Below are 56,741 nucleotides of genomic sequence, written 5' to 3'. Positions count from 1 at the left end.
CGTCGTCGGTTCCACGCAGCAGCACTGTGACGCGAGTGTCGTTGATTCGCGAGAACAACTGCCGCCCTGCCTTGTTCATGAACTCGGCAATCTCGACTCCGACGCGTCCCGCTACGTCGGACGTGTCGGCAAGAACTGTCAACCCTCGGATCATTCCCTCGCCGTCGGCGGCCTGCCGGATCTGTTGCCACGCCGGTGCCGGGTCGCGGTCTTCGGTGAGCAGCAGCCCGAGGGCATGCGAATTCAACTGATCCTGAGTGGCGCGCAGGCGCGCAGGTTTCTCGAAGTCCAACGCCAGCAACGAGTTCGCGTGACCGAGCAGTATCTGATCGACGTAGCTGAGCGCCGAAGCACTGATCACCGCCAGGTATCCGTACGGCGTTCGCCCGACGCTGATCTGCTGCACCGCGATCGACGCTCCAGACCTTGCAAGCGTCACGCTGCTGGATGCGCCGCCCCCGAGAGTTGCTCGCAGTTCGTCGATCACGTCGTCCGTCGGCAGTTGAGGTGAGCTCTCGAGAACTCGTCCGGCGACGTCGAGAAGAAGCACCGTCGCCGAGGTTGCGATCGCCAGTTCACGCACGGTTGCGGCAGTTCCGCCGGAAATGACGGCACGCGTCATCCGCGGTTGCGCCCGCGACGCCCGGAGGACAGCTTCATATTCCTGCTCTGCCAACCGGCTCATCACACGCTTGACGACGGCAGCAAACGGCGTCGGCAGCGGCACCTCGATCAGCGGGAGTCCGATCTCGTCGGCGACGGCCACCAGATCGGCCGGGACCTCGGGGTACGACAGCCCGGTTCCGAATCCCACCGCCGCCACACCCGCCGCATCGAGCATCCGGAGATAGCGGCCGCGCTTTTGCTGAGTGGACGGCAATCGGATGCCGGTGGTGAGGATGAATTCGCCGCCGGTCAACCATCGAAACGGGTCGAGCAACTCCGTGGCGTGCGCAAATGTGATTTCGCGACCGACACCCTGCGCCCCACCTTTGAGTTCCAGCGCGAGATCCGGCTGCGCCAACATCCACCGCACAGCGATCGTCATGGGCAGGACTGTACAACTCGGCGCGTCGGGGATCAAAGATTTCACCTTTTTGGCAGCTGCCTTTACTTGTGAGTCAGCGCACACTTGCTCACACACGCCCCACAAAGTGCGAGTTCCGTGCTGATCACCTCGGCCGGAACTCGTTCGACCTCGAGAGGAACCGGTACCGATGTCGATCGTCGTACTCGAGAACTACATCAACGGTGAATTCGTCGCCTCGGCCGCGACGGAAACACTCGACCTGATCAACCCCGTGGACGAGAGTGTGGTCGGGCGTACGCCGGTCTCCACCAAGGAAGACGTCGACGCCGCCGTCGAAGCAGCACAGCGCGCATTCGAGACCTGGGGTAAGACGACACCAAGCGTGCGGCAGGCCGCACTCCTCAAACTCGCCGACGCCATCGAAGCGCACAGCGACGAAATCGTCGCAGCCGAAAGCGCCAACACCGGCCAGGCCCACCAGATGATCGCCGACGAAGAGGTCAAGGTCGGAGCCGATCAGATGCGGTTCTTCGCCGGAGCCGCACGACTTCTCGAGGGCAAGGCGGCCGGAGAGTACATGGAGGGTTTCACCTCCTACGTCCGTCGTGAGCCGATCGGCGTCGTCGGTCAGGTCACTCCGTGGAACTACCCGTTCATGATGGCGCTGTGGAAGATCGGGCCCGCCCTCGCAGCCGGCAACACGATCGTCCTCAAGCCCAGCGACACCACACCGGGCAGCACGCTGGTCCTGGCGAAGCTCTCGAAGGGCATCCTGCCGGACGGCGTGTTCAACGTCGTGCTCGGCAACGGCGGAACCGGCGCGACGTTGGTGGAGAACCCGGCCCTCGGTCTCGTCTCGATCACCGGTTCGGTGCGGGCGGGCATCGCTGTCGCCGTGTCCGCAGCGCAGCAACTCAAGCGCGCGCACCTCGAACTGGGCGGCAAAGCGCCGGCGATCGTCTTCGGCGACGTCGACATCGAGAAGACCGCCACCGGTATTGCCGAGGCAGCGTTCTTCAACGGTGGCCAGGATTGCACCGCGGCCACTCGCGTGATCGTTCACGAGTCCATCCACGATCAGCTCGTCGAAGCCCTCGTCCGGAACGCCGAGAAGCTGCGCCCCGGCGCGCCTTCCAATCCTGATGCCTTCTACGGCCCGCTCAACAACATCAACCACTTCAACGCCGTGAGCGACAAGATCGCGAACCTGCCGGCGTCGGCCAAGATCGTTACCGGCGGAAAGCGTTCGGGCGAAACCGGATTCTTCTTCGAGCCGACCGTCATCACCGGCGTCGCGCAATCGGACGACATCGTACAGGAAGAGACTTTCGGTCCCATCCTCACCGTCCAGAGCTTCTCCGACGAGAAGGAGGCGATCACGCTTGCCAACGACGTTCGGTTCGGCCTGGCCTCGAGCATCTGGACCAAGGATCACGGTGTCACGCAACGCGTCTCCGCCGCTCTCGACTTCGGTGCGGTGTGGATCAACTGCCACATCCCGCTCGTTGCCGAGATGCCGCACGGCGGCTTCAAGTACTCCGGCTACGGCAAAGATCTCTCGGCATACGGAGTCGAGGACTACACCCGTCTCAAGCACGTCATGAGTTCGCACGACTGAGTTGCCGCCCCTCCTGCTGTGCGCCTTTATTAACCCCCCGCGGTTAATAAAGGCGCACAGCAGATTCCTCCAATCCGGAAAAGAGCCACCATGCGCCTTATCGTCGGATACCTCGCCACACCCAGCGGTAAAGACGGGTTGGTCCTCGGGGCCCAGCTCGCGCGCAGTCTCGGCGCGCAACTCGACATCTGCATGGTCCTCCCACCGGATCGGACACTGCCGGCCAAGGTTCCCTCGGAAGCCGGCTACGACGACATTCTCGCCGCACGTGCACACGACTGGCTCGCCGAGGCGAAAGCATCGGTGCCCGAGGACATCCAGGTGGAAGTACACCTGAGCTTCCACGAGTCGTTTGCTCAGGGCCTGCTCGACGAGGTTGACCGACTGAGCGCGCTGGCGATCGTGGTGGGAGCTTCCGGCGACGGTCTGCTCGGCCGTCACGCGATAGGTTCGGTCTCGACCGAACTGCTGCACTCCGCCCACGTCCCGGTAGCACTGGCTCCTCGCGGAACGCGGCACTCGTCGGCTACCGCAATACGAGAGGTCACCTGCGCGCTCGGTACCCGCGTCGGCGCCGACGTCGTCTTGAACACCGCCGTACGTACCAGCGAACTGATGCAGGTTCCGCTGAGACTGGTCTCGCTCGTAGCACTCGACCCCCAGAACGATCTGCGCGATCACCGCGACACCGCCGAGTCCGCCAGGGAACGTGCACGAAATCACGCTCAGGACACGCTTGACATCGCAAGAGCGGCGCTCCCCGCCGAGTTCCCCATCGAGGTCATCATCGCCGACGGTTCAACAGTGGAATCGGCAGTGCGTCAACTGGACTGGCAGGACGGCGACCTCGTGATGGTCGGTTCCAGCCGTCTCGCGCAGCCCCGAAAACTCTTCCTGGGCTCCACCGCCGCCAAGATGCTGCGCGTGCTGCCCGTTCCCATGGTCGTAGTGCCCAAGCACGAATTCACCCAGCCGGAGGCACTGTCATGACCAGCACCGAACTGAGTTCCAAAGGCCTCGCCACCGGCAAGATCGGCATGATCTCCGGCGCCGTACTCGGAATCTCCTCCGTGGCACCGGGTTACACCCTGACCGCCAGCATCGGATTGATCGTCGCCGCGGTCGGCCTCAAGATGCCCGCCATCTTCATCGCCGGCTTCATCCCGATGTTCCTCACCGCGTACGCGTACCGCGAGCTGAACTCCGACACACCTGACTGCGGCGCGTCATTCACTTGGTCCACCAAGGCATTCGGGCCGTACGTCGGTTGGATGTGCGGCTGGGGCATGGTGATCGCCACCATCATCGTGCTCTCGAACCTTGCTGCCATTGCCGTCGACTTCTTCTATCTGTTCATCGCGCGAGTGGTCGACAATCCGTCGATCGCCGATCTGCCGGGCAACAAATTTGTCAATGTCGGCACCACACTCGTCTTCATCGCCCTGGCCACATGGATAGCGAGTAGAGGAATCACTACCAGCGAGCGCGTGCAGTTCGCACTCGTCGGCTTCCAGATGGTGCTGCTGGTCGTCTTCGCCGTCGTTGCACTGGTTCACGTTGGCGCCGGCGATGCCCCGGCCGGATTGTCCTTCGACCTGAGTTGGTTCAACCCGTTCAGCGGACTCGCCATCGGTGCGTTTGTCATCGGACTCACCGGATCGATCTTCGCGTTCTGGGGCTGGGATACCTGTCTCACGCTGGGCGAGGAGTCGAAGAACCCCAAGAAGACCCCGGGCCGCGCCGGTTTGCTCTGTGTCGCAACCATTCTCCTGACCTACCTGCTGGTCGCCGTTGCCGCGATGATGTACGCCGGCGTCGGTGAGGAAGGCCTCGGCCTCGGCAATCCCGACAACTCCGAGAACGTCTTCGGCGCTCTGGCCGACCCGGTCCTGGGCAACTGGGGCGGAATGCTCCTCTTCCTCGCAGTCTTCGTCTCTTCCGTTGCGAGCCTGCAGACCACGTTCCTGCCCGCGGCACGAACCATGCTCGCCATGGGCGCATACGGAGCTTTCCCCAAGAAGCTCGCCGAGGTTTCGCCTCGATTCCTGGTGCCGTCGTACGCCACCGTCGTGGCCGGCGCGGTGACAGCAGTGTTCTACAGCGTCGTCACGTTCCTCTCCGAAAGTGCGCTGCTCGACACGATCGCCGCCCTCGGCATCATGATCTGCTGGTACTACGGCATCACGGCATTCGCGTGCGTGTGGTACTTCCGCAAGACGCTCTTCGAAAGCGTACGAAACTTCGTCTTCCGGCTCGCGTTCCCACTCATCGGTGGTCTCATGCTGCTTGCGGTGTTCGTCATTTCGGTCCAGGAGAGTATGAATCCGGACAACGCCAGCGGAGCATCCATCGGCGGCATCGGCCTGGTCTTCTTCCTCGGCTTCGGAATCCTCATCCTCGGCGCGGTACTGATGATGGTCATGCGAGTGCGCAATCCCGAGTTCTTCGAGGGCAAGACCCTCAACCGCGACACGGAGGCTCTGCGCGACGAGAACGACCTCAGCGTGTCCTAGGAGACAGTAGGTTCGGGGGCCTGCGCGATCAGGCCCGCCATCAATACACGCAAGCCGAATTCGAAGGCGGCGTCGGCACGTTCGGGATTTTTCCCGGATGTTGCCAACGCCGCCTTCATCGCGTCGTTAGCCTCGGGCCCCGACGCCCACTGGACATCTGGCGCCGCCAGATCCAACGCCGAACCTAGAACAAAACTGTCGACGGTTGTGATTGCGTGCAGCGTTTGAGCCGGGTCGAAGCCACCATCGGCGAATGCCTGCGCTAGCGCGTTGTACAGGGTGAACGCCACACCGGCCTGCACCGTCTGGGCGGTGAAGAGCGGAATCAGGCGAGGATGTGCTGCGTAGCTTCGCCGGTACTCGGCTGCCAGCGCAGAGACGGTCTCGCTCCAGGATCCCGAGGCCGACTCCACGTCGATTCCCGCCATCAGCTGAGCCCTCATCAGTTCGACGATCTCGGCCCGTCCGGAAACGTGGTTGTAGAGCGACGACGGTCGCACCTTCAGTCGTGCGGCGAGTCCCGGCATGGTGAAGTCGCCGGATTCGTCCACTGACTCGATCGCTGCCTCGGTGATGATCGCCGGTGAGAGCAGTCGTTGCGATGGCCGCGGCATATGTCCTCCTGTAGTGATCCACACCGTTCGGGGCGCCGCAAAAAACAATTCCTCGAAAGTCCTTGATCAATCAGCGCTCACCCACCATACTTAACGAATCACATTCGTTTTACGTTGAACGTCGAATACCCGAGCACCGAGGAAACCCCATGCTGACGATCACCGCCCTCACCCCACCCGAGTCTCTGGCCGCGACTACGCCGTCCACGTCCACACCTCTGCGTGTAGGTCTCGTGCAACATCGCTGGCACGAGGACCAAGACGACCTCTACACCGAATTGAGCGAGGGCATTGCGTCCGCAGCGAAGCTGGGCGCTTCCGTGGTCTTTCTTCCGGAGCTGACGCTCAGCCGCTACCCCGCCTCCACCCCGGCCGGCGACAATCCCGGACGCGAAGCGGAAGACCTGCTCACCGGACCCACTCTCGCCTTCGCCGCCAAAGCCGCCGCCGAGAACCAGGTCCTCGTCCACGCATCGCTGTACGAGCGCAGTGAGGCCGAGGACGGACTGGGATTCAACACCGCGATCCTCGTCTCGCCCGAAGAGCTTCTCGCCAGAACCCGCAAGCTCCACATTCCGGTGACGGCCGGATACTACGAGGACACGTACTTCCGCGGCGGTCCGGCGCAGGACGCATACCCCGTCCACGAAGCACTCGGCGCGAAGTTCGGCCTCCCGACATGCTGGGACGAGTGGTTCCCGGAGGTCGCACGTGCATACTCCCTCGCCGGCGCCCAGGTTCTGGTCTACCCGACGGCGATCGGCTCCGAGCCCGATCACCCGAACTTCGACACCCAACCGCTGTGGCAGCAGGTGATCGTCGGAAACGGTATCGCCAACGGCACCTTCATGGTTGTTCCCAATCGCCACGGCAGTGAAGGTCTCATCACCTTCTACGGTTCTTCCTTCATCTCGGATCCGTACGGACGCATCCTCGTTCAGGCTCCCCGCGACGAATCAGCAGTGCTGGTCGCCGATCTCGATCTTCGGCAACGTGAAGACTGGCTTGCACTGTTCCCGTTCCTGGCCACTCGCCGACCCGACACCTACTCGGCTCTGACCGCACCGGTGAACACTGTGGGAGCCAACCGATGACCTGGCGAATGCCCGCGGAAAGTGAACCGCACGAACGCACTTGGATGGCGTACCCCAGCGCCGGATACTCCCTCGGCGACACCGCCGAGGAACAGCACGAAGCGCGCTCGACGTGGGCGGCCGTCGCCCACGCCGTCGCCGAATTCGAGCCGGTCACCGTCGTCGTCGATCCCGCCGAAGTCGAAGAAGCACGAAAGTATCTGTCCGAGAAGGTCGACATCGTCGAGGCACCTCTCAACGACGCGTGGATGCGCGACATCGGGCCGACGTTCGTCCTGTCCGACGAAGGCCGTCTCGGCGGAGTCGACTGGGTGTTCAACGGCTGGGGCGCACAGGGGTGGGCGCAGTGGGACAAGGACTCGAAGATCGGCGCATTTGTCGTCGAACAATGCGGTGCCCAGTTGATCGACTCACCAATCGTCAACGAGGGCGGCGGTATTCAGGTCGACGGTCTCGGCACCGTCTTGGTCACCGAAACCGTCCAACTCGATCCGGGGCGCAATCCCGACCTGACGAAGGCCGACATCGAGGCCGAACTCGCCCGCACCATCGGCGCCAAGCACGTGATCTGGCTTCCCCGCGGGTTGACTCGCGATCAGGAGACCTACGGAACGCGCGGACACGTCGACATCGTCGCTGCCATCTCTTCCCCCGGAGTGGTACTCGTCCATGACCAACGCAATCCGGTGCACCCCGACTACGCCGTCAGCAAGACGATCATCGAGTTGTTCGAAAGCTCGACGGACGTCGGCGGCCGGCCGTGGAAGATCATTCGGGTACCCGCTCCCGAAATCCTGCGCGACGACGAGGGATTCGTCGACTACAGCTACATCAACCACCTCGTGGTCAATCGTGGAGTGATCGCCTGCAGCTTCGACGACCCGGCCGACGCCGAAGCGGCCCGGATCCTGGCAGCCGCTTACCCCGGACGCACTGTCGTCACCGTCGACGCCAGACCGTTGTTCGAACGTGGCGGCGGCATCCACTGCATCACCCAGCACCAGCCCGCTGAACAAGACTGACGGCGGCAGAATTAACGGCGACCTCGCATGTAGTCACTCACGACGGCTGCGCCGAGGCCGTCCAGGTCCGGTGTGATGACGCGTCCACCCACCCGGTGCGCCATCCGGTCGACCACCCTGGCCAGACCTGGATCCTCACCGAGGCGGAAGAACGTGACCTTGGCGCCCAGCCTGGCCACGGCGTCGAGTGCTCGAACCGTCAAACCGAGGGTTCGCGCACTCGGCGGGTAGTCGAACCTGGCTTCTCCGTCCGCTTCGAGATGAGCCGTCGGCTCACCGTCCGTGACGATCAATACCACCGGCTGCGCATTGGAATGGCGTCGAAGGTGTCTGGCCGCCAACAACAGTGCGTGGTGCAGGTTGGTTCCCTGGTCCCACGCGCCGTCCAAACCGGCGAGCTCCGACGGGCTCAGTACGTGCGCGTGGCGTCCGAAGGCGATCAACTGCAGCTCGTCGCTGCGAAACCGCGTGCTCACCAGATGATTGAGTGCCAGAGCGGTGCGCTTCATCGGCACCCAGCGATCCTCCATCACCATCGAGAACGACGTGTCCACCAACAGAGCCACCGCAGCCTGACTACGCTGCTCGGTTTCGGCCACCTCGACATCGACGACGCTCAGCCGCACCGGCATTCGGCCCGGGTCACGTAGGACGGCGTTGGTGATGGTTCTCGTGACGTCCCAGGGTTCGGTGTCCCCGAACTCCCATTCGCGGGAAGCTCCGGTCGGTTCGCCCATCGCACCTGCCCGACGCGTATCGCGTTGACCGGTTCGCGACGACAGTTGCCCGGCGACGTCACGCAGAGCGGTCTGTCCGAGCTGTCGCATGGCTTTGGGAGACAAGCGCCATTGACCGTCTGGTGCGCGATCGAAGAAACCCTGTTCCTGCAAAGCCTTTTCGAGATCGGCCAGGGTGCGAGCATCAGCGGCGGCTTCGTCGCCGAGTTGCCGCGCAAGTAGCTCGGGGTCGATGTCGTCGAGCGTTGCGCCGGCATACTGCTGCGACAGTTGATCTGCCAGCGATTCCAGCTCGGCGATGTCCTGCAGGGCACCGGTCCCCTCACCCAACCCCATTCCGTTGTCGCCGCGGAACTGTTGCGAACCTTCCCAGTCCTCACCCGGCCGAGCCGCCTGAAGGAACTGGTCGAGTTGACTCAGCTCACTCATCAGGCTCGGATCGCCGAACGCCTGCTGCGCCAACGCATCCAACTCGTCACGCTGCTCCTGCGAGAGCGAGTTACGCAATCGTTGTGCGGCCGCCGCGCGCTGCGCCAACGAATCCAGAAGTTCGTCGACGTTGCGCGGGTTGTCCGGGAAATACTGCCCGTGCTTGTCCATGAACTCCGCAAACTGCTCAGGAGTGTCGACGCCCCGAGAGTGCGCATCGAGCAGTTGATTCAGATCTGCCAGCATCTGGCGAATCTGCTCACGATCCTCGTCGGTAGCGCCCTCGAGTGCCTGCTTCATTCCCGAGAAGCGTTGATCGAGGACCTCACGTCCGAGCAGATCACGAATCTTCTCGTAATCCGCGCGAGCCTGTTCGCTGCGCCAGTTGTAGTCGGCCAGATCTTGCACGGCCTGAGCTGTGGACGGTGGCAACTCCTCGATCCGCATTTCGTTGAATCGTGCGTCGTCGTCGAGAGCACGTGCCAGTTCTTTGCGCTCTTCGAGCACCGCCTTGTCGAGAAGCTTACGAACCTCGTCGAGCGTTCCGTCGAGATTGTTGCGGCGTAGCAGCTCACGTCGACGCCGGTTCGCCTGGGCAGCAAGGTCGTCGAGCCCGCGCATGTCTCGGTTTCCGCGGCGCAGGAGTTCCCGGAGGGCATGGCGCGGCGACGTGCCTGACAACACGTCGTCGCCGATTGCTGCCAAGGCATCGCGCAGATCTACCGGAGGCGCCAGCGGATCGGGACCACCGTCGTACGGCCCGTACCGCGGATTGTGGATCATCACTGCCCCTTACGAATACACCGAGCGGCCGCCCGGGCCTTGATCTTTGGAGATCCGGCGCGCGAGGTAAAGCCCTTCGAGGGCAAGTTCGGCACCGGCGGCACGCTCGCCGTCGGATCGCGCGCCGAGGCGTTCGGCTACTTCGTCCAGGACCTCGAGGTCCGGAAGCTCGTCGAGAAACGCCTTGGCCGTGACAGATTCACCGGTGACGATCGTATTGCCCGTCTCCACAGCAGCAACCAACATCCCGAGGTCGATTCCGCCGAGTCGTACCCGAACCGTATCGGCGGTCGCGCGACGCAGCAGGTGCTCGAGCACCTCCAGTTCCCGTCCCTCTTCACCGGATTCGAATTCGACCTTGCCGCGAAGAACCTCGACCACGGACTCGAGATCGACGGGCCGTGCAACAGGATCGGCCTCGCCGAGCACCGCCGCGCGTCGTACCGCCGCTGCACTGACGGTTTCCGCGCCGGCGACGGCAAATCGTGCCGACACACCCGATCGCTGATCCACCGAGGTGGATTCGCGTAGCAAGCGCGTGAACCTGGCAAGAATTTCGAGAAGGTAGTCAGGCACCTCCGCGGCCAGGTGCGCCTCCTGCTCGATCACCGCGATCTCACCCGCCAACTCGACGGGGTAGTGAGTGCGAATTTCGGCGCCGAAGCGGTCTTTGAGTGGTGTGATGATGCGCCCGCGGTTGGTGTAGTCCTCAGGATTTGCGCTCGCGACCAGAAGGACGTCCAACGGAAGCCGAAGCGTGTACCCGCGGACCTGGATGTCCCGCTCTTCCATCACGTTGAGCAACGAGACCTGGATGCGCTCGGCGAGGTCGGGAAGCTCGTTGATCGCCACGATTCCGCGATGCGCGCGGGGCACGAGACCGAAGTGAATGGTCTCCGGATCGCCGAGGCTCCTACCCTCGGCCACCTTGACCGGGTCGACATCTCCGATCAGGTCGGCGACCGAGGTGTCCGGCGTTGCCAGTTTCTCGGAGTACCGCTCGCTGCGGTGTCGCCAGGCGATCGGGAGGTCGTCACCCAGTTCCTTGGCTCGACGTATCGAAGCCGGTGTGATCGGCTCGTACGGGTGCTCCCCCAGTTCCGAGCCTTCGATGACGGGGGTCCACTCGTCGAGCAGGAGCCCGAGAGTGCGAAGCAACCTCGTCTTTCCTTGACCGCGTTCGCCGAGCAGAACCACGTCGTGGCCGGCGATCAGCGCCCGCTCGAGTTGCGGGGCGACCGTGTCCTCGAACCCGACTATCCCGGGCCAGGGGTCACGGCCGTCCCGCAACGCGGCGAGAAGGTTCTCTCGTAGTTCTTCCTTGACACTTCGCTGTACGTGTCCGGAGGCGCGTAGCTCTCCGAGGGTTTTTGCGACAGTCACCACTCCACGCTACGAGTGTTTGCGGGGTTTCGCCTCTCGCCGAGGAAGTTCGGTCGCTCAGCCCTCGATGTTCTCGGGATTCATCCAGATGATTTCCCAGATGTGGCCGTCGGGATCCTGGAAGCTGCGGCTGTACATGAAACCGTGATCCTGCGTCGCGTTACCTTCGGAACCGCCGGTCGCGAGCGCCTTGTCGACGAGGGTGTCGACGGCCTCACGGGTCTCGGCCGAGAGACCGAGCAGCGCTTCCGTCGACGTCGAGGTGTCGGCAATGCCCTTGGTGGTGAAGGTCTTGAAGAAGGGCTCGGCCAACAGCATCACGACGATGGTGTCACTGATGACCATCGACGACGCATTCTCGTCGGAGAACTGCGTGTTCTTGGAGTATCCGAGGCCCTCGTAGAAGGTGGTGGCCTTGCCGAGGTCCTTGACGGGCAGGTTGAGGAAGAACATCGGCTGCGGGTTTGTCGCCATGAAAGGTCCTTTCCGAGACTTTGCTGTGCGCCTTTATTAACCGCCGGCGGTTAATAAAGGCGCACAGTAGACCTAAACTCCACCCATGGATACCTGGGTGTTGCCCGCCATGCTCGGTCTCGGACTCGCCGCAGCGTCCGGAATGCGAACCTTCCTGCCGCTGCTGATGCTCAGCGCTGCCGTCCACTTCGAACTGTTCGGGATCACCGTCGGCGAGTCGATGCGGTGGATCGGATCCACCGGCGCGCTGGTGGCATTGGCAATAGCCGCGGTGGTCGAACTGGGTGCCGACCTCATTCCCTTCGTGGACAACGCACTCTCGGTGATCGGGAACGTCACCGGACCCATCGCCGGAGTGATCGCGGCCTGGGCGGCCTTCAGCCATCTCGACCCCGCGATGGCCGCGTTGGCGGGCCTCATCGTCGGAGCGCCGACGGCGCTGACATTCAGCGCCGCCCAGACCGGCACTCGCGCGGTCAGTACGGCCACTACCGGTGGACTGGCGAATCCCGTCGTCTCCGTCATCGAGGATGTGCTGACTTTCTTCACCTCCTTGATCGCGATGATCTTGCCGCTCCTGATCATTCCGCTGCTCGCCGCACTCTTGTGGTTCAGCTGGCGCGGATGGCGACGTGTCCGGAGTCTGCGCACCGCCTGAACCTGCGGACCTGGTAGACAAGTCGTCATGTCCGACACCGAGATCTCGTTCCAATCCGGCGACGTCACCCTGTACGGGAGTCTTCGCCTGGCAGCCTCACCCGACTCCCCGGCGCCGGCCGCGCTGATTCTGGCCGGCAGTGGCCCCACCGATCGCAACGGCGACAGCGCCCTCCTCGAAGGCGACATCGGAACTCTGCGGTTCATCGCGGATCTTCTTGAAAATCAAGGCATTTCAAGCCTGCGTTACGACAAGCTCGGCAGCGGCGAAACCGCACTCGGCGACTACGAGATCGAGGACATCGCCGATCTCGGCTTCAACACATTCGTCGACGCCGCCTCCGACGGACTTGACTACCTCGCCGGACAACCCGGCGTCGATCCCGAGCGCTTGTTCGTCGTCGGACACAGCGACGGCGCCGTCGTCGCGCTGGCACTTGCCACGGCGAAAGAGGGCACAAGAGTCAGCGCCCTCGCACTGCTCGAGCCGCTGAGTGTCCGGCTTCTCGATCTACTCACGACGCAGATTCACCGCCAGCTCGACGCCGTCGTCGGCGCCGGACAGTTGCCGGTCGAACTGGCTGACGAACTGCGCGTCGCGCTCGCCGACGCCGTCGAGTCTCTTCGATCCGAGGGCACGGTTCCGGATGATCTACCCGAACCGCTGCAGAACGCGGGACTCGTTCACGCCAATGCCAAGGCACTCGCCGAGGAAGACGCGCTGGACCCGGTTGCGCTCGTAGCGGCGCTGCCGGCAGGCATGCCCGTTCTCACCAGCTGCTCGGACAAGGACATCCAAGTAATTCCCTCCGACGTCGCGGCACTCGACGCCGCGCTCTCACATACCGCGCTGACTTCAGTGCGGATGCGCAACGCCAACTTCGTACTCAAGGACATCGGCGAAGAACAGTCCACCGGGGCCGACTACGTCGCGCCGCTTCCGTACTCGGCAGAGTTCTCGGAGCCCTTCACAGCGTGGGTCCGCTCGTTCTCCAAATGACGTACAGACCGAACGTCCTCTTTTTCGGGTAGAAAGTTCCCTCCGCGAACCATCGCGGAGGGACTTCTGCTTTCTACGCCTGACCTGCAACAAAGGCTCTCTCAATCCAGCGAACCCGGGGACAGAAGTCACCCGGAGTTTACGTTCGCGGCGCTTTTTATTGGTGCGAACCCTCGATCCGTGCTGTACGGTCATCCATTAACCAGCAACGCCACACAGAAAGGAACGGACGTCATGTCGCTACACCCGAACTTTGCATCCGTACCTTCGTGGCGCAGCTGCACCGCAGGCAAGCACATTTTTTCGGCCGCAATGTCGGCCAAGCACATGGGCAACAAGCGCGGTGTACCCCGAGAATGATCCCCAGTTTCACCGGATTCGTTCTCGGGCACCCAGGGCAAACGCCTCGGGTGCCTTTTCTTTTACCTTTCACACGCAGGAGCACCAGATGAAACTTCGAGTCAACCAACTGTCCATCGCGCCGCCGTATGTCGATCTGCCCGGTGACCTCACCGGATACGCCGTCACCCTGGATCTTTCGCACTCCGATGCTGCCCACGAAGCCACCCTCGGCGCACTGATCAGCGAGATCCGCAGTCGCGGAGCCTCACGCGTGGTCATCACCGGCTCACCCCGCGAACTCCAGGGCACCCACAGCAGCGCAGCCTGAAAGAACCGGGCCGGCCTGAATGCAGAACGGGCCCCGAACTCCCGTTGAGGAGTCGAGGCCCGCTACCGAGGCAGGGAATCAGTGCGCGAAGTGGCGCGCACCGGTCAGATAAAGAGTGACACCGGCTTCCTTGGCCGCGGCAATCACCTCGTTGTCGCGAACCGAACCACCCGGCTGCACAACAGCCTTGACACCGGCGTTGAGAAGAACCTGCAGACCGTCAGGGAACGGGAAGAACGCGTCCGAGGCCGCAACCGAACCTACGACGCGGTCACCGGCTCGCTGAACAGCAAGATGCGCTGCATCGACGCGGTTGACCTGGCCCATACCGACGCCGACGGACGCGCCGCCGGAGGCCAGCAGGATCGCGTTTGACTTCACCGATCGGCTGGCGCGCCAAGCAAATTCGAGGTCAGTGAGAGTCTCGGCATCTGCAGCCTCACCGTTGGCGAGAGTCCAGTTGGCCGGGTTGTCGCCGTCAGCGTCCAGAACGTCGCGCTGCTGGAGCAAGGTACCGCCAGAGATCGGACGCAGTTCGATTCCGGTAGCGGTCGGAGCGGCAGCCTTCAGAACACGAATGTTCTTCTTACGCTGCAGAACCTCGACGGCCCCGTCTTCGTACGAGGGCGCGATGACAACCTCGGTGAAGATATCGGCGATCTGCTCTGCCAGTTCGACGGTGACCTCACGGTTGGCTGCGATGACACCACCGAATGCACTGACCGGATCGCATGCATGCGCCTTGCGGTGGGCGTCGGCAATGTCGGTGCCGATGGCGATGCCACACGGGTTGGCGTGCTTGATGATTGCGACGGCCGGATCAGTGAAGTCGTACGCTGCGCGCCACGCTGCGTCGGAGTCCGTGTAGTTGTTGTACGACATCTCCTTGCCGTGCAATTGCTCTGCCTGAGCCAAACCTGCAGGCGCAGCCGGGTTTTCGTACAGCGCGGCGTCCTGGTGCGGGTTCTCGCCGTAGCGAAGGACAGCGCTGCGGTTCCAGGTAGCACCGACCCAGGCGGGGAACAGCGAACCGTCCTCGTCAGCTGCGATCGTGCTCGTCATCCAGCTTGCAACAGCGACGTCGTACGACGCAGTGTGCTGGAACGCCTGCGCCGCAAGCACAGTGCGCTCACGCAAGGTGAATCCGCCACCGGCAACGGCAGTCAGGACATCGGCGTAACGAGCCGGATCGACCACGACGGCAACCGACGGATGGTTCTTGGCTGCAGCACGCACCATCGACGGGCCACCGATGTCGATCTGCTCGACGCACTCGTCCGGGCTAGCGCCCGAGGCAACCGTCTCGGTGAAGGGGTACAGGTTCACGACGACCAATTCGAAGGTCGCGATGCCGAGTTCCTCGAGCTGAGCGAGGTGATCCGGCTTGCGGGTATCGGCGAGAACGCCGGCATGGACGCGCGGATGCAGCGTCTTCACGCGGCCTTCGAGGCATTCCGGGAATCCGGTCAGAGCCTCGACCGGCGTCACGGGGATTCCGGCGTCGGCGATCTTCGACGCGGTCGAACCGGTCGAGACCAACTCGACACCGGCCTCGTGCAGGCCCGTGGCCAGCTCGATCAGACCACTCTTGTCGTAGACGCTGACAAGTGCACGGCGCACAGCCTTGCGTTCACTCACTGGGGATCACGGCCTTTCGTCCATCGGAAACCACTCCGCGCGTAGCAACAGCGGCGATGACGTCCGCCAACAACCGTCGCTCCACAATTTTGATGCGTTCATGCAACGAAGACTCGGTGTCGTCGTCATGCACCGGCACAGCTTCCTGCGCCAAGATCGGCCCGGTATCAACTCCGCCGTCGACGAGATGCACCGTGGAACCGGTGACCTTCACGCCGTACGCCAGAGCGTCGGGAACCGCGTGCGCGCCGGGAAAGGCAGGCAGCAACGCGGGATGAGTGTTGATGATTCGGCCGCCGAAACGCGCGAGAAAGCTGGGGCCGAGGATTTTCATGAAGCCTGCGCTGACCACGAGATCGGGTTCGTGCTCGGCCACCGCTGCTGTCAGCGCCTCGTCCCAGGCGGCACGATTTTCATAAGTCTTGATCGAGACCTTGAAGGACGGGATCTTCGAGCCCGCAGCGTGCTCGGCGGCGAGGCAGTCACGATCTACACCGACGGCAACGATCTCGGCCGGGTATCCCTCGGCGTGCGAAGCGTCGATCAGCGAAGTCAACAGGGTTCCCGCGCCGGAAGCGAGTACGACTACCCGCGCGATCGAGTCGCGAAATTGGACCCCGTCGGGCATTGTCGGCTGCGGATTGTCGGCCGAGGCAGTCAGCGCACTACTCCTGAGAACTGGAAGATGATGCGGCCGGAGTATCGGCCGCATGACAGCCTAGTCGCTGGACTTCTGCGGCTTCGAGGGCAGGTCGGTCTCCGGCTCGGCCCCGGCTGGGGAGTCGGCTGTGGGGTCCGCCTCGGGTGCCGCGACAACCTCGGCGTCGACTACTTCGATCTCGACGGTTTCCTCTGTCACTACCTGCACGGGTTCGCCTGATTCCTCGACGATTTCCGCTTCGACGACCTTGGTGACAACGACCGCAGATTCCTGGGCCAGCACTTCGCCCGTGTTCTCGTCGTCCTCGTCTTCCGGTGTGGCCGCAGCCGTGATCGCAAGTTCGGGCTCGACTGTTCGAGCCGGTTCAGCCGTCGGGGGCGCAACCTCGTCCTTCATGTGTCCGCGGTGTGAGAACCACATCGCGAACAGCGCCGAGACCGTTCCGAACAATCCCAGCCACGCAAAAGTCAGAAGACCGAAGCCCCACCACAGGACCTCCACGGTGCCGAACTGCCCGAGGTCTCCCCCGGCAGCAAGAGCGAGCAGCGCCATGACGACGCCGGCACCGGCGGCTGCCGTCAGCACTGCGAGCACACTGTCCTGCCCGGCGATGCGTCGAGCGCAATCACGGCCGAGCATCATGCCCACCGCTGCCGGAACGATCAACAACACGGGCCAGATTCCACCGGCGACGCCTTCCGGAATCGCTCCGAGAAGGGGCAAGGGTGGTAGGTCACCGCCGATGTTGCCGAACACGCTGATGGAAACATTGCCGAAATCGGCCGTCGATCCCGTCATCACCGCGGCTGCGCCGACCACGAGGTTCGGCAGGTAGAGCAGCGACAACACCGTTAATCCCAGTACGCCGACAAACCCGTTGCCGCGCGCGAGTAGGTCACCGACCGTCGACCACGACACGAGTAGTGACACCACGACGGCCACGGCGCCCGCAGCCAACAGCGCTGCCGACGCAGCCGTTGCCGGTCGAAGAGCGGCAGATGCCCACGGCGGAATCTCGGCGACGACGCGATCCCAGTGCGCAGCAGCAACACCGACGGACGCGGCGATCAGGTGAATCCCGGCGACCCAGCCGAAAGCTGCCAACGTGTTGGGGCTCGACAGCGGAATGGCTGCGGAGGCGTCGGCGACCACGGCGAGAGCGATTGCCGTGATAGTCAACGGTCCGGCCACCGCGGCCCCCACCAGGCGGAGGGTGTCGTCACGGGAGTCGGTGTGCACCGCAGTCGACGCGCATCGGCGTGCAACCACCCACATCATGACGGCCGTCGGTAGCAACGGCAGTACACCGAGTTGGACGCCGCTGATAGTCGCCGGCACCTGGTGGATGACCAACCATGTGGTGGCAATGGCGCCGAAGGTTCCGGTCAGGTCGCTGCTCGCCGATACCAAGGTGACCACAACGACAGCCGCGATCAGCAGCATCGTCAGACCCGACGGCCGGAAGGCGACCGTCAGCAGCTTGCGCGCCAGGTCCGGGTTCGGTGCCGGGCGACCGCCGCCGACGCGGCCGCCGCCAGTACGACCACGTCCGGGTCGTGAGGACGCGGGACGGGACCGGGTGCCATCAATCAAAGAACTCATCCCCTCGAGGGTTTCACTCGATAGTGCGCCGCGCACTCAGGCGCGCCGTCGGGCTCACGGAATGTGGCCTCCACCCGCAGCGGGTCGGAGGCCACATTCATGTTCGTGAAACGAAGTAGTACTACTGCTGACGCTCGTCGGGGTTCTGCGACCCGAAGACCTTGGTCTCGGCCGCGGAATCGCTGCTGCCCTGGTCAGGCTCAGCAGACGGCGTCGGCGCTTCGAAAGTGGGCGGCTCGAAGCCCGTCGGCTGCTCGGTCGAGCCAGTCTGCTGCTGGTTGTACGGCTGGCCGTAACCGCGCGGAGCGGTGAACTGATCCGACGAGTAACTCGGGTTCGGCTGACTCGCGGGCTGCGAGGTCAGCGGATAGTAAGACGACGTCGTCGCGGCCGAGTCGGTCTGTGCGGGATTCTGCACCGGGTTCTGACCGTAGGGAGACGCAGTCTGGCCGTAAGGCGGCTGCGAAGCAGTCGGGTCGGCGGGGGCGGCGTGCGCTCCCCCGTATCCCTGCTGCTGCGCCTGCCCGTACTGCGGGTTCTGCTGGTACTGGCCCGGCTGCTGAGCCTGCTGCGGCTGGCCGTACTGAGCCTGTCCGTATCCCTGTGGCTGACCTGGCGCCTGGCCCTGGGGCTGGCCATAGCCCTGCGGCTGACCGTACTGCTGAGCTACCGGACGCGGCGCGGGAGCCTTCAGGATTCCGATCTCGAACAACAACGCGGCGACTGCGACGACCGTCTGCACGAACGAGAGGATCAGCACGATGATCAGACCCCAACCGAGGCTGATGTCGACGTAGTCGCTGGTACCTACGGAGAACGCGGCGAACACCAAAGCGAAGAAACCCGTGAGGGTGAGCGCTGCGGCAATGCCTGCATACGACTGCTTCGGGAGGAGCGATACGCCTGCGACCACACCGCCGGCGAAAACGAATCCGAGGCCGTAGATGCTCGACTCGAAGAAGCTCGAACTGGTGTCCAGACCGCTACCGATGCCGCTGCTGCTTCCACTGATCGACGTGAAAGGCGCAAAACCGAGTAGGAAATTGATCAGGCCGAGTGCCGCGACGGCGATGAGCAGGATGAATCCGAGATTCTTGGTTCCACCGCCCGCTGCCGGCTGATTCGGTGGCCCGAAGCTGGGCCCTTGCGGCGTGAACGTCATGACTTCTCCTCGTAGACGGTCTTCGATGGTTACCAGCGTATGTGTCTCGACTTCGCACGCTAACACCGACAGGAGACAATGGGCAGATGCCCTTCACCCTCGCGCCCGGCGCCGACCATGTCGTCGAAACCGAGGTGAAGCACTCACGATTCATCGCCGCGCTTCGCCGGATCGACGACGCCGAAGCCGCCACGGAGTTCGTCGCGGAGCAGAAGTCGCTGTATCCCGATGCGCGCCATCATTGTTCGGCTTTCGTGATCGGATACGAAGCGAACTCACGCGTCGAGCGTGCACACGACGACGGCGAACCAGGCGGGACAGCTGGGGTGCCGATGCTTCAGGTTCTCAAGTCTCGAGATCTGGTCGATGTGATTGTTGTCGTCACGCGCTACTTCGGCGGAATCAAGCTCGGCGCCGGTGGATTGGTCCGCGCGTATTCGGGAGCCGTCTCGGTTGCTCTCGATTCGGCCGAGCTTGTGGCCAGGGAGAGGAGGATCCTGCGCACTTTGGCGATCCGGCACTCAGAGGCCGGTCGGGTGGAAGCGGAGCTGAGAGCGCGGGGCGTCTCGGTGCTCGGAACTGCGTATGGATCGAAGGCGGTGATGACGCTCGCCGCCGGTGACGCCGACGATCTCGACTCGATCGTCGCATCCATCACATCCGGTGCCGGGCAGTTGGAACCTGCCGGGTCGATGTGGGTCGATACCACTGTGCGTGGTTAAGGAGTCCGGAGACTCCCTAACCACGCACGGGGGCGAAGCCCCTTACAGGGACTGAAGAATCTCGCGAGCGAGAGCAGCAGTGGCGGACGGCGTCTTGCCGACCTTCACGCCTGCAGCTTCGAGAGCTTCCTGCTTTGCCTGAGCCGTTCCCGAGGAACCGGAGACGATGGCGCCTGCGTGGCCCATGGTCTTGCCTTCGGGAGCGGTGAAGCCAGCCACGTAGCCGACGACCGGCTTGGTGACGTTGGCCTTGATGTAATCGGCTGCACGCTCTTCCGCGTCGCCACCGATTTCACCGATCATCACGATGACCTTGGTCTCGGGATCCTTCTCGAACGCCTCGATGGCGTCGATGTGGGTGGTTCCGATGACCGGGTCGCCGCCGATGCCGATGGCGGTGGAGAAGCCGAAGTCACGGAGTTCGTACATCATCTGGTAGGTCAGGGTGCCCGACTTGGAGACCAGGCCGATGGGGCCGGTGCCTGCAATGTTGGCGGGCGTGATGCCGACGAGGGCCTCACCCGGGGTGATGATGCCGGGGCAGTTCGGTCCGATGATGCGCGTCTTCTTGCCCTTGGACTCGTTGTACGCCCAAGCGTAAGCGGAGTCCTGAACCGGGATGCCCTCGGTGATGACCACGAGGAGCGGGATCTCCGCGTCGATGGCCTCGACGATGGCGTCCTTCGAGAAGGCCGGGGGAACGAATGCGATGGAGACGTCTGCGCCGGTCTCCTTGATTGCCTCTTCGACCGTCGCGAAGACGGGGAGCTCGACAGGGGAACCGTCAGCAGCAACGTGCGAGACCGTGGTGCCGGCCTTGCGAGCGTTGACGCCGCCGACGACCTGGGTGCCGGCCTTGAGCATCAGAGCGGTGTGCTTGGTGCCCTCGCCGCCGGTGATGCCCTGGACGATGACCTTTGAATCCTTGGTGAGGAAGATTGCCATTGTTCTGTGAGTCCCTTACTTCGCTGCGTGAGCGAGTTCGGCGGCCTTGTCGGCGGCCTCGTCCATGGTTGCGACGACCGTGACCAGCGGGTGGTTGGCCTCGGCGAGGATGCGACGACCCTCTTCGACGTTGTTTCCGTCCAGGCGAACGACGAGCGGCTTGTTGGCCTCGTCGCCCAGGGTCTTCAGTGCGCCGACGATGCCGTTGGCAACTGCGTCACACGCGGTGATGCCGCCGAAGACGTTGACGAACACGCTCTTGACCTGTGCGTCGTTCAGGATGACGTCGAGGCCGGCAGCCATGACTGCAGCGGAAGCTCCGCCGCCGATGTCGAGGAAGTTGGCGGGCTTGACGCCACCGTGGTTCTCGCCGGCGTATGCGACGACGTCCAGGGTGGACATGACCAGGCCTGCGCCGTTGCCGATGATTCCGACCTCACCGTCGAGCTTGACGTAGTTGAGGTCGTTTTCCTTGGCCTTGAGCTCGAGGGGATCGGTAGCGTCGCGATCCTCGAATGCCTCGTGGCCGGGCTGACGGAACGCCGCGTTCTCATCGAGGGTGACCTTGCCGTCGAGGGCGAGGATCTGATCGTCAGGCGTGCGAACGAGGGGGTTGACCTCGACGAGGAGTGCGTCCTCGTTGATGAAGACCTCCCACAGCTTCTGGATCGTGACGGCCGCTGCGTCGAGCACCTCTGCGGGCAGCTTTCCTGCCTCGGCGATGCTGCGCGCGAACGCGAGGTCGACGCCCTTGACTGCGTCGACGGGGATCTTGGCGAGGGCGTCGGGGTTCTCCTCGGCGGTGACCTCGATCTCGACGCCACCCTCTACCGAGCACATGGCCAGGTAGGTGCGGTTGGTGCGGTCGAGCAGGAAGGAGATGTAGTACTCCTCGGCAATGTCACTTGCCTCTGCGACCAGCAGCTTCTTGACGACATGGCCCTTGATGTCCAGGCCCAGGATTGCCTCGGCGTTTGCCACTGCGGCATCCACGTCGGGCGAGTACTTGACGCCACCGGCCTTGCCGCGGCCGCCTACCTTGACCTGTGCCTTCACCATCACGGGCTTACCGATTTCTTCGGCAATCTCGCGTGCGCCGGCGACTGTGTCTGTAACACGTCCAGCCGAAGTCGGCACTCCGTGCTTGGCGAAGAGTTCCTTCGCCTGGTATTCGAAGAGATCCATCTGCTCACCGTCTCGTCTGCGTTGTCACCCGCTCGAGGGGTAGGAGCGGGTCTGTTCTGGACTTTAACCAGTTGCCGCGTTCGGTTTGCGCCCGCACTGATGCTATGTGGCCCAAGTCACGCGCAAATGCGCAATGAGGCACGCCTCACCGATCGAGCAAGGTGGCCACACCGAATTTGTCAAGCATCAGTCTCACTGATTCTTGCGCTCGAGAACGCTGCAACGAGAAGCAACACTATGCCCGTGGCCGCTGTGATCGCACCCACCCCCACGGTTGCGTCCGATATGCGCGATGAGGTGAGCGGCCACTCACTGACGTACACCAGAGCTGCCAAGGCAGATCCGATCAGCAATGCCGCGCCTCGAGCCGGCCGCGCAGACGCTGCGATCACCGCGGCAATCACGACGGTCACGCCGACGAGCAGTTGCCCCCAGACGTCAATTCCCCACGGCCACTCCAGAACTGACGCCGCTGTGTAGGCGTCACCCCGATAGAGGGGAAGCGCGGTCCCGATCAGGACTGCGACTGCGCCGATCCCACCGACGAGAAGCACCAGCCCTCTCGAACCGCCGTCTACCGACGTGTCGACGTCTTCACGTTCTGCGCTTCCCGCCAGCCAGACGAGCAGTCCCGTCGCCGCAGCGAGGAGAGCCGCGCCACAAAGCACGAAGGCGCCGGCACCTAACCCGACGCCTGGTACGTCCGTCGCGATGACCGCCGACTGCATCACAGCCGCGACGCCCATCACGACGGTGGTCCACAGCACTCCGACGGCCGGACGCACCACGGCGGCGCGGCCCGGGGCAAACAGGCCCAGCGCGGCGAGGAGCAGTACGGCAGCCGAGAGCAGGACAACTCGAGACGACAGCATCGACGGTTCGGGAATGTTCTCCGGCAACGACAGGACCGGAAGTGCCACGCCCAGGGCTGCCACTGCTGCGGTGCCAACTGCGCCGATACCGGCAACGCGGTGAAGTCTGTTCACCCGCGCTTGCGCCGCCCGGGACTGAGCCACCATCGCTGCCTTGAGCGCACCCTTTGTTGTCTTCGCAGGCGCGCGGACCACACTTTCAGCGGGAATCGCATCCGTTTCACGCCTGGATGCGAGGTAAGGCGCTGAAACTCCGATCACGACGATGACCACGGCGGCCAGTGCCCCGACCACGGATCCCGAACCGACGCCGATCCGATCGCCGGCCGCGAACCCAGCCATCACCCTGGTTCCACTGACTGCGAGTGCGCCGAGACCGACACCGATCAGGGCGCCGCAGCCCACCGGTAGGGAGATGGACGTCAATGCCGCCGCGACCGCAACGAGCACCGCGACGCCGACCAATCCTGTACCGACGGCAGTGGCCGACACCGAGTCGACGAGCGGTTTGACCAGAAAGATCGGATCCTGCGAACTGAAGGAAGGACCGAACAGGGAGAGCACGAACACCACTGCGGCCAGAATCAGCAGCGCTGTCGGCCACGCGCCGATCCGTCCGCCAACCGATCGCCCGTCGAATTCCGCGGCGCGAGCGCTGCCGTATCCGTCCCGTTCCGATTCACGATGGACAGCGACAAGTCCGAGCACCCCGGACAGGACAAGAATGCAGTGTCCCGCGAGCGCAAGATAAGCGCCAGGACCCGCATCGATCGAACCCGCCGAAATCGGACGGAAAAGGTCCAAGCGGTTTGCATCGATTGCGTCGACGAACAACTGGACGTCGAGAATTGCCGCTCCGAGCGACACCGCCCCGATACCGGCCAGGAGTCCACCGGCCAAGGCGGGCCTGCGGCCCGAGGTGAGCACTGCAACCGTCGGCACGATGATCGTGCAGACGGCCGCGAAGAGAGCGGCAGAAGCAAGAGCCCCCGTCGTGTCGACCCCGCGGCCACTCCCGACTCCGACGACGGGGCTGGCCGCCACTCCGACGGCACCGAGCAGTCCGATTACCGCCGCGAGTGGCGCCCCGGACTTCACTCCGGGGTCGTCGAAACGCGCCTGCGACGTAGTTCCAGGTGTTGTGGACACTCGCTCGACGGTAGTGCCTGAATGGACCGGTGATCCGGTTGTGACACGCGTGATCACGAAACGAGATGATTCGTCCGTTTTGCCCGTATCGACATATTCCCAGGTCAAGCTGTGAGGCACGTCACATAATCGGACAGGTTTCCGCTACGGCTTGCGCCCATCGCAATCATTTCGTTACCGTCAGTCGGTCTAAGTCACGGGCTGATCACGAACTCGAGGAGAGAACCGGCATATGCATCACCGCAGCCAGTTCACCGCTAGTAGGTTCTCGAACTCAGCTCCAGACGAGGTCACGACCACTTATCCAACGCACTCGGCCAGGCGTTACACCGAGACCAAAAGTTCTGAGATCTCTACCGATATGTTCACTCGAAATTCATCCTCCACGTCGTCAGATTCCGACTCTCACGAGTTCGTCGAGTCCGACGTGATCAGCACCCCCACTTACGCCTCTTCCGCACCGACAGTCGATGTCGAATCTCCGGTTCGCCGCAGCGGTGCTCACCGACTCCCCACCCCTCCCTCTGCTCTCAAGGGCCGCGCCGCCGTTCTGGCAGTTGCAGCCGGCGCAGTTGTCGCCGCGGGCCAGGCAGTTGTCAACGACGGTTCCTCTTCCGCCGCCGACCACTCGGAAGTTGCACTCGCCAACGAGTCCTCCGCGATCGGCACCACCGCAGAACCGCAGGCCGCTCAGTTCGCTCCGGCCACCTCCACGGCAGCCACCACCGAGGCCGACGCTCCCCAGGTCCTCAACGTCGCAGCACCGACCGACCTCTCCCAGTTCAGCAACCTGCTTGCCAAGGGCCAGCGTTTCAGTGACGAGCGCGCAGCACGCGAAGCAGCTGCCCGTCGCCCGCTGTTCGTCCTGCCGGCAGTCGGCACGTTCACGTCCAACTTCGGCACCCGCTGGGGCACCCTGCACGCCGGCGTCGACATCGCCGCCCCGATCGGGACGCCCATCGTCGCAGTCGCCGACGGCAAGGTCATCGATTCAGGTCCGGCTTCCGGATTCGGCATGTGGGTACGCCTACAGCACGCAGACGGAACGATCACCGTCTACGGCCACATCGACACGTCCACCGTCACCGTCGGTCAGCAGGTCATGGCCGGCGACCAGATCGCCACTGTCGGCAACCGCGGCTTCTCCACCGGCCCCCACCTTCACTTCGAGGTTCACCTCGCCGGCGAGAACAAGATCGACCCCCTCCCCTGGCTCGCATCACGCGGCATCAGCCTCGGTATCGAGCAGGACTGATCGCAAGCCCAACGCTTCTGACAAAAAACTTCCGGCCCGCACCTTTCCAGGTACGGGCCGGAAGTTTTTTGTCTGTCTTCTACAGCTTGACCATCGGCACACCGCCGATGAGCATCAACCGCACCTTGCCCGCGCTACCGAAGTCGATGGTGACCGTCGCGGTGGGTCCGGTGCCCTTGGTTTCCAACACGGTGCCCAGACCGTACTTGTCGTGACTGACGCGGTCACCCGTGGCAAGGACCAGAACGTTGTTGCGGCCACGCGCGGCACCGAAACTGGGAGTCGACGCAGCCTTGCCGGACCCTCCCCCGTAGTTCTGCCCGCCACCGTATCCCTGGCCGCCCTGGCTGCCGTATCGGCTTCCGCTGCCGTAACCCGGCCTGCCGCTTCCGAATCCACCACCGGTGCCCGGATCCTCACGGCGCCAATTGATCAGGTCCTCCGGGATCTCCTGGATGAACCGCGACGCCGGGTTCTGGATCGGTTGTCCCCAAGCCGAACGCATGATCGCGCGCGTCAGGTACAGGCGCTGCCTGGCGCGGGTGATGCCGACGTAAGCGAGTCGACGCTCTTCGGACAGCTCTGCCGGATCACCGAGGGCGCGCATGTGCGGGAACTGCCCGTCCTCCCAACCGGTGACGAAGACGACCGGGAACTCGAGGCCCTTGGCGGTGTGAAGCGTCATCATCGTGACGACGCCGTCGTCGGAGTCCGGCAGTTGATCGGCGTCGGCGACAAGTGATACCCGTTCGAGGAAGGCGGCGAGCGAACCCGGATCGGGTTCGCCTTCACGCATTGCTGCGGTTTCCTCGTCGTCCGGATCGATCAGCCCGGCCGCGTTTCGTGCGTCGGAGCTGAATTCTCTTGCCACGCTGACGAGTTCGTTCAAGTTGTCGAGTCGCGCGCCGTCCTGTGGATCGCTGCTGGCCGCAAGCTCGGCGCGGTAGCCGGTTCGCTCGAGCACTGCCTCGGCGACCTCACCGATGTCACCGAGTTCGAAGGGTTCGTCCTCGTCGGCGGCCGGTGTCGGCAGCAGGGCCCGCAGCCCGTCCATCATCTCGAGGAACGACGCGATGGCCTTCTGTGACCGCGTATTGAGCAGCGCCACTTTGCCTTCCGCGCCGTCGCGCAGTGCGGCGGCGAAGCTGATGTTGCGATGCTCGGAGTGCACGGCGACGCAGGCTTCGGCTCGATCACCGATACCGCGTCGTGGCGTGTTGAGAATGCGTCGCAGGCTCACGGTGTCGTCTTCGTTGGCGAGGACGCGCAGATACGCGACGATGTCCCGAACTTCCTTGCGCTCGTAGAAGCGAACGCCGCCGACCACCTTGTACGGCACACCGAGTCGAATGAAGATCTCCTCGAGCGCGCGTGAGGAGTTGTTGGTCCGGTAGAACACCGCGATGTCGGCGAACTTGGTCTCGCCCTGGTCCACCAGCCGATCGATCTCCGAGGCGACAAACGATGCTTCGTCGTGCTCGTTGTCTGCAACGTAGCCGACGATCAGTTCACCTTCACCCGAATCGGTCCACAGACGCTTTTCACGTCGGCCGGTGTTCTTGGAAATCACGGAGTTGGCCGCAGACAGAATGTTCTGCGTCGAACGGTAGTTCTGTTCGAGAAGGATGGTCCGAGCGTCCGGGTAGTCGCGTTCGAACTCTTCGATGTTGCGGATAGTGGCTCCGCGGAATGCGTAGATCGACTGATCGGCGTCACCGACGACGCACAATTCGGCCGGGGCAACGGCATGGTCGGACTCTCCGGCACCGCCGACCAGTTCACGCACCAGCATGTACTGCGCGTGGTTGGTGTCCTGGTACTCGTCGACGAGCACGTGACGGAAGCGGCGGCGGTAGTACTCGGCGATCTGGGGAAACGCCTGGAGAAGCGCAACGGTCTCACCGATGAGATCGTCGAAGTCGAGTGCGTTCGCCGCACGCAACCGCTGTTGGTAATGGCCGTAGACCTTGGCGATCAGTCGCGGCAGTTCGGCCGGATCCTGATCGGCTGCGACAACCGCCTCTTCCGGTCCGACGAGTTCGTTCTTCAGGTTGGAGATGTGAGTGGCGAGAAGCCGCGCGGAGAATCGTTTGGTGTCGAGCTCGAGGTCCTTCGAGATCATCGTCAGCAGTCGACGCGAATCGTCGGAATCGTAGATCGAGAAATTCGAGTTCAAACCGGGCAGGAGCGCCGCCTGTGCTCGCAGGATGCGCACGCAACTGGAGTGGAACGTCGATACCCACATGGCGTTGGCACGCGGTCCGACAAGGGCTGCCACACGCTCGCGCATCTCGGCCGCAGCCTTGTTGGTGAACGTGATGGCCAGGATTTGACCGGGGGTGACACCCCGCTCGGCCAGCAGATAGGCGATGCGACGCGTCAGTACTGCCGTCTTGCCCGAGCCGGCGCCCGCGACGATCAGCAACGGCGAACCGGCATGGACCACGGCCTCGCGCTGTTGCGGGTTGAGACCCTCGAGGAGGGCGTCCGAACCCGCGCCATGTCCCCGCGCGCCGCCCCCGTCGTGCTGGGAATGTCCGTCGTGCTCACCGAGTGCTGGGTACGTGTTCATCGCCTGTCCACGCTACCGGCGTCCACCGACACGGTCGTCAGTGCGTCCACCTGCTGGTAGAGGCACTTGGATTACCTGTGTCGAGCATGGCAAACTGGACGCTATGTTCAGCATTTCCGTTCGCGACAACACGGCCGACCCCGTCGGCCCGCTGTGGCGTTACTTTACGTGCCCCGGACCTCGGTGCACGTGATCTGAACAGCTCACCCGCCCCTGGTCCGAATCGGATCCGGGGCATTTTCGTCAGTGTGCCTGGATCGGTAACGACCCGAGCCGAGACCACGATCCACGCAGTAGGAAGAGGAGACGAATAGCAATGAGCACCCAGGCTGCAGCCCCCAATGGAAATACTGTAAACACTGCTCCGACAGACGTCGAGATCCCCCAGAGTGAGGCGGAGATCGACGAACTACGGAAAGAAATCGACCGTCTCGACGCCGAGATCCTCGCGGCCATCAAACGCCGCTCCGAGGTCTCCCAGATCATCGGCCGTACCCGGATGGCATCGGGTGGTCCGCGTCTGGTGCACAGCCGAGAGATGAAGGTCCTCGAACGGTTCAACGAGCTGGGCCAGGAAGGCCACACCCTCGCGATGCTGCTCCTGCGCCTGGGCCGCGGACGCCTGGGCCACTAGCGCACACCCAGATCACTTGCGAACGGCTACATCGGATGCCTCTGGCAGTCCCGATGTAGCCGTTCGTGTGTGTATCAGTTCTCGAGCGCGATGTACTTCGTGTTCAGGTATTCCTCGATCCCCTCGGTCCCGCCCTCGCGGCCGAATCCGGATTCCTTCACACCGCCGAACGGCGCTGCCGCGTCCGAGATCACTCCTCGGTTGACGCCGATCATTCCTGATTCCAGTGCGTCGGAGACCCGAAGCGCACGGTCGAGATCCCTCGTGAAGATGTACGCAGCCAATCCGAACTCGGTGTCGTTGGCGGCCGCGATGCCTTCGGCTTCGGTGTCGAAGCCGGTGATCGCGGCAACGGGTCCGAACACCTCTTCCTTCAGTATCCGCGCGCTCGCCGGAACGTCGGCCAACACCGTGGCCGGATAGAAGTAACCCTCACCACCTGGCGCTTTACCGCCCAGTCGAACCTTCGCCCCGGCATCCACCGCATCTGCAACCAACTCTGCGACCGTGTCGAGCTGGTTCTGGTTGATCAGCGGGCCGAGCTTCGTCTCCGGGTCGGTACCCGGTCCCATCGTGAACGCCGCCATCTTCTCGGTCAGCTTGGTCGTGAACTCCTCACGCACGGCGTTGGCGACATGGAACCGGTTGGCGGCGGTGCAGGCTTCGCCTCCGTTGCGAAGCTTGGCCAGTACCGCACCCTCGACTGCCTTGTCGACGTCCGCGTCGTCGAACACGACGAAGGGCGCATTGCCACCCAATTCCATCGACGTGCGGAGCAATCGCTTCGCGGACTTCTCCACCAGCATCTTGCCGACGCCGGTGGACCCGGTGAAGGTGAGCTTGCGCAGTCGAGGGTCGTCGATGAGAGGGCCGGTCACTTCACCGGATTTCGATGTCGGCAACACCGAGAGGACTCCGTCGGGCAGCCCTGCTTCGGCCATGAGCTGAGCGAGCAGCAGCATCGTCAACGGGGTCTCCGAGGCGGGCTTGACGATGATCGTGCAGCCGGCGGCCAACGCCGGTCCGATCTTGCGGGTGCCCATCGCCAACGGAAAATTCCAGGGAGTGATGGCCAGACACGGTCCGACCGGCGCCTTGGTGACAAGGATCCGGCCGTTGCCCGCCGGCGCCGGCGTGTAGCGCCCGCCGATGCGAACGGCCTCCTCGCTGAACCACCGGAAGAACTCGGCGCCGTATTTGACCTCGGCACGGCTCTCGGCGAGTGCCTTGCCCATTTCGAGGGTCATCAGCAGCGCCACGTCCTCGGCGCGCTCGGTGATCTTCTCGAAGACGGCTCGCAGAATTTCACCACGCTCGCGCGCAGGTGTGCTCGCCCACTTCGACGAGACGGCCACGGCTTCGTCGAGAGCGCGCAGCGCGTCCGCGGGGCTCGCATCGGCGACGTCGGTCAACGATTTTCCGGTCGCCGGATCCGCCACCGGGAAGGTCGCGTTGTTCTCCGCGGGCTCGAACCGGCCGCCGACGAACAACTGGGTGGGAACTGATCGAATGAATTCGAATGTGTCCATGGGTTCCATGATGCTCGTCGAAGCCGCGTCCGTCTGCCCGCGAGCGAGACTCACGCGGAAGTTTCCAGCTTGTGCCACTAAAGTCGATGATCGTGAGCACTGACATCACCGGAACCTCAGCCTGGCAGAAACTGCGCGCTCATTACGCCGACATCGAAGGCGTTCACCTGCGAGAACTCTTCCAGGACGATCCAGCCCGCGGGCGAGAGCTGACGATCGACGCCGGTGATCTTCACATCGACTACAGCAAGCATCGCGTCAGCCGCGAGACTCTCGCGCTACTCGTCGAGTTGGCCCGCGAGGCCGGCGTCGAGGCACGACGCGACGCGATGTTCGCGGGCGATCACATCAACAGCTCGGAAGACCGAGCCGTGCTGCACACAGCACTGCGTCTGCCGAAGGATTCTGCTCTGACCGTCGACGGTCAGGACGTCGTCGCGGACGTTCACGAAGTTCTGGACGCGATGGGCGCTTTCGCGGATCGGGTGCGCAGTGGCGAGTGGACGGGCGCCACCGGCAAGCGCATCCGCACCATCGTCAACATCGGCATCGGCGGTTCCGACCTCGGGCCCGTGATGGTCTATCGCGCGCTACGGCACTACGCGGACGCCGGGATCAGCGTTCGGTTCGTCTCCAACATCGACCCGGTCGACCTGGTCGGGCAGCTCGACGACCTCGATCCGGAGACGACGCTCTTCATCGTCGCGTCCAAGACGTTTTCCACCCTCGAGACGCTCACCAACGCGACGGCGGCAAAGCGTTGGCTGTTCGCCGGTCTGGGCAGCGAAGACGTCTCGGCCGTAGCCAAGCATTTCGTCGCAGTCTCCACCCATGGTGATCGCGTGGCGGAGTTCGGCATCGACACCGCGAACATGTTCGGATTCTGGGATTGGGTCGGCGGGCGCTACTCCGTCGACTCGGCGATCGGACTGTCGGTCATGTGCGCCGTCGGACCCGTTCGTTTTGCCGAATTCCTCGACGGTTTCCACCAGATCGACACGCACTTCCGAAACCAACCGCTCGAGCAGAACGCGCCGGTACTCCTCGGGCTCATCGGGCTCTGGTACTCCAACTTCTTCGGCGCTCAGTCCCGCGCAGTGCTGCCCTACTCCAACGACCTGTTGCGCTTTCCCGCGTACCTGCAGCAGCTGACCATGGAGTCCAATGGCAAGTCGGTTCGCGCCGACGGCTCACCGGTCACCACGTCCACCGGTGAGATCTTCTGGGGCGAGCCGGGGACCAACGGCCAACACGCGTTCTATCAGCTCCTGCATCAGGGCACGTGGCTCGTGCCCGCCGATTTCATCGGCTTCGCGGAATCCACCGACGATCTGCCGACGGCGGACGGCACCGGATCCATGCACGATCTGCTCATGAGTAACTTCTTCGCTCAGACAAAGGTTCTCGCGTTCGGCAAGACCGCCGAAGAAATCGCTTCAGAGGGCACGGCCCCGGAGTTGGTGCCGCACAAGGTGATGCCAGGCAACCGGCCTTCGAGCACCATCCTGGCCAAGGAATTGACGCCCTCGGTCGTCGGTCAGTTGATCGCACTCTACGAGCACCAGGTATTTGTCGAAGGTGCTGTGTGGGGTGTCAATCCGTTCGATCAGTGGGGCGTCGAACTCGGCAAGACGCAGGCACTGGAACTGGGACCTGCACTCTCATCCGAAGAGGCACCAGGCGACCTCGGCGACACGTCCACCGACGCACTCGTGCACTGGTACCGCAAGGAGCGCGGACGGGCCTGATTCACGCGGCTGCAGGGCCGAACCAACTCTCCGTCGCGTACACACGTCCGGATCGGTCGACGAGCCGAGCGCGAAGCTCTTGCTGTTCAACCCATTTGATGGCGCTGATACCCCGGATCAACGCTGCTTCGCTCGCGGCGTACGCCCACACCGCGTCGTCCGCGATCACCGAGACTTGCGCCCACTCCGTGGAGGGACGCTCCTGGTTCGGCTCCCAGGAGGGCAGCTCTACCGCCCGCGCCGTCGCCATCGCGGTTCCGTTGATCAGTTCGACTTCCTCGCTGCCCGGTACCGGAATCTGCCAGCCACCGGCCGGTGCATGGCCGGCCGTGGCGATCACGTCGCCGATCCGTACGGCAACACCACATTGCAGTTCGGCAGCCACGATCTGCGCGGCGCGATCGACGGTGTCTGCCTTGGCAACTCCGGTGATGTCGAACGACGCACCCCAGGGCGCGTACACCACGTCGCCGTCGAGCTGTACGTCCTCGAACGTCGGGGTCGGGTGGACCGGAGGGATGGACTCGTCCTCGGAGTAGTTGTCGGCAAGCGGATTGACTGCGCCGCCGGTCATACGGGCCGCCCACAGCGCCGACCGCAAGAGAGCAGACATACGCCGAGTCACTTTGACCGGAGTTCCCTGAGCAAGGTTGACGGCGTGAATCTCGGCGTCGCCCCGGCGAAGGTCGCACACCGCCTCGGTCTCGTCGATGGCAGCTGCGATCAACGCGTGCGCAGTGGGCAGCGCAGCGCCTTCGGTGACATCCACCTCCACGGCGGAATCCCACATCGCCCACTTCTCGACACTGACCATGTCAGTCCTGCCCTTCGAACACACCGCGTTGTAACCAGTATGCGCCGGTCAGCAAGCCCCGTGCCATAAGCCGCTTCCGAGGCCGAGGCACGCATCCTGCAGGAGGAGCAGCGCACGGCAGGGGCTGATGGTAGATCTGTGCGACAGAATTGCCGCCCTCCCTGTGCAAGCCGCGTAGTCCTTCGAAGGGTCCTGACACGCACCCGATGTCGACGGACGTCGACTACTACCGGCGCAGCGGGCTATTCCGATCCGAAAGACGCAGAGGCGACGCTCGACATGTCGTGCCGGGACGCTGCGCCTCGAGCTCGGTCTGCCGCAAAACGCGTCCGGGCGACGCTGATATCACCGCAGGAGATAGCGGCGACTGACGAGAAGCACTGTGTTCCAACGTCGATGACATACCAATCGGCCGCTTTCGACGCGCGTGACTTTCGACAGGTCGACACACCTGCCCGCTCACTCTCGAGTGCCGAGAAAAATACGCGCCCATCACTACGCGCGAGCGTCGAGCAGAGCACCGAGAAGGAGTTCCGAACACGCGGCGCGCCAACCGCCGGAGAGAGTGACGCCCGGCGCCCGGCGGCAGTGCTCGCACGTTACAGACAGGGCCACGATGCATCGACGCAGCTACATAGGACCGGCCGAAAGAACCTGCAGCGCAACGGCGTAACCACCGACATTTTGCTTATACGCCACCCGCACGCCCGTTGGCAAAACGAACGGTCAGTACGCGGCGTAAATCACATACTTTACAAAGTCTTTGGAATCTCTCCGCGCCAAATATCCGCAGGTGAAAGGACTTTCGACCGGAGTCCAGAATAACCGTGTCGTCTACTATGTGAAAACTGCGAAGTAGCTGTGACGCTGGGTCACGCTCGAGGGAGGAATTGTGACCGATTCATTCAAGGACCGCTTGAACGCCTTGTACCCGGCCACAGCACCGAGACTCACCAACGCACAAGTTGTGGAAGCCCTTTCACAACGCGGATGCAAGATTTCGACACCGTACCTCTCTCAGCTCCGGAGCGGTGTGCGCACAAATCCGTCAGAGCAAGTCGTTTTGGCATTGGCCGATTACTTCGGCGTAGCAGCAGAGTACTTCTTCGGCCCGACGCCTCGCCAAGATCCCGAACTGATTCCGGAAGAAGACCGTTCGGTTGTCGAAGAGTTCCACGACAGCGAATTGCGTTCTCTGGCTATGAAAGCGGTCGATCTCTCCCCTGAATCGCAGGACCTACTCTCGTCGATTGCGGAGAAACTTCGCTCGTCCGAAGGACTCCCGGCCGTACCTCCGGATTGCAGCACGTACGCCCCACCGTTCACTCGTGACTGATCCAGCGCGAAGATCAGCGAGTCAAGCGGCCCAATAGTGCCGAGGCGGTGACGATTCCGAGCAGCGCTGCCCCGATCAGCACGCCGAAGTCGACGACATAGTTGGTCGGCATTCCGATGAGTAGACCGCGCAGTGCTGACACCTCGTAGCTCAGCGGGTTGATGCGGCTGAGCCACTGAACCCACGTCGGCATGAGTTCGACCGGGTACAGCGCGTTGGACGCAAAGAACAATGGCATGGTGATTGCCTGCCCGATGCCCATCAATCGATCTCGTTTGAGCACGATTCCCGCGATCGCAACCGACAAGCAGGCAAAGAACGCGGAACCCAGGACAACGACCAATACGACCCCGAGCAGTTTGAGCGGGTTCCACGTCATACTCACGCCCAACAGCGCCGCCACGATGACGACCACCATTGCCTGGGCGACTGCGCGGATCCCGGCGGCGAATGCCTTACCTGTCACCAATGCTGCGCGCGGCGTCGGCGTGACCATCAATTTGGTGAGGACTCCCGCGTCACGGTCCCAGATGATCTGGATTCCGTAGAAGATCGCAACAAAAAGAGCGGACTGCGCAATGATGCCGGGCGCGAGAAAGTCGAGATACGGTACGTCGCCAGTGGGGATCGCTCGGATATGACTGAACGTCTGGCCGAAGATCACCAACCAGAGGATCGGCTGGATTGCGCGCGTGACCAATTCAGATCGGTCGTGCCGCAACTTCTGAACTTCCACGAGGCAGAATGTGTAAATTCTCGAGAGCAATCGAGCGAAACCGTTGGTAGTGGGATCAGCCCAAGCGGCGCGCTGTGCGACGGGCACTGCGGACATCGCGGAGACCTCCTGACTTGTCGCCGGTGAGATCGTCGCCGGTGTAGTGACGGAACACGTCTTCGAGAGTGGCCTCCGGCCCCAGTTCGGCGGCCAACGCGCTCGGCTCGCCCACCGCTCGAAGTTCACCGTGATGCATCAACGCAACACGATCACACAGCTCCTCGGCTTCTTCCATGTAGTGCGTCGTGAGCAGCACAGTCATGCCGTACTGCTTCTGCATCTCCGCCACTCGCTGCCAGACGGATTCGCGGGCAATGGGATCCAGCCCCACCGTCGGTTCGTCGAGTACCAGCAACGACGGTCGGTTCACCAGCGCCTGCGCAAGTTCGAGACGTCGCACCATACCGCCGGAGAAACTCGACGCCAGACGATCACCTGAATCGAGCAGGTCCACCATCTCGAGCGCCTGGTCGACGCGCTCGCGTCGTTCGGACCGCGGAACGTCGTACAGTCTCGCGAACCAGGTCACGTTCTCGCGTGCGGTCAATGCGCTTTCGATCGAGAGCTGTTGTGGCACGTACCCGAGGTAGCGCCGAATGGTCATCGCCTCGGTACGAACTGAGCGACCGAGAATCCGAATATCACCGTCTTGCAGAGGAAGTAACGTGTTGAGCAATCTGATCGTCGTAGTCTTTCCTGCACCGTTGGGACCGAGCAGGCCGAAGCACTCCCCCGCGTTGATGACCAGACTCAGGTTGTCCACCGCGCGGTGGTCGCCGAACTTGTATGTAACCGAGTCGATCTCGACCGCGTGTGCGCCGGGGTCGGGTGAACCTGCCGCTCGGCTCTTCCACCACTGTGTCAGCATCTCACTGCCCCTCACCTTCTGATCCGGCTGCTGCCAGAGCGCTCGCCAATCGCGACAGGGCTGGTAGCGCAGCCTCGATCCTCGCCCTGTCTTCTCCGGCCAGACTCGACAATGCCTGACCGACAATCACACTCCGGCGATCACGCCACACTTCGACGCGGGCGCGCGCCTCGTCCGAGAGGACCAATCGCGCGACGCGTCGATCAGCCTCGTCGGCAACCCGTTCGATCACTCCATCGTCGACGAGCTGCCGAACCAGGGTGGACACCGTGTTTGCCGCGACACCCAATCGCCCGGCAGCCTCAGCCACCGACAGACCCGGGTTGCGCCGTAGCAGCCTGACGAGTTCGATTTGGGCGCCGCCGAGCGGTCGTTCTGCAAACGGTCGCCCCGATGCCTTCCTCGTGCCTCGACGCAATTGCCCGAGCGTCTCCAGGACATCATCCGAAAGCCTGTGATCTGCTCCGATTTCATCCACACCTCACAATAGCTCTGTAACAGAGCTATTGTCGAGGAATCCGGACGCCCGGCGTTTTCAGCTCGTCCGCAACGGGTATCCCCGATTGCTTGTCCCGAGCACTCCCGCCCAGAACGGAGACGTCATGCGCAGACAGTGGTTGTTCGCGACGGTTGCGAGTAGCGCCCTGATCCTCACCGGTTGCTCGCCCGACGCCCTCGATTCCGGGGACAGCGCAGACAACGTCACTGCCATTGCGACGTCGCTGTCGCCACCCGCCGCCGCTGATGCACCCCTGCTGAAGACCGCCGACTCCCCACTCGGGACGATCGCCGTCGACGGCGAAGGCATGACCGTCTACGTCTACAACCCGGACGAGGAGAACTCACAAGCCGGGTCGTGCGACGAAGCGTGCCTGCGTTACTGGCCGGCGGTTACCTCGGTCACGGATTCGCCGGTCGTCGAAGGAATCGACGCCGTCATCGACACTGTCGACGGGCCTGAAGGATCTTTCCAGATCACCGTCAACGGCAAGCCCGTCTATCGGTACCTCGACGACAAGGTTCCCGGAGACATGCTCGGACAGAGCGTCGGCAGCCTGTGGTGGATGATCGACGCCGCCGGAAACCCCGTGTTCAAGACTGAGTAACCCTCAGTTGTACGGCTGCCGCGCGGTTTCGGGGTCGCCGTACGTGATTGCCCGTTCCCGACGCGTTTTCGACGCCAGGGTTGCGCCCCAGTTCAGCACCGTGCTGGCGCGATTGCGGAAACCCGCGAGGAACGCGATGTGGATGATTCCCCATGACACCCATCCGATGAACCCGGACAACTGGACCGGCCCTGCCTGAAGCAACGCGTGGCGTCGCGAAATGTAGGCCGCGGTTCCAAGATCGCGGTACTTGAACGGTTTTCGGCTGGGCACGCCGTTTTCCACGGTTGCAGCGATCCGGGCACCGGCGTGCCGACCACCCTGCATCGCGACCTCGGCCACCCCGGCAAGTTTGTCCCGCGACATGAGGTCGCCCACCACGTAGACGTTCGGGTGGCCGGGAACGGTCAGATCGGCTTCCACCTCGATGCGGCCTCCGCCGACCTGCTTCACACCCAGCGCCGTGGCCAGTGCCTCAGCGAACGGCACTGCTTCGACGCCCGCGGTCCACAGAATCGTGCGGGTCTCGTACTGCCGCTTCTCTTTTGTCTTCTTGTCCGTCGTCTCGATGCTGGTCTCGCACACGTCGGTGACGTGCACGCCGAGGTGAGTCTCGACGCCGATCCCGTCGAGAGTACGTTTGGCTGCGGCCGAGAGCTTGCGACTGAACGAAGGGAGCACCCGATCGTCGCCGTGGAAGAGCAGTACCCTTGCCTCGTCCGGGTCGATGGACCGGAACTCGTTTGTGAGCGCGTGCATTGCCAATTCGCGGATCTGTCCGGCTAATTCGACGCCGGTGGGTCCGCCGCCCGCCACGGCGAATGTCAGCCACGGTCGACGTTCTTCCGCTGTCGGGAGCGATTCGGCCATCTCGAACGCAGCAATGAGACTGCGTCTGATCGCCAAAGCGTCGTCGAGGGTTTTCATGCCGGGCGCCCATTTGATGAACTCGTCCTGACCGTGGTACGACTGGCGCATTCCAGCCGCCACGATCAGGTAGTCGTACGGCAATTCGAAGGTCGACCCGTCGAAGCGACTGGCAGTCAGTATTCCGGCGTCCGCGTCCACCGACTTGGCCTCGCCCAGAACGACGTTCGTGTTCTTGTTGTCCTCGAGCAGATGACGCAACGGACTTGCGATCTGCCCTTCGGAGAGCAGACCCGTGGCGCACTGGTAGAGCAGTGGCTGGAAGACGTGGCTGGTCCCTCGGTCGATCAGAACCACCTCGACGTCGGCCTTCTTGAGTCGTCTCGCTGCGTACAGTCCACCGAAGCCGCCACCGACGATCACTACTCGGGGCTTACCGTTCGAGATGTGGATGCTCATCAGACAAACCTCGCTGTCACGGAGTTGGGCAGGAATCGTAGGGCCGCATCTATCCCTTGCCACTTGAGGCCGGGTAGCGCCGCTCGGGTGGTTTCCTTCTCGATGGCGTCGACCATGGCACTGACGCCTTCGTCCAAACTGGCCATGAGCGCTGCGTCGTCGCCGGCGCCGGCGGACATGTCGGTCTTGATGAAGCCCGGCAGCAGGGTGGTGACGCGAATAGGTGTGCGCGCCAACTCGATACTGAGCGCCTCACCCAGAGCCGCTACCCCGGCCTTGCTTGCCGAATAGGCCGCTTTTGGCCCTGGCAGCCCCCGATCGGCGCTGATCGAGGACACGAGAACGAGGTGTCCGGCGTCCTGCGCGCGGAATATCTCGAGCGCAGCTTCACACTGCGACAGCGCGCCGACAAAATTCGTCTGCGCTGTTGCAAGATTCGCGTGCGCTTTTCCGGTTCCGATCTTGGCGCCCTTGCCGAGCCCGGCGTTCACGATCACCCGGTCCAGGCCACCCAACTCGTCGCGCAGCTCACCGAAAACCCGGACGACGGAATCGTGTTCGGTCACATCGAGTTCGCGCACTGCGACGCTGATCGACGGGTACTGCGCCACCAGCTCCCCACGCAGCGTGTCGAGACGATCCGTCCGCCGGGCACACAACGCGAGGTCGCGACCGGCCGCGGCGAATCTCCTGGCCATCTCCTCACCCAGACCCGAACTGGCGCCGGTGATCAAAATCTTCTGCCGCGTCATGGGTGCAACTGTAACCATCATCGAGTTCTCGTACCCGGCGGTAACCGAGCGAACTCGGACCGATCCGACATACCGTGGAGGCATGACCGACGAATTCGATGTCATCGTGATCGGCGGTGGGCCCGCCGGCGAGAACGCCGCCGCGTACGCCATCGCCGGAAGTAATCGCACCGCCGCAATCGTGGAACACGAACTGGTCGGCGGTGAATGCTCCTATTGGGCCTGTATGCCCAGCAAGGCACTACTGCGCCCGGGGCAGGTCCTCGAGGCGGCCGACGCCTTGCCCGGGATCCCGGCCGGACCGCTGGACGTCGAGGCCGTCCTGAAACGGCGCGACTCGTTCACCCACAACCACGACGATTCGTCCCAGGTCGACTGGGCCACCTCCGCGGGAATCACCGTGATCAAAGGCCACGGGGTGATCGACGGCGAGCGCGCTGTGACCGTCGACGGGACCCGTAAGCTCCGCGCCCGCCAAGCCGTCGTACTCGCCACGGGCACAACTGCCACTGTCCCGAAGACGCCGGGGTTGCGTGAAGCACTCCCGTGGACGTCGCGCGATGCGACCAATCTCCACGAGGTTCCGTCGCGGGTGGCGGTCATCGGCGGCGGAGTCGTCGCAACGGAGTGCGCAACGTGGTTGTCGTCGTTCGGCGCTCACGTGACGCTGCTCGTGAGAGGCGATGCTCTGTTGAAATCGGCAGAACCGTTTGCCGGAACGATGGTTGCCGAAGCACTCGGCGCCCGCGGCGTCGACGTTCGACTGAGCACCGCCGTCAACTCGGTGTCGCGACCCGACGCCAAGGACACCGGTGAGGGCCACATCCACGGTGGACCCGTCAGCATCGAGACCTCTTCCGGTGTGATCGAGGTCGACGAGGTCATCGTCGCGGCGGGCCGCGGGCCGACATCTGCCGATCTCGGCTTGTCCGTCATCGGCCTCGAGGACGGCAAGTACGTCACCACTGACGATCACCTCTGTGCCCAAGGTGAGTGGCTCTACGCCGTCGGCGACATCAACGGTCGCTCTCCCCTCACCCACATGGGCAAGTATCAGGCGAGAGTCTGCGGAGACGTCATCGCCGCGCGGGCCGAGAGCCGCGGACTCAGGGGACCTCGGTACACGGCGTCGGCGGACAACGGACAGGTCCCGCAGGTGGTGTTCACCTCACCCGAAATCGCCTGGGTGGGACGCACCGAGAAGAAAGCTCGCGACGACGGCTACGACGTCGAAGTCGTGGAGATCGACCTGGCCGTCGCAGGATCCTCGCTGTTGCGCGACGACTACTCCGGGCGCGCGAAGTTGGTCATCGACAAGGCCACCGAGGTGATCCTCGGCGCTACTTTTGCCGGGCCCGAAGTATCCGAACTGGTGCACGCGGCGACAATCGCGGTCGTCGGCGCCGTCCCACTCGAAACTCTCTGGCATGCGGTGCCCTCGTATCCGACGGTCAGTGAGGTCTGGCTTCGATTGCTGGAGGCTCGCCGCTGACGCGATCCCGAAGTACGTATAGTCGCGACATGGCGTCCGACATACTTGTGACCACGGCCGACGGCACCCTACGCGGCCGCCGGGTGGGAAAACTTCGTGCCTGGCGCGGAATTCCCTACGCCCGGCCGCCGGTCGGAACACTGCGTCTGACGCGGCCACAGCCGGTCACACCATGGACCGGAGAACGCGACTCGACCAGGTTCGGCGACGCCTCGGTCCAGCACAAGAAGGGGCTGCTGCTTTCGCCCGGGAAGTACCAGCCGAGCAGCGAGGACTGTCTGACACTCAACGTGCTCGCTCCAGCGAACGCCGGTAACACCCCGCTTCCGGTCATGGTCTTCATCCACGGTGGGGCAAACACCATCGGGACCTCGGCTACCGGCTTGTACTCCGGTGCGTCCCTCGTCGAACGCGGCGACATCGTCTACGTCTCGATCAACTACCGCCTCGGTGCTCTGGGGTACCTCGATTTCACACCCTTCTCCACGGCCGAGCGGGCATTCGATTCCAACCTCGGACTGCGCGATCAGGTCGCGGCCCTGCAATGGGTGCAGCGCAATATCGCGGCCTTCGGTGGGGATCCTGAAAAAGTCACGATCTTCGGTGAATCCGCCGGAGCCACTGCCGTCACCACCTTGATGGCTACTCCGGCTGCCAAGGGACTGTTCGCTGGTGCGATCGCCGAGAGTTCGGCTCCGGATCTAGTCTCGAGCACGCAGCGATCGCACGCCTGGGGTGCGCGTTTCGTCGAGATCCTCAATTCCGGTCTACCGCCCGCGAAGGCTTTGACCTCGGCGACTGCCGTCGAATTGGGCCGAGCAGGCAGCAGACTCGGTGCCGAGGTACTGGCGAATACGCCTGGACTACATCCCTTCGGTCCAGTCGTCGACGGCGACTTCCTGCCGCGCTCCCCCTTGGACGCATTCAATGAAGGATCGGCACACCAGGTTCCGATGATCATCGGCACCAACAGACGGGAGGGAACGCTGTTCCCGAAGGTGCTCGACGCACTCCCGACCAACCCGTCGCGCATCGACACCATGTTCGCTCTCACCGATCCCGAGGCCGGAAAGCGCATCCTCGCAACCTATCCCGGCTATCCCGACGAGCAGTCCGCGATCGATGTCGGTGGAGACGTCACGTTCTGGCACCCTTCAGTGGAGTTGATGCAGGCTCACGCACAATCGGCGCCGACGTACGCCTACCGATTCGACTTCGCGCCGACGATGATGCGTTGGCTCGGCCTCGACGCCACTCACGGTTTCGAGATGTTCGCGGTCTTCGGTATCGGCGACACCCTTGTCGGGCGCGGCCTCACCCTTCCCGGCGGTCGGCGCGGACTGCGCGCAGTCACCGAATCTGTTCAGGGACACTGGCTTCACTTCGCCAAGCACGGCTCGCCGCGTGGGTCGTGGCCGCGTTACGACGCGCAGGAGCGTAGGACCATGATCTTCGACGAGATCGTCCGCGTCGAGAACGATCCCAGACGTGAACAACGCTTGGCCTGGTCGGGATACAGCGGTTACCGTAGCCACGGCACCGACATCTCCCTACCGTGACGAGCCCCCTCGAGATCACTCTCGATTCCGGGGTCGTACGCGGGCGCCTCGATCGAGGACTGCGCACCTGGCGAGCAATCCCCTACGCAGCGGCCCCGACCGGCCGCTGGAGATTTCGCGCACCACGGCCGGTCGAGGCTTGGAATGGTGTCCGCCCGGCGGAAGCATTCGGCTCTCCGTCTCCGCAGCGCAAGAGCAACTTCGACGAGAACTCACTCTTCGTCAATGTCGTGGCCCCGCAGGTACCGTCGGATTCGTTGCGACCGGTCATGGTGTTCATTCACGGCGGCGCGTACAACGGCGGGAATCCGTCGACGCCCATGTACCGCGGAACGAGCCTGGTCGAACGTGGCGACATCGTCTACGTCTCGATCCAATATCGTCTCGGCGCGTTGGGCTACCTCGATTTCAGTGAGTATTCCACTGCTGAACAATCATTCGACACGAACCTCGGATTGCGCGATCAGATCGCCGCGCTGACGTGGGTCCAGCGCAACATCGCCTCCTTCGGTGGCGACCCGAACGCCGTCACCGTCTTCGGTGAATCGTCCGGCGCCAACGCTGTCACCACTCTGATGGCAACGCCCGCGGCCCGAGGGTTGTTCGCTCGGGCCATTGCTCAAAGTCCGCCGGCTGCTTCGGCATACGGAAAGGATCGAGCGCAGCGATGGGCGCGCGAGTTCCTCGAGATCGCAGACGCACCGGAAACCGATCCTGCCTCGTGGCTGCGCTCCGCTTCGGTGAAGGAACTGGTCGACGCCGGCGAAGAACTTGCGCGACGCGGCGCGGACGAAGAACCCGGAACACGGGCATTCGCCCCTGTAGTGGGTGACGACATTCTTCCCGAACACCCGCTCGACGTGTTCGCCGCCGGACGGGCCCACCCCGTTCCGCTGCTCGTCGGTTCGAATCTCCATGAGGGGCGGATCTTTCCGCGCGTTCTCGACATCTTGCCTACCAACCCGGTTCGGATCGAGAAGATGTTCTCCCACACCACCCCTGAAGTGAAAGCACGTGCGCTCGCGGCGTATCCCACGTATCCGCATCGTTTCGCTGCCGCCGATCTCGGCGGCGACATCACCTTCTGGGAACCGGCAATACTGTGCGCACAGGGCCATTGCCAGGTAGCTCCTACCTACAGTTACCGCTACGATTTTGCGCCTCGCCTGCTCAGACTCATCGGCATGGGCGCTACCCATGCCACCGAATTGCTTGCGGTCTTCGGCCGTTCGGATGCACTCACCGCGGCCTTGACCGCGGTCGGTGGACGTCGCGGACTGGCCGCGGTGACCTCCACCGTGCAGCGCCACTGGATCCATTTCGCCCGACACGGAGTGCCGGACCAGGATTGGCCCGCCTACTCCGTCCCGGAGCGGCAAACGATGATCTTCGACGAGACGTCCAGAGTGGAGAACGACCCGATGGGTGAGCGTCGACGCGCCTGGATCGGCTACGAGCACCGACGCTGAAGCCCGGTCAGAAGAACTGGCCTTTCACGAAACCTGCGAGCAGGACCGCGAATCCGCCCACCTCACCGAGAATCAGCAGGAACATTCCGAGGTGCAGGGGCGGACCGGCGGACTCGAACTGATTGTCGGTGTCCTTCATCGCACCGTGAGCGATGTAGCTGAAAATCGCTGCGAGAAAGAAGAACACGACCACTGCGGCACTGGTCAGGTTGATCCACGTCGGCCACGCACTGAGTTCGACGAACACCGCGATCAGCAGCGTCGCAAACGAGTACATCAGGGCTGCGCGGTGGGCGATGTCGACATACGGATGGGCGAGGTGATTATCCGAGGTGGCCATCTGTCGGTACTTCCAGATTCCCAGGCACAGGGAGAGAAGGAAGATCAGACCGGCCGCGAGCAGCGTCAGTGTCGTGTCGATCCCCAGGGTCATCTGCTCACCCCGCAGTGCGCTTCCAGTGAGTCGCCGCTGGGTGATCCAGTCGAAGGATTGTCGTAGACGACAACCAGCACCACCGCACGATCTGCCGACACCGATCGCATCCGGTGTGGCGTATTCGCGTCGAAATACAGGCTGTCGCCGGCGTCGAGGTGCATCGTCTGTCCGGGGATTTCGAATTCTACGGATCCGGAGTGCACGAACACGAACTCCTCTCCCGTGTGGTCCATGAACTTGGGACCCATCGCCGACGCCGGATGAACCACGAACGGCTGCATGGCCTTTCCGACCATGGAGGGCGCGATCGGATCGTAGACGGAAGACTGCACGGAGGAAGCCGGGTCGATCACGCGGTCCTTGGCGCGCACGATCGTCATGGCATTGCCCTCCATACTGTCCGAGAACAGTTGTCCCACATCGGCATCGAGCACCCGTGCAATTTTGAGCGCCACCGCGATCGACGGGGTACTGATACCCCGCTCGACCTTCGAGAGATAGCTCTTCGTCAGACCGGTCTGCTCGGCCAGGCCCTCGAGCGTCAGACCGGCGCGACGCCGATGTGTTCGCAAAAACGCTGCCATTCGATTCCCCTCACGAGACTTTGTGTCATCACCCTACCAACACATTGACCTGCGACGATCACCGGCGCTCGTCCTGAGGGTTGCACATTTCCGTCTTATATGACACTTTGTGTCCTATAGGTGACTGAATGTCATTGATACCGGGCCCGAGAAAGGCACACCCCATGACCGACACGATGCATGCGAGCAAGCAAGAACTCATGGCCACCGCCGAGACGAAAATGCTCACCGAAGTAACCACAGGCAGTTGGACACTTCGACAGAAGATCGCACTGACGTGCCGCGCACTGTCGGACGCCGGCCACGATTCCGGTCTCGCCGGCCAGATCTCCGCCCGCGGCGTGCAGCCTGGCACGTTTGTCACCCAGCGACTCGGCCTCGGGTTCGACGAGATCACCGAGGACAACCTCCTGCTCGTCAACGAGGATCTCGAAGTCCTCGACGGGGAGGGCATGCCGAACCCCGCCAACAGGTTCCACAGTTGGATCTACCGCGCCCGACCCGACGTCAACTGCATCGTCCACACACACCCACTGCACGCGACGGCGTTGTCGATGCTCGAGATTCCCCTCGTCGTCTCCCAAATGGACATCGCGCCCCTCTACGACGACTGCGCATTTCTCGCCGACTGGCCCGGAGTTCCCGTGGGAAACGAAGAGGGCGAGATCATTTCGGCTGCGCTCGGCGACAAGCGGGCAATTCTGCTCGCCCACCACGGCCAACTCGTCGTCGGCAACACGGTCGAAGAAGCATGCTCCCTCGGGCATCTGATCGAGCGGGCCGCGCGGCTGCAGTTGCTGGCAATGGCTGCCGGCGACATCAAGCCGCTACCGCCTCGCCTGGCGAAGGAGGCTCACGATTGGACACTGACCCCTCGGCGCAGCGAGGCGAACTTCGCGTACTACGCCCGTCGGGCTCTCCGCAATCATCCCGACGCACTGACCAACTGAATTTCGTTTCCCACCAACAGAACAGAGAACCCCATGAGCAGCACAATCAAGGGAATCGTCGCCTACCCCATCACCCCGTTCGACCGGGACACCGGAGCATTCGATCCCAAGCCGCTACACACGCTCCTCGACAGCATGATCAGCAGTGGTGTCGACGCGATAGCCCCACTCGGCAGCACCGGCGAGAGCGCCTATCTCGACGACGCCGAATGGGAGTCGGTCGCCCGGGAAACTGTCGACTACGTCGACCGACGGGTCCCCACCGTCGTCGGAGTGTCGGATCTGACGACGGCGGGAGCACTCCGCCGAGCATCGATCGCGGCAGACGCCGGCGCCGACGCAATGATGATCCTCCCCACGTCGTACTGGCATCTGGGTGAGCAGGAGATTCGTGAACACGTCAGTGCGGTCGCCGATTCCGTCGACATTCCCACGATGATCTACAACAATCCCGCGACCACAGGGATCGACATGTCGCCGGAGTTTCTCGTCGACCTCGTCTCCACCGTCGACGGCATCACGATGATCAAGGAATCCACCGGCGACATCACCCGCATGAACCGCATCAACGAACTGAGTGGTGGCACTATCCCCTTCTTCAACGGCAGCAATCCTCTTGCACTGCAATCTTTCTCTGCAGGCGCAAGCGGATGGTGCACGGCAGCACCGTGTCTGGCCCCCGAACAGGTGGTGCACTTCTGGCGTCTACTCGAATCCGGTGATCGGTCGGGTGCCGCCGCTGTGTTCGAACAGATCGAGCCACTACTGAAGGTCCTCGTCAGTCGCGGACTGCCGTCGACGGTCAAAGCCGGGTTGGAATTTCTCGGCGTCGACGCCGGCCTTCCCCGCCGGCCCCTGCTGCCCCTAGACGACAACACCAGGACAGCTTTGTCCGACGCTCTGTCGGTGGCTCGCGGTGTAATCGTCGCGTCGTGACCTGACGTGGGAGTGGGTTCCGGCAAGATGGGATGCACACCGACCGAAGGAGGGGCACCATGTCCGTAGATTCACGGTCTGCGAGGATCGCCGTCACCGGCGCTACCGGTCATATCGGCGGACTGGTTGCCCGGTCGTTGGCCGACGCCGGTGTCCCGCAGCGACTGATCGCACGGTCGGTCAACCGATTACCGCAGCTCCCCGGTGCCGATTCGGCCGAGACCACGTACGGGGATCAGGAGAGCGCTCTCGCGGCTCTGGCCGGAATCGACACCCTCTTCATGGTCTCGGCGGCCGAAAGCGCAGATCGCCTGGATCAGCACCGCACCTTCATCGACGCCGCAGCGGAGGCCGGGGTCAGGCACATCGTCTACACGTCTTTCCTCGGTGCCGCTCCGGACGCGACGTTCACGCTCGCTCGCGATCACTGGATCACCGAGGAACATATCCGCGCTTCCGGACTCGCATTCACCTTCCTGCGCGACAGCTTCTACCTCGATTTCCTACCCGCTCTCGCCGGTGAAGACGGTGTGATCCGCGGACCCGCAGGTGACGGTCTTGTCGGCGCGGTAGCGCGGTCCGACATTGCTGCCGTCGCTGTGTCGGTTCTGCAGGATCTGGATTCTCATGTCGGACAGACGTACAACCTGACCGGACGCGAGGCACTGACGCTCTCCGAGGCCGCGAGCATCATCACCCAGGTCACCGGCAAGCGGACCACGTACGTCGAGGAAACGCTCGAGGAAGCCTACGAGTCGCGGGCGTCGTACAACGCACCCGATTGGGAGCTCGATGCTTGGGTGTCGACGTACACCGCAATCGCGCAGGGTGAATTGGCGATGATCACGAGCACCGTGGAGGACCTTGTCGGCCGGCCTGCGCTCACGCTGCGTGAATTCCTCACAGCAGAAACCGCCTGATGCCACCACGCAAAGCAACCACGGCACGCAAGGCTGCCGCAAAGAAAGCTGCACCGAAGAAGGCTGCTCCCAAGAAGAGTGCAACCAAAAAGACCGCCGCAAAGAAGACTGTCGCAAAGAAACGATCACGCGCTGTGATGCCCGACGTTCCGACAGCTGCTCCGGGCGAACGAGTCTGGCTTCTCGACGTACCCTTTCGGACGCCGGCGCCTGGTGCGCAGTTCGTCAAGAAATGGAAGAGCTACGCGTGGGTCGGCACGGAGTTGCCTGTAGAACTCGCTCCGTTCAAGGCACTCCCCTTCTCGTATCAGCAGTGGGTCGAGGACGACATCAATGACAGCACCGGCGAACGCCCGGTTGCTGCACCCAAAATTCCTCGGCCCGAGCAGGTTTCGGGGGCTGCGGCCGTCGTCGACGCTGCTCGGGCCGGCAAACGCGGATTTCTGTTGGCAGACAATGCCGGCCTGGGTAAGACGCTGATCGCAGTGATGTCGGCCAAGACGATTGCCGAGGAACGCGGCGAAACCAACATCCTCGTCCTCGTCGATCGACCCGCACAGATCACCATTCCGCATTGGCGCTATTCCATCGCATCGGTGGGCGATGGCGGATTCCGCTGGCTGATCATGTCGCCTGACCAATTGAAGAAGCTGATCGCGCGAAACGGCCGTCCCAAGTACACCTTCGGTGTGGTGATCGCGGACGAGGCCCAGCTGTACAGCAACGACACACAGCGCACAGCTGCCTTCGAGAAGGTTGCGCGCTTTTCCAATTCACACGAGCAAGCGCCGTTCGTCCTGTCCGTGACAGCAACACCGGGACATACGCCGGCAGATCAGCGTTACCTGGCGCCGCTTTTTGCGCAGCTGCATTCAGAACCTTCGGAGTACTGGTCCGACCTGGGTGCCAGGCTTGTCGAGTCCGGCCTTCCGCTGGACAAGTCCTACGGGAAGTGGACGTGGAGCGCAGAGGCGAAGGAATCAGCGACCCTGCAATCCCAGGCGCTCGAGACCGTGCGTGGATGGATGTCGAACAGCAAACCGCCCTTGATGATTCATCGACCGACTCCGTGGGGACCCGTTCCGCTCGACGGTATGCCGATCGACCTCACGCATGCCCAGCGCGCCGAGTACGAGACCGAGTGGGCCGAGTACGCCTACGAAATGGGATTGGCCCGCAAGAGCCGCAACATCGCGCGGGGCCGTGCGCTTGTTCTGCGCTATCGACAGAAGGCGGGCATGATCCGCGCCGAATCGACGGCCCAGTGGGCGCAGGCGCAGGTCAAGGCAGGCAAACAGGTGCTGGTGGCCGTCGAATTCGTCTCCACGGCAGGCGATCCACTGGTCGAGATGATCGAAGACGCCGGGATCTCGGTGGCAAAACTGTTCGGCGCGGTGCCGGACAAGGAAGGTCAACGTCTGCGGTTTCAACGCGGGGATGCACCGGTCATCGTCTTCAATGTCACGACCTCGATCTCGCTCCACGCCAACGAAGCACTCCCCGACGGCACTCACGCGTCCTCGTTGCCACGGACGGGAATCTTTCATCAACCGCGATACTCAGGGATCGCGGCAGAACAGACATTCGGTCGGTCACACCGCGACTACCAGACGTGTCCATGGGTCATACCCTTCGGCGTGGGCACCAAGGAAGAGGACGTCGCCACGGTTATGTTGCGCAATCTCAATTCGGTTACAGGTCTGAAAGGTGGTGATCGATCCGGTCTGCGGTCGCTGTCCGAACTGCTCGGCGTCGAGTGGCTAGAGCCCGATGTCTTGACCACGGAGGCTTGACCTCGGAGTCTTGACCACGGAGGCTTGACCTTCCAATGGCCGTCCAACGCGCGCACACGAACGGTTTCGGAGGTATGCCCCAATTCCACTCCACCAAAACCGAATTCGGCTGACCGCTTCATTCCTTTCGGGACCTTGGGACTCAGGTATCTGTGACCTGACGTGGCAGACTCTTTCGAGTCGAGGTGCACCAGCCTCGAAACAGTGCCGAGAAACCGAGGGGTCCTATGCGCAATATCTACCGGTCATTGATGCGCAATGTCGGCCATACACAATGGTTCTCGGATCTCGGCAAGGATCTGGTTCCGCTCGATCGAGCAGTGCAGAGAGCGTCGGGCGGCAAGCTCTCACTCGTCGGCGAGAACACCGTGACCCAGCTACTGCTCACCACCACTGGCCGCAAGACCGGCCGTTCTCGCACTACGCCAGTTCTGTACGCACCCGACGGCGATGCGTTTGTCGTCGTCGGATCCAACTGGGGGCAGGATACGCATCCAGCGTGGACACTCAATTTGATGGCAAATCCCACCGCAATCGTGACAGTGAAGGGCGTCGAAATACCGGTAGGTGCGAGTCTGGCGGAGGGCGCCACGCGTAAGAAGCTGTGGAAGCTCGCGACCACCACGTGGCCACCGTACGAAACCTATGCCGATCGAGCATTCGGGCGCCAGATCCGCGTATTTCGACTCCAACCTGTCAAATAGCTGCTGCCGGGCGCAGGATGGGAAGGACCACCCTGCCGATCTCAGGAGCATTCGCGAATGTCCACAGCACTGACTCACGCAGAAGACACACAGATCACAGCTTCCAACGGGCGGATCGCACTGGAGCCGAACCCCCGCCGCATTCGAGCATTCTTCGCTGGTCACGCCGTCGCGGACACCACTCGTTCGGTGTACCTTTTCGAACGCGGCCGTCTGCCGATGTACTACATCCCTCGCGCGGACGTTCGCACCGAATTCCTCGTCCCGACGTCGACGACCACCCATTGCCCATGGAAAGGTGACGCCACCTATTGGACGATCGAGATCGGGGATCGCCGGGCCGAGGACGCCGTCTGGTCCTACCCTGAACAGTTCGACGGTTCCCTGGACCTGAGTGAGTACGTCGCGTTCTACTGGGATCGCATGGACGCCTGGTACGAGGAGGATCAACAGGTCTTTGTCCACGCCCGCAATCCATACGTACGTATCGACGCGCTCCCCTCGTCCCGACACGTCCAGGTTTTTGTCGGCGACGTACTGGTCGCCGAGACGACACGACCCAGACTGCTGTTCGAAACCGGACTGCCCACGCGGTACTACATTCCGAGAATCGACGTTCGCAGCGAGTACTTTGTGCCGTCCCCGACCACCACGGCCTGCCCGTACAAGGGCACTGCGTCGTATCTGTCCTTCACCGGCACAACCGAACTCGCACCGATCGCGGATCTGGCGTGGTTCTATCCGTTCACCACCGCCGAAGCGTCCGGGATCGACAACCACGTGTCGTTCTATCCCGAACGCGTCGGCAAGATCTTGGTGGACGGTACCGAAATCTGACAGGCGCCGAAATCTGACAGGTGCGGGGATCCGAGAAGGTGCGGGTGCCTATCCCACCGAGACAAGGGATTCCGGGATTCGCAGTTCAGCCTTTTCCAGCCGGCGATCGTGCATCCACACCAACGCCGTTGCAACGGAGAAGACCAACCCGGCGATGCATACTCCGTTCCAGCCGTACGACTTCCACACCATCGACCCCACAACCGAGCCCACGGCGGCACCCACGAAGTAGGTGGTCATGTACACCGAGTTCACACGCGAACGCGCTTCGGGGACAAGGGCGTAGATCACGTTCTGGTTGCTGACGTGCACTCCCTGCAGCGCGAGGTCGGCAAGAACTATGGCAACAAGAAACCACACTATATGCGTGGCACCGGAGGCAAAGGGAAGCCACGACACCAACAGAATCGCGATAGCTCCGCCCGTCGCCACCTGACCCAGTCCCCGATCGGCCAGTCTGCCCGCCACGGTCGCCATCAACGCTCCCGCCACGCCGAGTAGTCCGACCAGGCCGATTTGAGTATCGCTGTAGCCGAATTCGCCGGAGAGAAGAAAGGCCATTGTCGTGAAGACTGTGCTGACGGCAGCAAAAGCCAGCCCGCCCATGGCCGATCGAGTTCTCAGGCGCGGCAAGGTCGCAGCCGACTTCCCTACCGACGCGAGCGTCGCCCCGTAGCTTGCCTTCGGTCGATCGGCGGAATCGGAAGGCAGAGATCGCCACAGTGCCACGGCCATCACCACCATCAGAACTGCCGCAACCTTGTAGACCGTCGACCAACCTCCCAGTCCGGAGAGCACGCCGGCAACACTGCGCGCCAACAGGATTCCGATCAGCAGTCCGCTCATGATCGTTCCGACCACCTGACCGGACCTCTCAGGTTCGGCCAGTGAGGCGGCAAACGGAATCAGCACCTGGGCAGCAACCGAAAAGACCCCTGCCACTGCGATTCCCACGGCAAGCGTGGCAAAGTTGGGCGCAAATCCGCTGACCGCTTGACCCGTCGCCGCCAGCAGCATGAGCCCTACCGTCAGCTTGCGTCGGTCGACCATGTCGCCTACCGGAACCAGAAGTATCAATCCGAGTGCATACGCGACCTGTGCAATGGTCACCGTCGCGGCCGCTGCGGAGGCCGAGACGTTCAAGTGATCCGAAATGGAATCGAGAAGTGGCTGATTGAAGTAGTTACCGCCCGCGCACAGACCCGTCGCTGCAGCCATCAGCAGCACTATCGGTAGTCCGAGCCTCGGACGCGCGTCGCTTGAAATCATGTCGTCAAGCATGACCGCCCACACCGACGTGCGTCCAATAGATAGATATGCATGATCTATCTCCAGAAGCGATAGATTGGTGCAATGGAACTACGTCACATCCGCTACGCCCTGGCAGTCGCGGAAGACAGACACTTCAGCCGTGCTGCCGCGCGGTTGCACGTTTCACAGTCTGCGTTGAGCTCCCAGATCAGAGACCTCGAAAAGGAACTGGGAGTCGAATTATTCAACCGCAACAGTCGAAACGTCGGCCTGACTGCTGCCGGGGAGGTTTTTGTCGCCCGCTCCCGTGAGGTGCTCGGCGCCGTGTCGAGACTGGTCAGTGATGTCTCGGCACGGAGCAACGAGCAAGTGCGGCTGACGGTCGGCACCATTACCTCGGCGGGGCGCGTCGACGTCGGCCGTGCGCTGGCAGATCTGACACGCCGCCACCCTGCAATCAACATCACCGCGCGACCGTACGGCAGTGAAGTAGTTATCGAAGGAGTCCGGTCCGGCGCAATCGACGTCGGCATCGTCGGATTGGCCGCAGGCCGCTTACCCAGGAGCTTTGCCGCCGCACCGTTGTGGAGTGAACCCACCGCAGCGTTTGTTGCTCCCGACCATCCCTTTGCCCAGGCCTCGTCGATCAGACTCGAAGACCTACGGGATCACACTCTCGTGGACTTCGCCTCCGGCAGCGAGGCCCGTGTCCAAACCGACCAAGCCTTCGCCGAATCACAGGTCCCACGCGGAAAAACGCTCGAAGCCAACTCGGTGGACCTGATCTGTTCACTGACTGCCAACGGCCTGGGTGTCGGTTTGCTCCCCCAGTCCATGAGCGCCCTACATCCCGAACTGGTCTGTATTCCGATCACCGATGCCCCGCATCGGATCGTCCACGCAATTACCGAACCCACCCATTCGTCGGCGCTCGCCCGCGAATTCGTCGAATTACTCGCGGCGCAGTTCGCTACTTGAGCAGTTTCGACATTCGCCTGTCCGCCAACGGCTTACCGCCTGTCTGGCACGTCGCACAGTATTGAAAAGAACGCTCCGCGAACGACACCTCGCGTACGACGTCACCGCACACCGGACAAGGAAGTCCGGTGCGCGCATGTACTCGCATTCCCGAGCGTTTCTCACCTTTGAGTCGGGCCGCGTCCTGACCTTCCGAACGCTCGATCGCGTCGGCCAGCGTGGACCGCATCACGGCATACAGCGTCGAAATCTGCTCCGGCGTCAGCCTCGACGAGGTCGCGAAGGGCGAAAGTTTCGCGGTATGGAGGATCTCGTCCGAGTAGGCGTTCCCGATGCCGGCGATCAGCGACTGATCGACTATCGAGTTCTTGATCCGCGCCGACGTCCCGCCCAGAATCTCTGCGAACTCAGCTTCTGTCACAGCCATCGCGTCCGGCCCCAACCGGGCGATGCCCGGAACCTCCTGCGGATCGTTCACCACCCACACGGCGAGGCGTTTCTTGGTGCCGGCTTCGGTGAGATCGAATGCCGGCGTCAACCCTTCAGGTGTGAAGAAATGAACGCGCAGCGCCAACGGCCCCTTCCCCGGCTTCGGCGGCGTTGGCGACGGATTATCGAGCCACCGCATCCAACCGGCGCGGGAGAGATGCGTGACCAACCACAACCCGTCGCAATCCAGAGCCAGATGTTTCCCGAAGCGGGCGGCGCCCGTGACGTCACGCCCTTGCAAAGCCGTGATCGGCGGATCGAAGGTCTTGAGCACACTCAATGCAGCGATATCGACGCGTCCCACTACTGCGCCGACCGCGTGCTGACGAAGGAACCCTGCCAGCGCTTCCACCTCGGGTAGTTCAGGCATGGCATCAGACTAACGCCGACCACGGACACTCACCGTGTGCTCAGTCCGTTTCGGTCAGCAGAACCACCGAGTGTCCACCGCGCGCCTTCGCTGCGTACATCGCGCGATCTGCACGTCGCAGCAAAGTGGGATAGGCGATGAGTGCATCGTCCGGCGATTCGAAAGGACCTGCGACCTTCGCGATTCCGACGCTCAGGGCCACCTCGGAATGGCCGGGAGCAGTGACCGTTGATCGCTGAAGTTCTTGTTCGAGTCGATCGACCGAGCGTTGATCGCCCGAATCGACGATGATGAACTCGTCACCGCCGATCCGTGCGATCAAGGCCGCCGGGCCGGCGCATTCGACCAGTCTCGATCCGACCTTCTCGATCACAGCGTCCCCGACTGTGTGCCCGTACTCGTCGTTGATGGTCTTGAATCGATCGATGTCGACAGCGGCGACAACGACAAGCGCCGAATTGGCGTACGACCGCTCCAGTAACAGTCGCACCTCGTCGGCCAGTCCCCTCCTGTTGAGAAGTCCGGTCAGTGGGTCCAACTGCGAATTCAACGCATCGGTGCCGAGAATGGAGAAGATGAACTGACAGGCAAAGGGGATCACGTAGATCGCCGCGCCGACGAGAACTGTCAAAGCGACCAGAACCGGAACATCCGAATAGTTCTCGACAACGGAAATGCGCGTCACAATGCCGATGACTACGACGAATACCCACAACATGTGAAGGCTCTGTATTCGAGCATTGTGGAAGAACGCGATGTATCCGCCGATCACCGAGAACATCACGGCATGTGCCAGTGCCGCAAGTGGATTGGAATACAACAGCATTGCGGCCGCTATTCCCACTTCCGAATAGAGCACAAAGGCGTATGACCAGGAACGGGAGAGGTTGCGCCTCGTCGAGAGGGCGACAGCCATCATCACGGTTATGACGATGATGACTGCGTTCGCGGTGCGCGCGTGCGGAGTGGTCGGTCCCTGTGGACTGAAGCGAGTCAAGAACATGATCACGGTGACCAGCACCAACGAGCAGACGACAAGAAACCGCGAGGCGACGGTCAACCCTTTGTCCGCGAGATAGCGATTGAAGGTGTCGAATTGGTCCGGACGCCGATACCAATCGACAAGTTGAGAAGAGATCAGCCGGAATGCGGGACCCGAGAGCGGCCGTTGAGACGCGACGGCGTCCGAACGCTCCACACTCTCGGCAGATTCCATAAGGTCAGGGTAATCCAGTCAACTCCCCGCAATCAGACAATTCTCACTCTTTGCCGTCCCACATCACAACCCGATCGCCGCCGGCTGCCTTCGCGCGGTACATCGAGGCGTCTGCTACTCGAAACAGTTCCGTCAACTCCTCGTCGGAAATGATCGAAGACCATTCGGCAGAGGTGATCGCGACTCCGACGCTGGTCGTCACCGCCGGATCACGATCGTCGATTCGCAGGTGCCTTCGCAGATTGTCCTCGAATGCGGGCGCTGCACCGACGTCGATCGTGTCCACCAAGACGAACTCGTCCCCACCGAATCTGGCGAAGAGCGCCTTCTCGCCGCCGCACCACCGCAGTCGATCAGCAATCTGACGAAGTACGAGATCGCCTTCTTCGTGCCCCCGCGAGTCGTTGACGCTCTTGAACGAATCGACATCGACGATCGCGACGACATACGACGACTTGCTCGACGCATGCCCCGTTGCCCCCATTTCGACAACAGCTCGCTGCAGCCCGCGCCGATTCAGAAGGCCGGTCAACGGATCCACATCCGAACTGTCCGCGTCGGAGCCGAGAAGTGAGAGGACGAACTGGCAGGCGAACGGGATGACCACGATCCCGGTGGCGATGATCAGACACAGTGCGGTGGCCAACGCAGGATCCGCGTAGACCGCGACCTTTCGGCCGACCACTGCCAGAACCACGATGGACAGGGCGATGTGAATCGCCTGGAGTCTCGCGTTGTGAAAATACGCGATGTAACCACCGATCAGTATCAAGAGCACGCACTGGATCAACCCGATGAAGGGGTCGTTGTTCAAGAACACACCGACAAATACGCCGACCTCGCAGTAGGCGACAAAAAAGTACGACCACCGACGCGTGATTTCGGGCAGAAGGCAGAAGAGCACGATCACCGCGACCGTGACTCCGATGATGACGGCGTTGACGACGCTGGTGACGTGGTTGTGCACGCCCGCGTCGCTGAAGCGCAGCAGAGTCATCGCAACGATGACCGTCGTCAGGGAACCGATGACCAGCAATCGGACGGCTAGCTCCAGGCCCTTCGTGGCGAGGTATCGATTGAAACTGTCGAATTGATCAGGACGCCGATACCATTGAACGAGAAGGTCGAAAGCCGACTTCACAGCTGATTTTTCACGGCCACGCGGCGCGGGCAGAATCGACTGCAGTCGGTCCTGTCCGAACGATGTCATGCGCAGATCATAGGTGCGCAGACCGTCGTTCGGGATCAAGAGCGCAGGATCGAGGCCGCAAATCCACGGTCGGTGTCAGCGCCGAACGAGGTACGTGTCCATGATCCAACCGTGCTTCTCGCGCAGCTCCGCCCGGCGCGCGACGATCCGATCTTCGACGTCGCGCAGGTTGCCGGAAATCAACTCCTCGTCCGCGGTTCCGAGGTATGCCCCCCACCAGATTTCGGCATGGTCTTCGGCCACCTGAGTGAAGGTGCAATGCGCGTCGAGCATGACGACGGCGTTGTCCACGCCGTCGGGCAATCCCTCGGCCAGTTTGCGGCCGGTCGTGATGTGGATGGGTTCGCCGATTCGGTTGAGGACGATTCGGTGCTGTGCAGCCAACGACTGCACGCTGGTGATTCCCGGGATGACGGAGTAGTCGAACGTCACTCTCCCGCGAGCGAGCACGCGCTCGACGATCCGCAGAGTGCTGTCGTAGAGGGAGGGATCACCCCAGACGAGAATCGCTCCGACGCCAGGTTCGGCCGCGAATTCCGCTTCGAATTTCGCGGCCCGACGCTCGTGCCAGTCCTCGACAACCCCCTCGTAATCGGTCGGGGTTCGGTCCCGCGGCGGGTCCGTGATCTCGACCACCTTGTAGTCGAGGTGAACGTGCTCGTCGAGGATGCCGGTTCGCAAGTCGACCAGAGCCTGCTTCTCGTCACCCTTTCCGATGATGAAGAACGTATCGGCCCTGTTCATAGCCTTGATCGCCTGAACCGTCACCTGGTCGGGATCACCCGCACCGATACCGATCACCAAGAGTTCGCGCATGTGCCGAGGCTATATTGCCGTGCGCCTTTATTAACCGCGGGAGGTTAATAAAGGCG

At 63.0% G+C, this 56,741-nt stretch carries 51 protein-coding genes (1 of these 51 running past the window's edge); 24 read left to right on the top strand and 27 right to left on the bottom strand.

Translation table 11 applies throughout. The features are described from left to right. Nucleotides 1-1,048, bottom strand: the 5' portion of a protein-coding gene (locus QM596_RS07685) for a PucR family transcriptional regulator (RefSeq protein WP_084325280.1). It extends 470 nt beyond the left edge of the window; 1,048 of the gene's 1,518 nt are visible here — the first part of the coding sequence; it begins with the start codon at nt 1,046-1,048; its stop codon lies beyond the left edge, outside the window. A 169-nt stretch (nt 1,049-1,217) separates the two neighbouring features. On the opposite strand from QM596_RS07685, the gene QM596_RS07680 reads away from it, so the two are divergent. From QM596_RS07680 to QM596_RS07670, 3 genes are all read left to right on the top strand, one after another. Continuing rightward, on the top strand, nt 1,218-2,648 hold the full coding sequence (locus tag QM596_RS07680) for a gamma-aminobutyraldehyde dehydrogenase (protein WP_283308558.1): 1,431 nt from the start codon (nt 1,218-1,220) through the stop codon (nt 2,646-2,648). 90 nt (nt 2,649-2,738) lie between these two features. After that, the gene (locus QM596_RS07675; RefSeq protein ID WP_019744740.1) at nt 2,739-3,638 is read left to right on the top strand and encodes a universal stress protein; all 900 of its coding nucleotides are present in this window, start codon (nt 2,739-2,741) and stop codon (nt 3,636-3,638) included. Beyond that, nucleotides 3,635-5,161 (top strand): APC family permease, encoded by a 1,527-nt coding sequence (locus tag QM596_RS07670; RefSeq protein WP_007727566.1) that lies wholly within the window; start codon nt 3,635-3,637, stop codon nt 5,159-5,161. Before QM596_RS07675 ends, QM596_RS07670 begins: the two co-directional genes overlap by 4 nt. Here QM596_RS07670 and QM596_RS07665 read toward each other — a convergent pair. Then, the gene (locus tag QM596_RS07665) at nt 5,158-5,775 is read right to left on the bottom strand and encodes a TetR/AcrR family transcriptional regulator C-terminal domain-containing protein (RefSeq protein WP_019744741.1); all 618 of its coding nucleotides are present in this window, start codon (nt 5,773-5,775) and stop codon (nt 5,158-5,160) included. The two genes, QM596_RS07670 and QM596_RS07665, sit on opposite strands and share 4 nt — an antisense overlap. Before the next feature lie 149 nt (nt 5,776-5,924). On the opposite strand from QM596_RS07665, the gene QM596_RS07660 reads away from it, so the two are divergent. Together QM596_RS07660 and QM596_RS07655 are read left to right on the top strand one after the other, a co-directional pair. Then, the gene (locus QM596_RS07660; RefSeq protein ID WP_205906593.1) at nt 5,925-6,869 is read left to right on the top strand and encodes a nitrilase-related carbon-nitrogen hydrolase; all 945 of its coding nucleotides are present in this window, start codon (nt 5,925-5,927) and stop codon (nt 6,867-6,869) included. Continuing rightward, nucleotides 6,866-7,891 (top strand): agmatine deiminase family protein, encoded by a 1,026-nt coding sequence (locus QM596_RS07655; RefSeq protein WP_097387066.1) that lies wholly within the window; start codon nt 6,866-6,868, stop codon nt 7,889-7,891. The genes QM596_RS07660 and QM596_RS07655 overlap by 4 nt, the downstream gene beginning before the upstream one ends. 11 nt (nt 7,892-7,902) lie before the next feature. Here the strand turns inward: QM596_RS07655 and QM596_RS07650 are convergent, their stop codons facing one another. From QM596_RS07650 to QM596_RS07640, 3 genes are read right to left on the bottom strand one after another with little or no spacing between them, the layout of a single operon-like run. Continuing rightward, nucleotides 7,903-9,840, bottom strand: coding sequence for a vWA domain-containing protein (locus QM596_RS07650; protein ID WP_283308552.1), 1,938 nt, complete (start codon nt 9,838-9,840; stop codon nt 7,903-7,905). Nucleotides 9,841-9,849: 9 nt separating this feature from the next. Beyond that, nucleotides 9,850-11,226: an ATP-binding protein gene (locus tag QM596_RS07645; protein ID WP_205906596.1), complete on the bottom strand. Its 1,377-nt coding sequence runs from the start codon at nt 11,224-11,226 to the stop codon at nt 9,850-9,852. A 54-nt stretch (nt 11,227-11,280) separates the two neighbouring features. Further along, nucleotides 11,281-11,697: a VOC family protein gene (locus QM596_RS07640; protein ID WP_019744746.1), complete on the bottom strand. Its 417-nt coding sequence runs from the start codon at nt 11,695-11,697 to the stop codon at nt 11,281-11,283. Between the two features lie 85 nt (nt 11,698-11,782). On the opposite strand from QM596_RS07640, the gene QM596_RS07635 reads away from it, so the two are divergent. The 3 genes from QM596_RS07635 to QM596_RS07625 all read left to right on the top strand — a co-directional run bounded on the left by QM596_RS07635 (nt 11,783) and on the right by QM596_RS07625 (nt 14,024). Then, entirely contained in the window at nt 11,783-12,355 is a 573-nt protein-coding gene (locus QM596_RS07635) for a DUF4126 domain-containing protein (RefSeq protein WP_283308549.1), read from the top strand. A 27-nt stretch (nt 12,356-12,382) separates the two neighbouring features. Continuing rightward, a complete protein-coding gene (locus QM596_RS07630) occupies nt 12,383-13,354 on the top strand; it encodes an alpha/beta hydrolase family protein (RefSeq protein ID WP_084325275.1) in 972 nt (323 codons plus the stop codon). A gap of 448 nt (nt 13,355-13,802) precedes the next feature. Then, the gene (locus QM596_RS07625) at nt 13,803-14,024 is read left to right on the top strand and encodes a hypothetical protein (RefSeq protein ID WP_003946391.1); all 222 of its coding nucleotides are present in this window, start codon (nt 13,803-13,805) and stop codon (nt 14,022-14,024) included. Between the two features lie 78 nt (nt 14,025-14,102). Here the strand turns inward: QM596_RS07625 and purH are convergent, their stop codons facing one another. From purH to QM596_RS07605, 4 genes are all read right to left on the bottom strand, one after another. Next, nucleotides 14,103-15,662 (bottom strand): bifunctional phosphoribosylaminoimidazolecarboxamide formyltransferase/IMP cyclohydrolase, encoded by a 1,560-nt coding sequence (purH, locus tag QM596_RS07620; RefSeq protein WP_283308547.1) that lies wholly within the window; start codon nt 15,660-15,662, stop codon nt 14,103-14,105. Continuing rightward, nucleotides 15,655-16,374 (bottom strand): phosphoribosylglycinamide formyltransferase, encoded by a 720-nt coding sequence (gene purN, locus QM596_RS07615; RefSeq protein WP_082148465.1) that lies wholly within the window; start codon nt 16,372-16,374, stop codon nt 15,655-15,657. The genes purH and purN overlap by 8 nt, the downstream gene beginning before the upstream one ends. A 6-nt stretch (nt 16,375-16,380) precedes the next feature. Continuing rightward, a complete protein-coding gene (locus tag QM596_RS07610) occupies nt 16,381-17,925 on the bottom strand; it encodes a cell division protein PerM (RefSeq protein WP_283308545.1) in 1,545 nt (514 codons plus the stop codon). Nucleotides 17,926-18,046: 121 nt separating this feature from the next. Then, nucleotides 18,047-19,087, bottom strand: coding sequence for a DUF5336 domain-containing protein (locus QM596_RS07605; RefSeq protein ID WP_269577061.1), 1,041 nt, complete (start codon nt 19,085-19,087; stop codon nt 18,047-18,049). Between the two features lie 86 nt (nt 19,088-19,173). Between QM596_RS07605 and QM596_RS07600 the strand changes: the two genes are divergently transcribed. Then, the gene (locus tag QM596_RS07600) at nt 19,174-19,809 is read left to right on the top strand and encodes an IMPACT family protein (protein WP_047888486.1); all 636 of its coding nucleotides are present in this window, start codon (nt 19,174-19,176) and stop codon (nt 19,807-19,809) included. Between the two features lie 42 nt (nt 19,810-19,851). Here QM596_RS07600 and sucD read toward each other — a convergent pair whose 3' ends face one another. From sucD to QM596_RS07585, 3 genes are all read right to left on the bottom strand, one after another. Next, nucleotides 19,852-20,754 (bottom strand): succinate--CoA ligase subunit alpha, encoded by a 903-nt coding sequence (gene sucD, locus QM596_RS07595; RefSeq protein WP_003946432.1) that lies wholly within the window; start codon nt 20,752-20,754, stop codon nt 19,852-19,854. 15 nt (nt 20,755-20,769) lie between these two features. Continuing rightward, on the bottom strand, nt 20,770-21,939 hold the full coding sequence (gene sucC, locus QM596_RS07590) for an ADP-forming succinate--CoA ligase subunit beta (RefSeq protein ID WP_019744753.1): 1,170 nt from the start codon (nt 21,937-21,939) through the stop codon (nt 20,770-20,772). 179 nt (nt 21,940-22,118) lie between these two features. Next, on the bottom strand, nt 22,119-23,960 hold the full coding sequence (locus QM596_RS07585) for a hypothetical protein (protein ID WP_283308539.1): 1,842 nt from the start codon (nt 23,958-23,960) through the stop codon (nt 22,119-22,121). A gap of 232 nt (nt 23,961-24,192) precedes the next feature. On the opposite strand from QM596_RS07585, the gene QM596_RS07580 reads away from it, so the two are divergent. Beyond that, entirely contained in the window at nt 24,193-25,215 is a 1,023-nt protein-coding gene (locus QM596_RS07580) for a M23 family metallopeptidase (protein WP_020970357.1), read from the top strand. 79 nt (nt 25,216-25,294) lie between these two features. Here QM596_RS07580 and pcrA read toward each other — a convergent pair whose 3' ends face one another. Beyond that, the gene (gene pcrA, locus QM596_RS07575) at nt 25,295-27,787 is read right to left on the bottom strand and encodes a DNA helicase PcrA (protein WP_020908650.1); all 2,493 of its coding nucleotides are present in this window, start codon (nt 27,785-27,787) and stop codon (nt 25,295-25,297) included. Between the two features lie 316 nt (nt 27,788-28,103). Between pcrA and QM596_RS07570 the strand changes: the two genes are divergently transcribed. Next, the gene (locus tag QM596_RS07570; RefSeq protein WP_020908651.1) at nt 28,104-28,421 is read left to right on the top strand and encodes a chorismate mutase; all 318 of its coding nucleotides are present in this window, start codon (nt 28,104-28,106) and stop codon (nt 28,419-28,421) included. A gap of 74 nt (nt 28,422-28,495) precedes the next feature. Here the strand turns inward: QM596_RS07570 and QM596_RS07565 are convergent, their stop codons facing one another. Next, the gene (locus QM596_RS07565; RefSeq protein WP_173362667.1) at nt 28,496-29,950 is read right to left on the bottom strand and encodes an NAD-dependent succinate-semialdehyde dehydrogenase; all 1,455 of its coding nucleotides are present in this window, start codon (nt 29,948-29,950) and stop codon (nt 28,496-28,498) included. Nucleotides 29,951-30,042: 92 nt separating this feature from the next. Between QM596_RS07565 and pgi the strand changes: the two genes are divergently transcribed. Next, nucleotides 30,043-31,698 (top strand): glucose-6-phosphate isomerase, encoded by a 1,656-nt coding sequence (pgi, locus tag QM596_RS07560; protein WP_021345178.1) that lies wholly within the window; start codon nt 30,043-30,045, stop codon nt 31,696-31,698. Nucleotide 31,699: 1 nt separating this feature from the next. Here the strand turns inward: pgi and QM596_RS07555 are convergent, their stop codons facing one another. Beyond that, nucleotides 31,700-32,512, bottom strand: a complete 813-nt coding sequence (locus QM596_RS07555) for an FAD:protein FMN transferase (RefSeq protein ID WP_020970361.1) — start codon at nt 32,510-32,512, stop codon at nt 31,700-31,702. A gap of 892 nt (nt 32,513-33,404) precedes the next feature. On the opposite strand from QM596_RS07555, the gene QM596_RS07550 reads away from it, so the two are divergent. Further along, the gene (locus QM596_RS07550; RefSeq protein ID WP_019744761.1) at nt 33,405-33,848 is read left to right on the top strand and encodes a helix-turn-helix domain-containing protein; all 444 of its coding nucleotides are present in this window, start codon (nt 33,405-33,407) and stop codon (nt 33,846-33,848) included. A gap of 13 nt (nt 33,849-33,861) precedes the next feature. Here QM596_RS07550 and QM596_RS07545 read toward each other — a convergent pair whose 3' ends face one another. From QM596_RS07545 to QM596_RS07535, 3 genes are read right to left on the bottom strand one after another with little or no spacing between them, the layout of a single operon-like run. Next, nucleotides 33,862-34,680, bottom strand: coding sequence for an ABC transporter permease (locus QM596_RS07545; protein ID WP_283308531.1), 819 nt, complete (start codon nt 34,678-34,680; stop codon nt 33,862-33,864). After that, a complete protein-coding gene (locus QM596_RS07540; protein ID WP_021332293.1) occupies nt 34,640-35,491 on the bottom strand; it encodes an ABC transporter ATP-binding protein in 852 nt (283 codons plus the stop codon). Before QM596_RS07540 ends, QM596_RS07545 begins: the two co-directional genes overlap by 41 nt. Nucleotide 35,492: 1 nt before the next feature. After that, nucleotides 35,493-35,969 (bottom strand): MarR family winged helix-turn-helix transcriptional regulator, encoded by a 477-nt coding sequence (locus QM596_RS07535; RefSeq protein WP_283308528.1) that lies wholly within the window; start codon nt 35,967-35,969, stop codon nt 35,493-35,495. Nucleotides 35,970-36,093: 124 nt separating this feature from the next. On the opposite strand from QM596_RS07535, the gene QM596_RS07530 reads away from it, so the two are divergent. Continuing rightward, the gene (locus QM596_RS07530) at nt 36,094-36,597 is read left to right on the top strand and encodes a COG4315 family predicted lipoprotein (RefSeq protein ID WP_283308525.1); all 504 of its coding nucleotides are present in this window, start codon (nt 36,094-36,096) and stop codon (nt 36,595-36,597) included. 3 nt (nt 36,598-36,600) lie between these two features. On the opposite strand, the gene QM596_RS07525 is transcribed toward QM596_RS07530, so the two are convergent. After that, the gene (locus QM596_RS07525) at nt 36,601-37,923 is read right to left on the bottom strand and encodes an NAD(P)/FAD-dependent oxidoreductase (RefSeq protein WP_003946361.1); all 1,323 of its coding nucleotides are present in this window, start codon (nt 37,921-37,923) and stop codon (nt 36,601-36,603) included. Further along, nucleotides 37,923-38,675, bottom strand: a complete 753-nt coding sequence (locus tag QM596_RS07520; RefSeq protein WP_019744767.1) for an SDR family oxidoreductase — start codon at nt 38,673-38,675, stop codon at nt 37,923-37,925. Before QM596_RS07520 ends, QM596_RS07525 begins: the two co-directional genes overlap by 1 nt. Before the next feature lie 82 nt (nt 38,676-38,757). Here QM596_RS07520 and QM596_RS07515 point away from each other — a divergent pair, with 82 nt between their 5' ends. From QM596_RS07515 to QM596_RS07505, 3 genes are read left to right on the top strand one after another with little or no spacing between them, the layout of a single operon-like run. Continuing rightward, nucleotides 38,758-40,167 (top strand): dihydrolipoyl dehydrogenase family protein, encoded by a 1,410-nt coding sequence (locus tag QM596_RS07515; RefSeq protein ID WP_205906600.1) that lies wholly within the window; start codon nt 38,758-38,760, stop codon nt 40,165-40,167. A gap of 29 nt (nt 40,168-40,196) precedes the next feature. Beyond that, nucleotides 40,197-41,726, top strand: a complete 1,530-nt coding sequence (locus QM596_RS07510; protein ID WP_283308522.1) for a carboxylesterase/lipase family protein — start codon at nt 40,197-40,199, stop codon at nt 41,724-41,726. Beyond that, on the top strand, nt 41,723-43,195 hold the full coding sequence (locus QM596_RS07505) for a carboxylesterase/lipase family protein (protein WP_283308521.1): 1,473 nt from the start codon (nt 41,723-41,725) through the stop codon (nt 43,193-43,195). Before QM596_RS07510 ends, QM596_RS07505 begins: the two co-directional genes overlap by 4 nt. Before the next feature lie 7 nt (nt 43,196-43,202). Here the strand turns inward: QM596_RS07505 and QM596_RS07500 are convergent, their stop codons facing one another. Both QM596_RS07500 and QM596_RS07495 read right to left on the bottom strand, forming a co-directional pair. Further along, nucleotides 43,203-43,628 carry a hypothetical protein gene (locus QM596_RS07500; RefSeq protein WP_003946354.1) on the bottom strand — a complete coding sequence of 142 codons (426 nt, stop codon included), beginning with the start codon at nt 43,626-43,628 and terminating at the stop codon, nt 43,203-43,205. Then, nucleotides 43,625-44,215 carry a helix-turn-helix domain-containing protein gene (locus QM596_RS07495; protein ID WP_283308518.1) on the bottom strand — a complete coding sequence of 197 codons (591 nt, stop codon included), beginning with the start codon at nt 44,213-44,215 and terminating at the stop codon, nt 43,625-43,627. Before QM596_RS07495 ends, QM596_RS07500 begins: the two co-directional genes overlap by 4 nt. Nucleotides 44,216-44,379: 164 nt before the next feature. Between QM596_RS07495 and QM596_RS07490 the strand changes: the two genes are divergently transcribed. From QM596_RS07490 to QM596_RS07465, 6 genes are all read left to right on the top strand, one after another. After that, nucleotides 44,380-45,165 (top strand): aldolase, encoded by a 786-nt coding sequence (locus QM596_RS07490; protein ID WP_060938212.1) that lies wholly within the window; start codon nt 44,380-44,382, stop codon nt 45,163-45,165. Nucleotides 45,166-45,198: 33 nt separating this feature from the next. Then, nucleotides 45,199-46,101: a dihydrodipicolinate synthase family protein gene (locus tag QM596_RS07485; protein WP_019744773.1), complete on the top strand. Its 903-nt coding sequence runs from the start codon at nt 45,199-45,201 to the stop codon at nt 46,099-46,101. Nucleotides 46,102-46,160: 59 nt separating this feature from the next. Continuing rightward, nucleotides 46,161-47,021 carry an SDR family oxidoreductase gene (locus tag QM596_RS07480; protein WP_283308514.1) on the top strand — a complete coding sequence of 287 codons (861 nt, stop codon included), beginning with the start codon at nt 46,161-46,163 and terminating at the stop codon, nt 47,019-47,021. Beyond that, entirely contained in the window at nt 47,021-48,814 is a 1,794-nt protein-coding gene (locus QM596_RS07475) for a DEAD/DEAH box helicase family protein (protein ID WP_133727904.1), read from the top strand. The genes QM596_RS07480 and QM596_RS07475 overlap by 1 nt, the downstream gene beginning before the upstream one ends. Before the next feature lie 227 nt (nt 48,815-49,041). Next, nucleotides 49,042-49,518, top strand: coding sequence for a nitroreductase/quinone reductase family protein (locus tag QM596_RS07470; protein WP_283308512.1), 477 nt, complete (start codon nt 49,042-49,044; stop codon nt 49,516-49,518). A gap of 57 nt (nt 49,519-49,575) precedes the next feature. Continuing rightward, nucleotides 49,576-50,355 carry a DUF427 domain-containing protein gene (locus tag QM596_RS07465; RefSeq protein WP_283308511.1) on the top strand — a complete coding sequence of 260 codons (780 nt, stop codon included), beginning with the start codon at nt 49,576-49,578 and terminating at the stop codon, nt 50,353-50,355. A 48-nt stretch (nt 50,356-50,403) separates the two neighbouring features. On the opposite strand, the gene QM596_RS07460 is transcribed toward QM596_RS07465, so the two are convergent. Further along, a complete protein-coding gene (locus tag QM596_RS07460; RefSeq protein ID WP_283308509.1) occupies nt 50,404-51,636 on the bottom strand; it encodes an MFS transporter in 1,233 nt (410 codons plus the stop codon). 72 nt (nt 51,637-51,708) lie between these two features. On the opposite strand from QM596_RS07460, the gene QM596_RS07455 reads away from it, so the two are divergent. Further along, on the top strand, nt 51,709-52,584 hold the full coding sequence (locus QM596_RS07455) for a LysR family transcriptional regulator (protein ID WP_283308508.1): 876 nt from the start codon (nt 51,709-51,711) through the stop codon (nt 52,582-52,584). Here QM596_RS07455 and QM596_RS07450 read toward each other — a convergent pair. From QM596_RS07450 to cobF, 4 genes are all read right to left on the bottom strand, one after another. Next, on the bottom strand, nt 52,577-53,443 hold the full coding sequence (locus QM596_RS07450) for an Fpg/Nei family DNA glycosylase (protein ID WP_019744780.1): 867 nt from the start codon (nt 53,441-53,443) through the stop codon (nt 52,577-52,579). The two genes, QM596_RS07455 and QM596_RS07450, sit on opposite strands and share 8 nt — an antisense overlap. A 40-nt stretch (nt 53,444-53,483) precedes the next feature. Then, nucleotides 53,484-54,659, bottom strand: a complete 1,176-nt coding sequence (locus QM596_RS07445) for a GGDEF domain-containing protein (RefSeq protein WP_020908671.1) — start codon at nt 54,657-54,659, stop codon at nt 53,484-53,486. Between the two features lie 43 nt (nt 54,660-54,702). Then, nucleotides 54,703-55,869, bottom strand: a complete 1,167-nt coding sequence (locus tag QM596_RS07440; RefSeq protein WP_020908672.1) for a GGDEF domain-containing protein — start codon at nt 55,867-55,869, stop codon at nt 54,703-54,705. A 75-nt stretch (nt 55,870-55,944) separates the two neighbouring features. After that, nucleotides 55,945-56,685: a precorrin-6A synthase (deacetylating) gene (gene cobF, locus QM596_RS07435; RefSeq protein WP_021332282.1), complete on the bottom strand. Its 741-nt coding sequence runs from the start codon at nt 56,683-56,685 to the stop codon at nt 55,945-55,947. Nucleotides 56,686-56,741 lie beyond the last annotated feature (56 nt).

The organism is Rhodococcus sp. IEGM 1406 (genome assembly GCF_030056745.1).
Taxonomy (GTDB): Bacteria; Actinomycetota; Actinomycetes; order Mycobacteriales; family Mycobacteriaceae; genus Rhodococcus_F; species Rhodococcus_F erythropolis.
Note: the sequence above shows the minus strand (reverse complement) of the source record. Positions and strands in the feature narration are given on the sequence as shown.

Excerpts from the sequence above, each read along its gene's own strand:
- QM596_RS07665 (WP_019744741.1), bottom strand. The coding sequence starts at position 5,775 with ATGCCGCGGCCATCGCAACGACTGCTCTCACCGGCGATCATCACCGAG.
- QM596_RS07475 (WP_133727904.1), top strand. The coding sequence starts at position 47,021 with ATGCCACCACGCAAAGCAACCACGGCACGCAAGGCTGCCGCAAAGAAA.
- QM596_RS07465 (WP_283308511.1), top strand. The coding sequence starts at position 49,576 with ATGTCCACAGCACTGACTCACGCAGAAGACACACAGATCACAGCTTCC.
- cobF (WP_021332282.1), bottom strand. The coding sequence starts at position 56,685 with ATGCGCGAACTCTTGGTGATCGGTATCGGTGCGGGTGATCCCGACCAG.
- QM596_RS07500 (WP_003946354.1), bottom strand. The coding sequence starts at position 43,628 with ATGACCCTGGGGATCGACACGACACTGACGCTGCTCGCGGCCGGTCTG.
- QM596_RS07610 (WP_283308545.1), bottom strand. The coding sequence starts at position 17,925 with ATGAGTTCTTTGATTGATGGCACCCGGTCCCGTCCCGCGTCCTCACGA.
- QM596_RS07640 (WP_019744746.1), bottom strand. The coding sequence starts at position 11,697 with ATGGCGACAAACCCGCAGCCGATGTTCTTCCTCAACCTGCCCGTCAAG.
- QM596_RS07635 (WP_283308549.1), top strand. The coding sequence starts at position 11,783 with ATGGATACCTGGGTGTTGCCCGCCATGCTCGGTCTCGGACTCGCCGCA.
- QM596_RS07630 (WP_084325275.1), top strand. The coding sequence starts at position 12,383 with ATGTCCGACACCGAGATCTCGTTCCAATCCGGCGACGTCACCCTGTAC.
- QM596_RS07675 (WP_019744740.1), top strand. The coding sequence starts at position 2,739 with ATGCGCCTTATCGTCGGATACCTCGCCACACCCAGCGGTAAAGACGGG.
- QM596_RS07510 (WP_283308522.1), top strand. The coding sequence starts at position 40,197 with ATGGCGTCCGACATACTTGTGACCACGGCCGACGGCACCCTACGCGGC.
- sucD (WP_003946432.1), bottom strand. The coding sequence starts at position 20,754 with ATGGCAATCTTCCTCACCAAGGATTCAAAGGTCATCGTCCAGGGCATC.
- QM596_RS07440 (WP_020908672.1), bottom strand. The coding sequence starts at position 55,869 with ATGACATCGTTCGGACAGGACCGACTGCAGTCGATTCTGCCCGCGCCG.
- QM596_RS07480 (WP_283308514.1), top strand. The coding sequence starts at position 46,161 with ATGTCCGTAGATTCACGGTCTGCGAGGATCGCCGTCACCGGCGCTACC.
- QM596_RS07520 (WP_019744767.1), bottom strand. The coding sequence starts at position 38,675 with ATGACGCGGCAGAAGATTTTGATCACCGGCGCCAGTTCGGGTCTGGGT.
- QM596_RS07680 (WP_283308558.1), top strand. The coding sequence starts at position 1,218 with ATGTCGATCGTCGTACTCGAGAACTACATCAACGGTGAATTCGTCGCC.
- QM596_RS07485 (WP_019744773.1), top strand. The coding sequence starts at position 45,199 with ATGAGCAGCACAATCAAGGGAATCGTCGCCTACCCCATCACCCCGTTC.
- QM596_RS07540 (WP_021332293.1), bottom strand. The coding sequence starts at position 35,491 with ATGCTGACACAGTGGTGGAAGAGCCGAGCGGCAGGTTCACCCGACCCC.
- QM596_RS07460 (WP_283308509.1), bottom strand. The coding sequence starts at position 51,636 with ATGCTTGACGACATGATTTCAAGCGACGCGCGTCCGAGGCTCGGACTA.
- QM596_RS07555 (WP_020970361.1), bottom strand. The coding sequence starts at position 32,512 with ATGGTCAGTGTCGAGAAGTGGGCGATGTGGGATTCCGCCGTGGAGGTG.
- QM596_RS07515 (WP_205906600.1), top strand. The coding sequence starts at position 38,758 with ATGACCGACGAATTCGATGTCATCGTGATCGGCGGTGGGCCCGCCGGC.
- QM596_RS07565 (WP_173362667.1), bottom strand. The coding sequence starts at position 29,950 with ATGGACACATTCGAATTCATTCGATCAGTTCCCACCCAGTTGTTCGTC.
- QM596_RS07570 (WP_020908651.1), top strand. The coding sequence starts at position 28,104 with ATGAGCACCCAGGCTGCAGCCCCCAATGGAAATACTGTAAACACTGCT.
- pcrA (WP_020908650.1), bottom strand. The coding sequence starts at position 27,787 with ATGAACACGTACCCAGCACTCGGTGAGCACGACGGACATTCCCAGCAC.
- QM596_RS07525 (WP_003946361.1), bottom strand. The coding sequence starts at position 37,923 with ATGAGCATCCACATCTCGAACGGTAAGCCCCGAGTAGTGATCGTCGGT.
- QM596_RS07445 (WP_020908671.1), bottom strand. The coding sequence starts at position 54,659 with ATGGAATCTGCCGAGAGTGTGGAGCGTTCGGACGCCGTCGCGTCTCAA.
- QM596_RS07470 (WP_283308512.1), top strand. The coding sequence starts at position 49,042 with ATGCGCAATATCTACCGGTCATTGATGCGCAATGTCGGCCATACACAA.
- QM596_RS07455 (WP_283308508.1), top strand. The coding sequence starts at position 51,709 with ATGGAACTACGTCACATCCGCTACGCCCTGGCAGTCGCGGAAGACAGA.
- QM596_RS07495 (WP_283308518.1), bottom strand. The coding sequence starts at position 44,215 with ATGGCAGCGTTTTTGCGAACACATCGGCGTCGCGCCGGTCTGACGCTC.
- QM596_RS07650 (WP_283308552.1), bottom strand. The coding sequence starts at position 9,840 with ATGATCCACAATCCGCGGTACGGGCCGTACGACGGTGGTCCCGATCCG.
- QM596_RS07545 (WP_283308531.1), bottom strand. The coding sequence starts at position 34,680 with ATGTCCGCAGTGCCCGTCGCACAGCGCGCCGCTTGGGCTGATCCCACT.
- purN (WP_082148465.1), bottom strand. The coding sequence starts at position 16,374 with ATGCGGCCGATACTCCGGCCGCATCATCTTCCAGTTCTCAGGAGTAGT.
- QM596_RS07660 (WP_205906593.1), top strand. The coding sequence starts at position 5,925 with ATGCTGACGATCACCGCCCTCACCCCACCCGAGTCTCTGGCCGCGACT.
- QM596_RS07580 (WP_020970357.1), top strand. The coding sequence starts at position 24,193 with ATGCATCACCGCAGCCAGTTCACCGCTAGTAGGTTCTCGAACTCAGCT.
- QM596_RS07600 (WP_047888486.1), top strand. The coding sequence starts at position 19,174 with ATGCCCTTCACCCTCGCGCCCGGCGCCGACCATGTCGTCGAAACCGAG.
- QM596_RS07625 (WP_003946391.1), top strand. The coding sequence starts at position 13,803 with ATGAAACTTCGAGTCAACCAACTGTCCATCGCGCCGCCGTATGTCGAT.
- QM596_RS07490 (WP_060938212.1), top strand. The coding sequence starts at position 44,380 with ATGACCGACACGATGCATGCGAGCAAGCAAGAACTCATGGCCACCGCC.
- QM596_RS07450 (WP_019744780.1), bottom strand. The coding sequence starts at position 53,443 with ATGCCTGAACTACCCGAGGTGGAAGCGCTGGCAGGGTTCCTTCGTCAG.
- sucC (WP_019744753.1), bottom strand. The coding sequence starts at position 21,939 with ATGGATCTCTTCGAATACCAGGCGAAGGAACTCTTCGCCAAGCACGGA.
- QM596_RS07655 (WP_097387066.1), top strand. The coding sequence starts at position 6,866 with ATGACCTGGCGAATGCCCGCGGAAAGTGAACCGCACGAACGCACTTGG.
- QM596_RS07530 (WP_283308525.1), top strand. The coding sequence starts at position 36,094 with ATGCGCAGACAGTGGTTGTTCGCGACGGTTGCGAGTAGCGCCCTGATC.
- QM596_RS07605 (WP_269577061.1), bottom strand. The coding sequence starts at position 19,087 with ATGACGTTCACGCCGCAAGGGCCCAGCTTCGGGCCACCGAATCAGCCG.
- QM596_RS07670 (WP_007727566.1), top strand. The coding sequence starts at position 3,635 with ATGACCAGCACCGAACTGAGTTCCAAAGGCCTCGCCACCGGCAAGATC.